A 56,873-nucleotide genomic window follows, 5' to 3' on the forward strand; every position below is an offset into this window, starting at 1 on the left:
CGACTACTACTCTCATGCCGATACGGCATCCGATGTGCTCGGGTTCTTTCCCGGCGCCACGGTGGACGATCTGCCCGACGGTGAGGGATGGGCGATCGAACGCGTGCGGATCAGCACGCACAATGGCACCCATCTCGACGCGCCCTACCACTATTCGGCGACCATGGACGGCGGGGCGCGGGCCATCACCATCGATGAGGTCCCGTTGGACTGGTGCCTGCAGCCGGCGGTGAAGCTGGACTTCCGCCATATCGAGGACGGGTATGTGGTCCGTGCCGCGGACGTCGAGGCGGAGTTGAAGCGCATCGGTCATCAGCTGCGGCCGCTCGAGATCGTCGTGGTCAACACCTCGGCCGGAATCCGGTACGGCGCCGACGATTACGTGTCCTCCGGCTGCGGTATGGGCCGCGAGGCCACACTGTATCTGCTGGAGCGGGGCGTCCGGCTGACCGGCACCGACGCCTGGAGCTGGGACGCACCGTTCGTGCACACCGCCGCCCGCTACGCCCGCGACCACGACGCCTCGGTGATCTGGGAGGGCCACCGGGCCGGCCGCACGATCGGCTACTGCCACCTGGAGAAGCTGCACAACCTGGAATCGCTGCCCGCCAACGGTTTCCAGATCGCCTGCTTCCCCGTCAAGATCCACGCCGCCTCCGCGGGCTGGACCCGAGCCGTGGCCATCTTCGACGACTGAGCGCGATGCTCAGTGTGTACGTCCCACACCCGCCCAGATCCAGGCGGTTTCGGTATCGAACGTGCCGCCGAATATGGATGTGTCGGCGAATTCGGGGTGCCACTCCCGCACCGGAACCACACCCGGATCCACGAGATCGGTGCCGGCGAACAGGCTTTCGGTCTCGGCGCGGCCGCGCGGGACGAAGGTGATACCGGCCTGCTCCATGGCTTGTGTGGCCCGCGCGAGAGCTTGTGGATCGAAATCCGCAGTGGGATGGCTGATGACGAGACAGCTGCCGGGGGGCATCGCATCGAGCAGTCGCTTGATGATGGTGCGTGGATCGTCCTCATCGTCGGGGAAGTACATCAGGACCATGACCAGCACGATGGCGACGGGGCGGTCGAGGTCGAGCGTGGCCGTGAGGATCGGATCGGTCACGATCGACACCGGATCGCGGAGATCGGCGTGGATGAAGGCGGTCTTTCCTTCCGGCGTGCTCCCCATCAGGGCGCGCGCATGTGCCAGCACGAGCGGGTCGTTGTCCACATAGACGATGCGCGCCGCGGGGTCCACTTCTTGGGCGACCTCGTGGGTGTTGCGTGCGGTCGGAATGCCGGTGCCGATGTCCAGGAACTGGTCGATGCCCAGCTCGGCGATCGCGTAGCGCACGGCACGACCGAGGAAAGCCCGGTTGGCGCGTGCCATGGTACGAATACTCGGGATGTGAGTGGCGATCTCGTCACCCAGCAGTCGATCGGCACGGTAGTTGTCCACACCCCCGAGCCAGTAATCGTAGAGGCGTGCCACATGCGGTGTGGTGGTGTCGATTTCGGTCGGTAATCGCGAGCCCGCCGGTCCGCGGCTGTCCGACATGGCGAACCCCTCTCTGCGGTGCTCGCCGCCCAGGATATTCCGGCAAGACCACCCGCAGGCAGCAATCCACGCGAACCGTCAGGATAACTTTCCGTGGCGGTGCGGCTCGCTTGCCGAACGGCTTTCCAGCATTGCCGCTTCGGGGTCGATCATCGAGTAGCCGCCATTGTCGGCGGTGCCGAAGAGCTCGCCCACCAGGTCTCGGATGTTGCGGGCGTACATGAGCAACAGATTGCGGTCCACGCGTTCGGCTTTCGCCAGCTCCACCATTTGCGAGCTGCGCTGCTGCAGCTCGGCGATGCGGTGCCGGTCCGACTGTTCGGAGTGCGGCGATATCGCGCTGACGTGCGCCGTCAGCAGCTTGTCGGCGGTCACCTCGCGCGGAACCGGGGGATGGCCGCCCTGGAGCACGACGCGGCAGGAGCCCGGCAGCCATCCCAGCACCTGCTCGATCTTCGCGAAGGTCATCTCATGCGGATGATCGCTGAATTCCCCGCGCACGAAGGTCAGCCACGTCGCGCGAGCAAGGTACACCTCGATCACGGAGAGGCTGAGTCCGAGGAGTTCCTTGCGTTCGGCCATCAGCTCGCCGAGCCGAACCTTGCGTTGGTCGACTGTGCGTTGCTCCTTGACAGTGCGCTTGCGGGTCATCATGTGCCTGCCTGAGAGTAGGTCTTCCGTCCAGAAGAACCGCTGGGGTCCAATTTACACTCTTTTTATATCGACGGGTCAGGCATCGAGCGCTTCATGACTCGGCGTTTCGGTTGACGAAACAATTGCTGACCTTGGGATTAACCATATTTCCACTACCATGTGACAAATAGGCAAAATTACCCACGGTTTTTGAACCGCTTTCTATGGTTTAACACTCCGATGCGTGTAACCTAGATCACATGGCCGATGTCTCACAGATGAGACGAGACGGCAGACGTAGACCCCGCAAGCCCGTTGAGATCCCCGTCGCACTCCGCCTCGTACGCAAGGCGCTACAGCTGTCGATCAAGGATTTGGTCGCACTGATGCCACCCCGCGAAAGCGGCGCTACCTGGAGCGAAGCGACGGTTTCCCGAGTGGAATCCGGCAGCCGGGGAGCCAGTCCCGAGTTGATTCAGGCCCTGTCGGTAGCCCTACGGCGCGCATGGGAGGACGACGGGACGTGATTTCGTTCATGTAGCGTTCTCCACTTCTTTCCGCACCGTTTATCTACCGGGCGAGGTTTACCACATCACCGCATTGGACGGCGATCGACGCGCCGCGCATATCGTGACCCAGCCCGGACCAGCACATCTGATCCGACGTTTCATATGGTTGCCGATGATTCGCCCGAACTCCGATCGGTAACTGATAAAGAAGGCCCACCGGCTGATGGAAGCCTTTGCCAGGGAACGGATTCCGGGCGCCACATCAAGGGGACGCTATGCCGCAATTCCGCGAACTTCGTGAACGTAGACCGCGATCGTGGGCCGCAGAACCGTTTTCAGTGCCGGGGCGCATCTCGGCGCTTCCCGAGAGGAGAGCCGATATGACAAACAACCTCACCCGCAACCGCCCCCCTCCGCATGCACGCAGGGCCGACCATGCCGGACCCGATAACCAAGCCGCACTGATAGACACGCCCACGGCCCAGCTCGCCGACGCGCTCGACCGAAGCCTCGTTCGGGCATTCCATCGACAACGCTGGACCGGTGGCATGCTGGCCGTGAACGTATTCACCGGCTCGGTGGTCCCGTCCCACCTGATAGAGGTGAGCGCACACTGGGGCACGTACCCCTTGGGCCTATGCCTGATCCTCGACCTCGGCATCGGTTCGGCGAAGTACGTGCGGGAGTGGTGGCGCGATCTGGACGTGATCATCATCAGATACCGGCGATCGCCGCGTCCGGCCAGCTGGTGACAACCCCGACCGCTATCGACCGGTGCACCAGCGGCCTCGCGTCAGGCACTCACCGCCGCACTCGACTCCGACGAATCCAGCACCCCCACACTGGGAATCGATTCCAGCAGGCTATCCAGCCAACCGCGATCAATCAGCGCGAAGTTGCTATCGCCCGTACGGGTTGTCGAGGATAGCCGGGGTGCCGGCGACTTCCAAAACCTCTGCGGGATAGCCCGGTCCAGCAACGTAGAAGCGGGCACGGGTCCGGCCGACCGGCCGCAACACACCAGCCGTGACGAGATCACGCAGATCGCGTTGCGCCTGTTGAAGACTCAGCCCTTCGGCCTGCTCATAGCGGGTTCGACGGACCCTGCCGGACACAGCGACGTCATGTAACGCGCTGACCACCCTCTCGTCCAAATGGATACCCGCCACATACTTCTCGAGCATCGCCCACACCGCGGCGGACCGAACCCAACGGGCATGTACGGTTTGTGCCTGCTGGTGATACGCGGTCAGGTTGAACCGAATCCATTCGGACACATCTTGATCCGGCCGATAAGTGCTGCCACGCCGACCGAGTACCTGGTAGTACTCCCAGGTGTTACCGGGCCGACCGAGCCATGCCTCGATGGACGAAAACTCCGGCGCGAGAACGCCCCGCGCGATCATCAGTGTCTGCAGTGATCGCGACATGCGACCATTACCATCGCTCCACGGGTGGATGGACACGAGATGCAGATGCGCCATCGCCGCGCGCACGAGCGGGTGCGTGCCATCGTCGGTGTTGAGCCAATCGACGAGCTCTTCCATCAAGACCGGCACACTGCTTGCCTCGGGCGCCGTGTATGCGGCGATACTCGCGTCCCGGGCATCGGTCACGTACACGGGGCCACGTCGCCATTGCCCAGCCGGACGCCGCTCGGCATGCCGGTGTCCCTGCAGCATCCAGTGGAGGGCGTTGAGGAATCCCTTGCTGTAGGCGAAATCATCTACGTCGTGCAGGGTCTGTATGTAGGTCATCATCCGCTCGTACGCAAGCGTCTCAGCCCTGTTTTCATCGGAGACCTCGACGTCTCGTTCGCCCGCGATCAAATCCTCCACGTCGATAGTCGAGACTTTGAATCCCTCGATCGAGTTCGACGCGGCGACGGCATCCGCGGTAAGGAACTTACGCAGCCTACCCGCCCATTTGCCAGGTTTGGCCTGCAGTTCATGGCGTAGTTCGTTGCGCATCCGATCGACGTCGGCGAGAACATCGGTATCGACGGCACTCAATGCAGGCGTCGGGAACAACATGCTACTACCATATGATGACGTAATCATTACGTCAATCTTGGATGCTTGCCAACAGCGTTAGAGAGATGACTGGGTATGCCCTGGCTCGGGCTGCGGCAGATATACCAGGGCCGGACCACGGCTCCGCTATGCGGTCACCGCCGCCGAATCCCACACCGCCGCACCGGGAATCGCGTCCAGCAGGCGCTGCGTATACGGATCGCTGGGTGCCTTCAGGACCTTCTCGACCGGACCCTGTTCGACCACCTTGCCCTCGCGCATGACGACCACGTCGTGGGCCAGGGCCTGGACGACGGCGAGGTCGTGGGAGATGAACAGGTAGCTGATGCCGAGGCGGTCCTGGAGGTCGGACAGGAGGGTGAGGATCTGCTTTTGGACCAGGACGTCGAGGGCGGAGACGGCCTCGTCGCAGACCACCAGGCGGGGTTCGATGGCCAGGGCGCGGGCGATGGCTACGCGCTGGCGCTGGCCGCCGGAGAGTTCGTTGGGGTAGCGGTGGGCCACGGCGGCGGGGAGGGCTACCTGGTCGAGGAGTTCGGCGACGCGGGTGCGGCGGGTGGTGCGGTCGCCGATGCCGAAGGCGCGCAAGGGTTCCGCGATCAGGCGTTCGACGGTCCACATCGGGTCCAGGGAGGAATACGGGTCCTGGAAGACCGGCTGCATCGCCAGGCGCGCGGCCCGCAGCTGGGCGCCGCGCAGGCCGACGGCCTCGGCGCCGTCCAGTTCGACCGTGCCGGAGGTCGCGGGCACCAAGCCCAGGATCATCCGTGCCGTCGTGGTCTTACCCGAACCCGATTCACCGACGATCGCGGTGGTGCGCCCGCGCGCGATCGTGAACGACACATCGTCCACCGCGCGCAGCACCCCGCCGCGCCCGCGAATGCTGTACTCCTTGCTGAGGTGCGAAACCTCCAGCACCACAGTCTCTTCGGCGAGCTCGGCCTTCTTGTCCTCGGCCACGGTCTCCGCGACCGTCTGCCCCGCGATCAACGGCACGACCCGCGCCGGAGCCGCCGCGACCAGCCGCTGGGTGTACTCCTGCTGAGGATCGGTCAAAACCGCACGCGCGGGCCCGGATTCGACGATCTTGCCATCGGACATCACCACCACCCGATCGGCCCGCTCGGCCGCCAGCCCCAGATCATGGGTCACCAAGAGCAGCGCGGTACCCAACTCCCGGGTGAGCTTGTCCAGATGATCCAGGATCTGCCGCTGCACGGTCACATCCAGCGCGGAGGTCGGCTCGTCGGCGATCAGCAGCTCGGGTCGGCACGCCAACCCGATCGCGATCAGCGCGCGCTGGCGCATACCGCCGGAGAACTCGTGCGGATACTGCCGCGCCCGCCGCGCGGGCTCGGGCAGACCGGCCTCACCCAGCAGTTCGATCGCGCGCTGCCGCGCCTCGCCACGGGTGCACAACCCGTGTGCCAGTAGGGTTTCCGATACCTGCCGACCGATCCGCGACACCGGATTGAGATTGGACATCGGATCCTGCGGCACCAGCCCGACCTCGCGCCCGCGCAACCGCCGCAGCCGCTTCTGGTCCGCATGCGTGATGTCCTCACCGCGCCAGCGGATGGTGCCGCCGGTCACCCGGCCGGCGCCGGGCAGCAGGCCGATGATCGCATGGGCGAGTGTGGATTTGCCGGATCCGGAGGCGCCCACGACCGCGACCCGCTCACCCGGCGCGATCACCAGATCCGCGCCGTCGACCGCGGTCGCGGCGCCATAAGACACCCGCAGATCGCTGATCGCCACCAGTGGTTCGGTCATTGCCAGCTCCTTCACCGGCTCGTCTTCGGGTCGAGCGCATCGCGCAGCGCATCACCGAAGAGGTTGAATCCCAAGCAGATCAGCAGCAGCGCCACACCGGGGAAGATGCCCGGCCACGGGGTGCGCAGCAGATACTGCTGCGCATCGGAGAGCATGATGCCCAGACTGGGCGCGGGCGGCTTGATGCCCAGCCCCAGGAACGACAGGATCGCCTCGCCCAGGACGGCCGTCGGCATGATCACGGTGGCCTGCACGATGATCGGCGCCAGCGAGTTGGGCAGGATGTGCTCGCCCAGGATGCGCCACCACGAGACGTTCATCGTGCGCGCGGCGAGGACGAAGTCGGTCTCCTTGAGCCGCAACGTCTCCGCGCGCACCACGCGCATCATCACCGGCACCTGCGCGATGCCCAGCGCGATCGCGGCCTCGCCGAGACCCGCGCCGTAGATCGCGGTCAGCCCGACCGCGATGATCACGAACGGAAAGGCGAGCAGCACATCGCCGATCCGTGACAGCAGCATATCGAGCGCGCGCCAGTATCCGGCCAGCAGACCCAGCGGCACCCCGATGAGCACCGCGCACAGCACCGCCAGCACGCCGACCTCGAGCGAGGCACGCGTGCCGTACAGCACCCGGGAGAGGATATCGCGGCCCAAATCGTCGGTGCCCAAGGCGAATCCGACCGTGCCCGGCTTCTGGAACGGCGTCGCGAAATGCACCTCGGCGGGCGCGTACGGCGCCAGCAGCGGTGCGAGCACGCCGATCACGATGACGATCAGCAGCAGCGCGGCGCCCAGCATGCCCAGCGGATTGGCGCGCAGATGTCGCAGCACCCGTCCGCGGGCCCGGGCCGGCGGCGGGGTCGCGGCGGCCGAACCGGTGTCGGCGACGGGGGTGTCGGTGATGGTCATTTCGCCCTCCCGGACACTCGCACGCGCGGGTCGATCACGGTGTACAGCACGTCGACCAGCAGATTGATCACGATGTAGGCCGTGGTGATCACCAGCACGACCGCCTGGATCACCGGATAGTCGCGGGTGAACACCGAATCCAGGGTCAGCTTCCCGATACCCGGCAGACTGAAGATGCGTTCGGTGACGAACGCGCTCCCGATGAGCAGACCCAGCTGCAAACCGATGACCGTGGTCACCACGATCAGACTGTTGCGCAAGGCATATCGCACGATCACCGTACCGGGCCCGAGACCCTTCGCCCGAGCGGTGCGCACGAAGTCGGCGGTCAGCGTCTCCACCATCGACGATCGCGTCTGCCGCTGCACCACGGCCGCGTGGGTCACACCGAGGATCAGCGCGGGCAGGGTGAGGAAGTAGATGCCGCGCAGCGGATCATCGAGCGGGGAGACATATCCCGAGGCCGGGAACAGGCCCAGCCCCACCGACAGATACAGCACGCCGATGATGCCCAGCCAGAACGTCGGCACCGACATTCCGACCAGCGAGACCCCGTTGGCCAGCCATTCGGGCCACCGGCCGCGGTACACCGCGGCGATCACGCCGCCGATCACACCGGCCAGCACCGCGAGAATCATGGCGTAGAGGGCCAATTGCAGCGTGACCGGCAGCGTCGTGCCGATCAGACTCCGCACGGGGATGCCGGTGCGGATCGAGCGACCGAAATCGCCGGTGATCGCATGCCGGAGGAAGTCGAAGTACTGCACCGGCAGCGACCGATCCAGGCCGAGCTGGGCGCGCATCGCGGCGAGGGCGGCCGGATCGGCCTGCTCACCGGCCATCGCCGTGGCCGGATCACCGGGTAGCGCCCGGACCCCGATGAAGACGACGAGCGAGACGAGCACGAGTGTGACAGCGGACTGCCACAAGCGATGGAACACATACTGCAGCATGGTTGTTCAGCTATTCCGATCCGTGACGAACGCGGCCTTGCCGAGCCGGACAGCGCCGTCGGCGTACACCTCGATCCCCGTCACCGAGGTCGAGTGCACGGTCAGATTGCGCAGCCGGTAGGTGTAGATATAGGGGTTCTCCCGCTCGATGAACCGAACGGCCTGCTCGTACAGCGCCCCGCGCCGCGCCCCGCTGGTGCTGTGCGCGGCCCAGCCGAGCACATCGTCCATCGCGGGCGAGCTGTAACCGCTGTAGTTACCGCTGGATCCGGTGGTGAGGAACCGGGAGATGTTGCCGTCCGGATCGAGCCGGCCCGACCAGCCGAGCAGCAGCGCCTCGTAGGTGCCCTTCTTCTGCGCGGTCAGCATGTCGGAGTATTCGGTGGGCACGATCCGCAGATCGAATCCGCCCTGGGCGACCTCGGCCTGCAGCGCCTGCGCGTACTGCAGCTGATCGTCGACATTCATGACCTGCATGGTGATCGGGTACGGCATCTGCACACCCGCCTGGGTGAGCAGCTGCTTGGAACGTTCCGGATCGAACTGCGGACAGGCCGTACTCGCCTGGGTCGCATACGAGGTGCGCGGCGCGATCGGCGTACACGCCGCCTCGTACCACCCCTTGAAGACCTTGTTCACCAGGTTCTGTCGATCGATGGTCAGCGACAGTGCCAACCGGATGCGCGGATCCCGGGCCAGCGGGGTGTCGATCGGCTTGATCGGTTTCCCCGCGCCGTCGACATTGCCGACATTGAGATAGAAGCCCTGAAAGCCGAACGAACCCGACACCAGCAGATGTAACCGCGGATCCGCGTTCAGCCCGTCGACGTCCTGCGGGGACATCGTGTCGGCCACCTGGATCTCCCCGGAGCGCAGGCTCGACGCGCGGGCCTTGGCATCGGGCATGATCCGATAGGTGATCGTGTCGAAGTGCACGTTCTGGGCGTCGTAGTACTGCGGATCGCGCTCCACCACGATCGAGGCGTTGGGCACCCGCTTGACGAACTTGAACGGGCCCACGCACACCGGATGGTCGCCGAAGTTCTTGCCCTCCTCCTTGATCGCCGTCGGGGACATGATCATCCCGGCCCGGTCGGCGAGCGCGGCGGTGATCGGCGCGAAGGGGGTGCTGTAGTGGATCACCACCTGATTCGATCCATCGGAATCGATATCGGTGATCGGGCCCATCTCGCCGCTGCGCTGCGAGCCCTCCATCGTGAGGTGGCGCTCGAGACTGGTCTCGACCGCCGCGGCGTTGAACGCGGTGCCGTCGGCGAACTTGATTCCGGAGCGGACCGGGATGGTGACGGTCAGTCCGTCGTCGGAGAACCGCGGCGGCCCCGACGCCAGCTGCGGGACCAGATTGCCGGAGGAGTCGTTGTCGTAGAGCTTCTCGCAGATCGTGCTCATGACATAGCGCATGTACAGCGAGCTGGAGGTCGTCGGATCGAGCTTATCGGGATCATTGGACAGACCCATCACCAGATCACCGCCCTGGCGGACCTGCTGCGTGCTGATCGGCGTGCCGTAATCGTCCATATGCGAGGCGAATTCGGTGGGCCGGGGCGTCTGCGAACAGGAGGCGAGCGCGAGGGCGGCGACGCCGAGCGCGAGGGTTCGGAGTAAGCGAATGCGCATCGGCCTCAGCCCTTATCTGTCAGATAGGCGGCCCGGCCCAGCCGCACCACGCCGTCCGGATAGGCCTCGATGCCGGTGATCTTGGTGGAGTGCACCGTCAGCACGCGAATGCGATAGGTGTAGAGGTACGGGTTGTCCTTCTGGATCGCCTGCGCCGCTTGCGCGTACAGATCGGCGCGCTGCGCGGTGTCGTTCGTGCGCGCGGCCCGGCCGAGCAGATCGTCGACCACAGGCGAGCTGTAACCCTCGTAGTTACCGCTCGAACCGCTCAGGACGAACCGGGAAATGTTGCCGTCCGGATCGAGCCGGCCCGACCAGCCGTTCAGCATCGCCTCATAGTTGCCGCGCTTCTGCACGTCCAGCAGCGTCGCGTATTCGGTCGGCACGACATTCAGCTCGAAACCGCCCGCGGCGACGCTGGCCTGCAGCGCCTGTGCGTAGCGCAGCTGATCGGGGACGTTCTGCACCGCCACCGACACCCGGTACGGAATATGCACACCGGCCTCGGTCAGCAACTGCCGCGAGCGCTTGGGATCGAATGTGGGACAGGCGGTTCCGGCGGGTGTGGCGAAGGTGCTGTTCGGCACGATCCCGGTGCACGCGGATTCGTACCAATTGTTGAATACGGTATCGACCAGAGATTGCCGATCGATGCTCAGCGACAGCGCCTCCCGCACCCGGGAATCCTTCGCGAGCGGGGTATCGATCTGCTTGGCGGGCTTACCGACGCCGTCGACATTGCCGATGTTCAGAAACAGGCCCTGGAAACCCAGCGAACCCGATTGCAGCAGACGCAATCCCGGCTCCTTCGCCAGGGCGTCGACATCCTGCGGCGAAATCGTGTCCGCCACTTGAATATCACCCGAACGCAGGTTGGCCGCACGGATATTCGCATCGGTCATGATGCGATACGTGACGGTGTCGAGATGCACCTTCTCGGCGTCGTAGTACAGCGGATCGCGCTGCACCACGATCGAGGTCTGCGGCACCCGCTTCACGAATTTGAACGGGCCGACACATACCGGATGAGTACCGAAGTTGTCGCCGGCCTTGGCGATTTCGGTGGGCGACATGATCATTCCGGCCCGGTCGGCGAGCGCGGCGGTGATCGGCGCGAACGGCTTCTTGTATTTGATCACCACCTGATCGGAACCGTCGGTCTCGATCGAGGCGATCGGGCCCATTTCGCTGGTCCGCTGCGAGCCCTTCATGGTGAGGTGGCGCTGCAGGCTGGCCTGCACCGCGGCTGAGTCGAACGGCGTGCCGTCGGCGAACTTGATTCCCGTGCGGACCGGAATGGTCACCGTCAGCCCGTCCGGGGCGACGGTCGGCAATGCGGTCGCCAACTGCGGCACCAGTTTTCCCGCCGCATCGTTGTCGTAGAGCTTCTCGCAAATCGAGCTCATGACATAGCGGGTATACAAGGAACTGGAGGTCGTCGGATCGAGCTTGTCGGGTTCATTCGACAGACCCATCACGAGATCGCCGCCCTCGCGGATCGATTGCGTACCCACGGGCGTACCGAAATCATCTGTATGCGTTGCGGTCCGGTCCGGATACTGCAACTGCGCACAGGAAGCGAGCACGACGGCGACAGCGCCGAGCCCCAGCAGCCTGGAGAGGCGAACGAGCATGGGCTACAACCTACTTCACGGTCTCTGTTTTTTCTCGTTGGAGAATAGAAGATCTTGAATTGCCGAAAAGCGGTGCGACACAGAGCGATCTCGTAATTACGGACCGCTGTGCCGAACGCTCTGTGAAGTTCTGTGAAGTTATCGCCCGGCGGCGTACCCCTGCATTCCGCGCGGATTCGCACCCGCCGACAGCACACCGGTCTCGGGATCGCGGGCCACCGCGCACAGGCGGCCCTCCGACCACGGCGTACCCACCGTGACACGGTGGCCCCGGCGCTCGAGTTCGGCGACGACCTCGGCGCCGATCCGCGATTCCACCACTACCGCACCCGGTTTCATCACGCGCGGATAGAACGAACCCGGGAAGCTTTCCTGATGCCAGTTCGGCGCGTCGATGGCGCCCTGCAGATCCCATCCGCCGCGCACCGGCTCCCGCAGCGCGACCGCGAGGAAGAAATGCAGACTCCATTGATCTTGCTGATCGCCGCCCGGAGTGCCGAATGCCAGCACCGGCGTATCGCCGCGCAATGCCAGCGACGGACTCAGGGTGGTGCGCGGGCGTCGGCCCGGCACAAGGGAATTCGGCAGATCCGGATCCAGCCACGACATCTGCAATCGGGTGCCGAGCGGGAATCCGAGTTCGGGCACCAGCGGATTGGATTGCAACCAGCCACCACTCGGCGTCGCCGCGATCATATTGCCCCAGCGATCGACCACATCGAGATGGCAGGTATCCCCGCGCGTGCCACCGGTGGGCGCCACGGTCGGCTCCCCCGCACCGATCGGAATATCCACGCCCGCGGCGGAACCGGTCCGCACGTACTCACTGAACCGCGGCTGCGCCCCGTCCGGGCTGCCCGCCCGCAGCTCCTCCGAGGACCGCGGCCCGATCAGCGCCCGCCGCGCCGCGTTGTACTCCGGCGACAACAGCGTCTCGAGCGAGACTGCGGTGCTGTCGCCGTACCAGGCCTCACGATCGGCCATGGCCAGCTTCGAACCCTCGATGAGGCGGTGGTAGTACTCGGCCGTCGCATAATCCAGGGATTCGTCCAGCAGCGCCAACTGCTGCAACAGCACCGGCCCCTGACTCCACAACCCGGGCTTGGCCACGGTCCAGCCGTTCCAGGTATAGGTCGCCGGATCCTCGTATGTCGCCGCGTAATTCGCCAGATCGTCGCCGGTCAGCGTGCCCGCGTGCCGCTCGCCGGAGGTGTCCATGGCCGGGCGCGCGGCCGCGGCCACCAGCGCCTCGGCGATGAAGCCCTCCCGCCAGACCCGCCGCGCCGCCTCGATCTGCGCCTCGCGGCCGGAACCGGCCGCCTCGGCCTCGGCGATCACGCGCCGCCAGGTCGCCGCCAATGCCGGATTGCGCAGCAGCTCCCCCGGTGCGGGCGGGCGGCCGTCGCGCAGATATACCGCCGCCGAACTCTGCCATTCGGTTTCGAACAGCTCCGCGACCTGCGCCACCGTATCGCCGATCCGCTCGACCGCCGGCACGCCGTGCTCGGCATAGCCGATCGCGTAGGACAGCACCCGGGCAAGGCTTTTCGTGCCGTGATCGCGCAGCAGTACCAGCCACGCGTCGAAGGCGCCGGGTACCGCGGCGGCCAGCGGCCCGGTGCCGGGCACCAGGTCCAGGCCGAGCGAGCGGTAATGCTCGATCGTGGCGCCGGCCGGCGCCGGACCCTGACCGCACAGCACCCGCGGCGGCTGACCGGCGGGCGCGAGGATCATCGGCACCTCACCGGCGGGACCGTTGAGATGGGGTTCGGCGATATGCAGGACGAACGCAGCGGCGACGGCCGCGTCGAAGGCGTTGCCGTCGTCCTCGAGCACCGCCATGGCGGTGGCCGAGGCGAGCCAATGGGTCGACGACACCATCCCGAAGGTGCCCTGCAGGGTCGGACGCGTGGTGAACACCGGCTGAGTATTACCTCTCGTAGTTGTTTCGTCCAGAACCGTTTCACACCGCAATGCGATGGAACAGCACCTGCTCGAGCAGCGCCACGAGTACATCGCGCACCGAATCCCGGCTTCGCGCATCGCATTCCACGAGCGGAATCCACTCCTCGAGTTCGAGCGCCTCCCGCACCTCGGCGGGCGCGAACATCCGCTCGTTCTCGAAACGGTTGATCACGACCACGAAGGGCGTGTTCTTCCTCTCGAAGTAGTCCAGCACCGGGAAGCAATCGTCGATCCGGCTGGTATCCACCACGATCACCGCACCCAGCGCGCCGTCGACCAGGTCGTCCCATAAGAAGACGAACCGGTCCTGGCCGGGGGTGCCGAACAGGTAGAGCACCAACGACTGATCCAGCGTGATCCGGCCGAAGTCGAGCGCGACGGTGGTCTCCGTCTTGTCCCCGCGCCGGCCCGGATCGTCCACATCCATCGAGGCCTCCGTCATCGCGGCCTCGGTGGCGAGTGGTTCGATCTCGGAGATCGCGCCGATGAACGTCGTCTTGCCGACGCCGAATCCACCGCTGATGACGATCTTCACCGAGGAGGGCGTGGTCGGTGCGAAGGGCTCAGAGCGCCCGGACAAGATCCCTGATCCTCTCGATCGCCGCAATGGACAGTTCGGGCGCCTCGCGCACGTTCACATAGCCCGCCGCGGCCAGATCACTCACGATCACCTTGGCCACGCCGACCGGAACATGCAGTGCCGCACCGATTTCGGCGATCGAATGCGGCTGCTGACACAGCTGCACGACGGCGCGTTGTTCGAGTTGCAGCGGCGCGGGAAGTGCCGAAGGCGGTGCCTGCACCATCGTTTCGATGCGCAGGCCGTCGATCACGGGAGTGGTGCGTCCGCCGGTGACGACGAAGGGGCGCACGAACTCGTCGTCCTCGGCCTGGTCATGATGCCCCGCTCGATGGCCGAACCAGCCGTACACGTCTTGTGTCGGGCTCGTCCCCGGGTCCGGCAACCACGGGTTGTCACTATCTCTCATCTACGCAAAGTCTCTCGCAGCTCGGAAATCAGAGCCGGATCCAGGAGCGATCCGGCACGTTCGGCCAGCACCGACATTTCGTAGCCGAGCAGGCCCACATCACAACTGCTGTCGGCGATCACGCCGAGGCAGCTGCCGTCACCCATGGCCGAGACGATGAGGAAGCCCCGCTTCATCTCGATCATGATCAGTTTCAGTCCGTCGAAGGAATAGCTGCGCGAGGCGCTTTTGGCAAGGCTGGACAGTCCGGAGACCATGGCGGCCAACCGATCCGCGGCCGCGCGGTCCAGACCGTCGGACATCGCGATGAGCAGTCCGTCGGAGGAGACCGCCACGGTGTCGCGCACGCCGGCGGTATTCCGGACGAAGTTGGCCAGCATCCAGTTGAAGGTCTGCGGGTCTGCGCTCGGCACGTGAGTGGTCACCAATTCTCCTCTGCGGTCAGCACGGTCGGGGTGGTCGTGGTGCCGCGCTCGTGTCCGGCCCGGAACGACGACAGCATGCTGCGGGTCTCCTCCGGGGATCGTTGCGGGGCGGCCCCACGTTCCGGCCGCGGGATGAGGCCGGTGTCATTGCGCGGCGGCGAACTCGTCGCCGGTTCGGCGCGAGAACGCTTGTTACGCCTGACCAAACCGTTGCGCGTGGTGGGCGTGCCGCGATCGGCCGCAGGGCGAGGCGCGGCGGCGGGCGGCGGGGCGGCCCAGGTGGCGGTCGTCGGTTCGGGCGCGGCGGTCCAGGTCGCGGTCGTCGGTTCGGGCGCCGCGGTGCGCGCGATCGCGGGTGCCGGCGGGGGCCGATCGATCGCGCGGTGGGTCACGTTATCGGCGCCCCACGACGGCTGGACCACGGTGCTGGGCGCCTTCGCCTCCACCGTGGAGGTCGGCTGATCCTGTTCCGTCGCAAGCAGTTCCGCGGGCAGCGACATCCGCGCGACGATACCGCTGACGGGCGAGGTGTTCAGTTCCACGTCGATACCCAGACGCTTCGCCAGCCGACCGACCACGTAGTGGCCCAGGTAGCGACTGGGCGCGACGATGAAGTCTTGTTCGCCGCGCAGTTTGGCATTGGACTGGGCGAGCTGCGCCGGAAGCATGCCCACGCCGTGGTCGACCACGGCGAGCATATATCCGCGCGGCCCCCGGCGGCCGTAGATCTCGACTTCCAGATCCGGCGGCGAGAACGCGAGCCCGTTCTCGATGAGTTCGGCCAGCATATGCGAGAGCTCACTGGCCGCCGCGCCGACGACGAGCACATCGTCGACACGGCGCAGCACCACGCGGCGATAGTCGTCGACCTCGGCCATACCCGCGCGAATCACGTTGGTCAGGGCGACCGGTCGCGCCAATCGACGCGGACTATTCTCGCCCACCAGCACCAGCAGGCTCTCGGCGTTGCGGCGCATGCGGGTGGCCAGATGATCGAGTTCGAACAGGTTGGCCAGACCCTGCGGATCGAGTTCCTTGCGCTCGAACTCGCTGATCAGCGAGAGCTGGCGGCGCACCAGGTTCTGATTACGCCGTGCCAGGTTGGCCATCGACTCGGTGGTGTTGCGGCGCACCAGCGCCTGCTGCGAGGCGAGTTCGAAGGCCGTGGCCTGCACGCGATCCAGGGCGCCGGCGACGGCCGCGATCTCGGTACTCGAGCCCGGCGGCATCCGCACCGGCGCGGGCGCGTCCGGCTGGCTCTCCGTGGAATGCGACCACGCCTCGATGACCTGCGGCAGGCGCCGCGAGGCCACATCGTCGGCCTCATCGGCCAATTCGGCCAGCGGCCGCACCAGCGCGCGCACCGAGGCGAGCACCAGCGCGATCATGGCGATGACGGCGATCGCCGCGCCGACGAGGAAGATGATCAGTTTCGTGGTGGCCGCGCCGCGCAGATCGTCCGCGCGGGCCTGCACCTCATTACCCACCGACTTCTGCACGGTGCGCTGCGCGTCGATGACGCCGGTCATCCGGTTCCACCAGGCCATCGGATCCACCGCGCGGGCCAGCGGGCCGTCGCCGGAGGCGAGCGCCGCGCTCTCGTCCTGCTCCGATTCCGCGGAGTTGTCGCCGAGCATCGCCTCGTCCAGATCGGCCTGCTGCCCCCGGGTCGCGAAGCGCGAGAAGCTCTGCAGCGCGGCCTGTTTATTGGCGCGGATCTCCATGAACTGCCCGTACTCGCCGCCGGAGAAATGCCCGACGACGAAGACACCGTTGAGGAAGCCGCGCTCGCGGTCGAACTGTTCCTTGGTCGCGCCGAGGGCGTAGAACGCCTGCAGTCCGCGCTGGATCTGCGGGTCGTTAGCCTGATCGAGGCCGAGGGTCAGATGATTCAGGGCGCTGACGGCGTCGGAATAGAACTGGAGCACGACCGGACGGCTGATGCGGCGGGTATCGATCTGGGTCCGGGTGTTGCCCAGCAGGTTCAGCAAGTTCTGCTGGTTGAGCGCGGAGCGCACCTCCTCGGCGCCGGGTGCGTTCGAATTCGCCGCGGACTTCACCGCGTCGAGCGTCGCATCGACGCTGTGCCGCTGATCCAGCATCGGCTGTTGCAGCCGGTTGTCACCGCTGAGCAAACCATTGGTAAGTCCGAGCTCGCGCTGGAGCTGGTCGGTCAGATCCTGCACACGCAGCGCGAGCGAGACCGCCCGCCTGGTGTCATCGGATTCGCGATAGTCCGAATACGCGCCGTAGGCGGTGACCGCCAGCAATGCGAAAACCAAGATCAGCGCGAAGGCGAGGATGCGCGACAGCTGACCGCCGATGGTGCGCGGTCGCAGAATGCCCGCCATCGCCGCGCCGAGCACCCGCCGATCAGCGGTGGACGGTACGGCCATCGAATCCGGTCTGTCTCCAGGCTTTTCCTGCCGTAGACGTAGACGCACTAACCTGCCACTCCTCGAGCCGGGGTCCGTGTCAGCGCGGCGGCTCACCGACGAGCGCACGGAAGTCTGTGTGCAAAATCCCATATGCCCACCCCGACGTCAACTCGGGAAGACTTCCCAGCCAAGGGTTTTCCATAACCTTTGGATAAGTCGTTCAATAGCGATGCGCTACAGCCGGACTCGCGCCGGACGAACGCGTTTCAATTGTGCATTGGCCACATTCGCGGAAATCCGCCGTCGACGGGCGGGAATGCGTTCAGTACGGGTTCGCGCGGCCCGCCAGCGCCGGGGACAGCTCCGCCGCCCGCTGCGCCGGGAACGAGATCTTGTTCGGATCGCCGCCGGAGGTGTAGCGGTCGGCGGGGTTGGCCGCGAGCCGATCCAGCCAGTAGGTCGAGTCGAACGGGACGTCGCTCTTACCGGAGCGGATGCGCGGGATGCCCATCCGGTCGAGCGAGCCATAGGGCGAGGGCGCCGGTTCGGCCCCGACCAGCAGCACCGCGTCGAATCGGTAGGGGACGCCCGCCCAGTTCCCCTCGGCGGCGAGGCCGTGCTCGGCCGGATAGATCCCCAGCGGCAGGGCCATGGTGTGCACCTTGCTGGCCGTGGCCGATTCGATGTCACGGACGTTGTCGGCGAATTCCCGCTGCACCCCGGCACTGTCGAGCTGGGCGAGATTGGGATGGGTCGCGGTATGCGAGCCGACCTCGTAGCCGTGGTCGACGAGCCATTTCAGCGCGCCCGGGGCGTTGCCGAACGGTTCGCTGTTGACATAGAAGGTGGCCCGCGCCCGGAAGTCCGGATGCTGTCCCGCGAATTCCTCGAGGATCGCGACCGCGGTATCGGGCACCAGCCCGCCGTCGGGTGTGAACGCCAGCTGGCTGGTGGTCGAATCATCGAAGGTGAGTACGACCGCGTGCGTTCCGGCCGGAATGCCGATCGTGCCCGCGACGTAGTCGGCGACGGTCACCGGACGATAGCCCTCGCGATAGAGCCGGTCGAGCTCGGCGCGGAACTTCGCGGGCGTCTGGTCGTATTCACCGGCCGGGTCGGCAATGATCTGGTGGTACATCAGGATCGGAACGGTGCCCAATTCGTTGGCCCCGACGGCCGCGGGCATCACCGACGCGGACGGGGCGGCCCGCCCGCGCGCCACCGGCGCGGGCCCCGGCGACGTCGCCTGCAACGTACACCCCGCCACCGCCGTCATCACCACGACCGACAGCATGGTTCTCCCGCGCAAACCCCTGTTCGTCGCCACGCGCCAACGGTACGGCGCACCAGACATTTCCGACCGCAGCAACACGGCAGCAATCGCACGGCGGCCAGGGCCACCGCCGTGCGATCGATCCGATTCAGCGACTACCCGCCGCGGCGGCCTGCTCGGTCGCCTGGGTCGGGCTGTTCACGCCGATGCTGTCGATATGGCAGCGAGCGCCGTCGACGGCCGGCGGGGAGATGCGCCCACCGGTGCCGGTATAGGTCAGCTCCGGATGCAGGCAGCTGTCATCGGCGCGGTCCCGGAAGGTGATCGTGGTGTCGGAGAAGTCCAGTCGCCCGGCCAGGCTCGCGTTGTTCCACGGTTCGATCGCGAACAGCGCCATATTCTGCGCCTGCTCCCCCATATCGATCGAGAAGTCCACCGAGCCGGACCGTCCGGTGACGGTCTGCTTCCACACGCCGGTCGCCGGGTCGAGGACCATATCGACGTCGAGGACCTCACCCACCCGCACCGACATCGCCTGGCCCGAGCGACAGCCCGAGTAGTCCGGATCGTTGCCGACATTGACATACATCGCGGCGATCCACCACGTCGAATAGGCGGACGGCTGCGAATCCGGGGCGCAGCTCTGTCCCCAGGTCAGCACCGGCTGCAGCACTCCGAGTCCGATCGGATCGTAGTTCCGACCGCCGGGGCGCGGCTCGAGTCCCGGCCACAGGAACATCGTTCCCACCTGGGGAGGCTGCGCCGGAACCGTGAAATGCGTTTGCAGCCGGACGATCTCGTTCGCGGCCGGAATCTTGAAGTACACCCGCGACTGTTGATCGGGCGCGCGCACCTCACCCGGGGCGATCGTGGCATCCGGCTGCGGCGCGGGCGCGCCCCCCGGCGGCTGCCCCCACGACCCCGGCAGCCCCAGGAAAGTAGTTGCGAGTAGCGAGATTACGAGGGCAGACGCGAACCGTCCCAGCCCTCTCGGTATGCGGTTCATACTTCCGCATGGAATCACGCCACCCGCACACCCGCCGCCGAATCACCCACCGAGCACCCACAATTGGAATCGCCGTAACCAAACCCCCTACGCACTAACGTCTTTCACGCATTCTCTCGCTCAGCGCGGCGGCAGCGGAATCGGGCTGGGCTCATGAACATTCACGACCACGACCACATCGCCGTAGCGCGCCGCCCCGCGGGCCATCCGATGGCCGATGCGCGCCACGGACAGCCGCCAGCCGTATTTGGTGGTCATGGCGAGGTGAACATGGTCGAGGAGGCTGCCCACGGTGACGAGCTGGGCCCAGCCCTGCCGTTGATGCGAACCCATGGCGGGACTGCCGTGCCAGTCGCCGGGTTGGACGAGAACGCGTCCGTCGGCGGTGAGTTGGCGCGCCTCCGGGGAATAGGAGGAGACACGGAAGGCGAGCTGACGCTCGCCCAGCGGGATCACCAGACGGGCCGCGGAGATGAGCTTTCCGGGGCCCGCGACCCGGGTGACCAAAACTGTTTTGGCGCTTGCCCATTGGCTGCGGGCGGCACGCTCGGGCCGCACGGGCCGTAGCCGTGGGTGGGTGCCTTGAGCATCGAGGGTGTTTGTCATGGCTTCGACCTTTCCGGGCGACGATCACACGATGGGGCTCGGTGTCGGACACGGCGGCCGAGACGGAACATCGGCGCGGCCAGCCACTTTCGATACTCCAGAAGTTGGCGAGGCCTGACAACAACGCTGGTCAGGCGCCCACCCGCGGCTCCGCCCCTAGGTTTGGCAGAGCACCGGCCCCGGATCGCCGCCGCGCAGCACCCAGCTGAGCCAGGCGTCGGCGGGCTGGTAGGCGATCAGCTCCGCGGAGACGTGCTCGCTCATCGGAATGGTGAACCAGCGCAGGTTGACACCCGATCGGCAGTACGCCTGCTCGACCGGCATGATCGCGTTCAGCGGGATGAGCTGATCGGTCATCGAATGCCACATGAAGATCGGGATATCCGGCCTGTTCTCCGGATTGCCGAAGCTGATGTCGTGGAGCAGCTGCTGAATCTCCGGACGCCGCAGGAGATCCGGATCCTTCAGGAACTTCGCCATCGGCGGGGTCAGCAGGCCGGTGGCCACCTCGGTCCAGAGGCAGCGGCCGCTCATGTTCCGCATATAGGCCACCCCCTCGGGGGTGAGCAGATCGTCCATTCTCAGCACATCCGGATAGTCCTTGGCGAGTCCGGACACGATCGACCACAGCGCCCACTGCGCCGAGACGGTGTAGAACGTGGTGGGCCCGATCATCCGATCGAACAGCGCGGCCTTATCGCCCGCGACGCCGCCCTGCGCGGAACCGAGGATCCGCAATTCGGGGGCGTAGGCGGCATGCTGCTCGGCCGCCGAGGCCGACGCATTGCCACCGCCGGAGTAGCCGTACAGGCCCACTCCCGAATCCCGCAGTCCCAGTGTGGCATCGCGCTGCACCGCGCGAATCCCGTCGAGCACCATGCGGCCCTCCGACGCGCTGAGCCAGGAGTTCTTCTTGCCGTTGAAGTCCGGAATCGCCACCGCCATACCCTGCTCCAGGAAGTATTGGATCAGCGTGATCTCCTTGAACAATCCCGCGCGCAGCGTGTACGAGGGATTGCAGATCGAGGCCGTGCTGTCGAGCGCCTCCTGATACGACACCAGCGGCCGCGGGCTGCCGGTCCACGGAATGCCGGGCACCAACACGGTCGTCGCGGTGACGAGCGGATTGTCGTGGGGATCGGTGGTGCGATACAGAATCTGCTTGGTGGCCACGGGAATCGGTATGCCGAGCGCATAGGACTGCACGTCCCGGGTGCGCACGATATCGCCGTTGTGCAACTCCGCCAGATCGTCGGGGTCGTCGTACCAGGGGTCCTGATCCGGTGTCGGAAGCGGAACCACCGCGGGATAGATCTGCTCTTCGCTCGGTACCGGGGGCGGTGGCGGCTGATCCGAATCGGCCCAAGCGGTTGTCGCCGTGGCGACCATCAAACAGGCTCCCAACGCCAGGACCGCGGGCCGCCCGAGACGTGCAAACATCGACTTCTCCTACCAGTGCGGAAGGTAGGCGGCCATTGTGAGCCCGCACACCTCCCTGTGTGATATCCACAACACACCAGTTGGAATCAACGCGGTAGCTGCAGTTTCACATACCCGGTACGACAAGTATCAGACAAAGTGCACAATAATCCCCGGATTCCAGCCGAATTCCTCCACGCGGGAACGAATTGACGCGGCCATCGTTCCACAGCGCCCGGTCGCCACCGGCCGCCTTCGCCTAAGACGTTGCGGCACAAGCGATATCGCCGACCGCCGTCGATTCCGGATTATCCGAGAGTGCGTCCGTCCCCGGCGTCCGGCGCATCCTCGGGAATAGGCCGGAAAAGGACACCGGCGACCACCCGTGACGCGACAAAAAGAGCATCCGAGGGCATTACCACACCCGCTCCGGATCGACCGGAGCGGCCGCCGCCCGAGCCGGGCCATTTCAATCGGCTGCGCTATCGGCGACCCTATCGGCGACGAAACGGACAAGCGCGCGTTGATTCGATCGACCCTCACCAGCGCATCCCATACACCCCGGTCCGACCTGGGCGCCTGCCGCTCCCGCGGCACCGGCGAATTGCGCGAACAAAGGCGTGCCACCGACCCGGAAAAGCGCCGCCGACGAGATGATAGTCTTGCCGAATGGCGCAGAAGACAATTGTCGAAACCTATGACGACCTGACCGGCGAGCGGATCGACACCGACATCGTCCCCACCCCGACGATCTCCTTTGCGGTCGACGGTATCGAATACGAAATCGAGCTGGGCGCGAAGAACCGCGACAAGTTCTATGCCGCGATGGGCCCCTACACGGACGCCGCCCGCCGCATCGGCGGACGCCGCGGACGTAAGGCCGCCACCGCGACGGGCACGGGCTCCGCATCGGGCCTGAGCAAGGCGGAATCCAACAAGATTCGCGAGTGGGCCCAGTCCACCGGACGTAAGGTCTCGGCCCGCGGCCGTCTGCCCAAGGACCTGGTCGAGGCCTACCGCGACGCCAACAACTGATCGCCGCGGCGAGCGCCTCAGGCTCTACCGGGCTCGTCGGCGTGCATCGCGGCGAGAATCGTCTCGGCGTGGTCCACGATCAGCAGATGCCCGGCATCCGGAACGACAATCGCTCGGCCGCAAGGAAGTTCGGCGGCAAGTCGGCGCGCATCGGCGACGGGGACGTTACGGTCCCCGTCGCCGTGCCAGATCTGCACCGGGTTGGTGATCTCGGCGAGCCGGAAGCCCCAGTCGCGGGTGAACAACAGCCGCATATCCGTCGCGACTCCGCGGCTTCCCTGCCGAAAGGCCTCGGCCACATTGGCCGACAGTGCCATCAGCACCTCGGGATGTTCGGCCACCCGATCCCGATCCACCGCCGGCATCCCGGCGACCATCTCGGCCACCCCGCCCGGCCGTCGCACCCGGGCCGCCAGTAGCGCCGCGACGGGGCGTGCCAGAGCCGGGAACCGCCGCAGCACCATCAGATTTCGCCGCTCGGCATCATGCTCGGCCACGGGGGCCACCGAACTCACCAGCACCACCGAGCTCACCCGGTCCGCCAGCCCGTGCGCACACGCCAGCGCATACGGCCCGCCGCCCGAGACGCCGACGACGGCGAACCGCTCCAGACCGAGCCGATCGGCAAGCGCCGCCACGATATCCGCCCACTCCGCGACCCGTCGCCGCCGGATGAACGAGGACAATCCGATACCCGGCCGATCGACGGCGATGACCCGCAGCCCCGATGCCGCGGCCGCCGCGTCGAGGGCGAGCGCCTCCAGGCGCGACCCGGGGATGCCGTGGCTGTACAGCACCGGGCTCCCGCCCCGATCGCCGTATTCGACGTATCCGGCGATATGGCCCCCGGGCAGCGTAATCGTCTGCGGCGCGGTTGAAATCACGCGCTCAGCGTAGCGGCCGATCGGACGAATCCGGCCTATGCCCGAACCGGGGTGTCGCGCCCGGATACAGCCGCGCGGCATTGCCCGCGCCGACGGCGGCGACCAGCTGCTCGGCATCGGCGACGGTGATGGCATCGTCGGCGATCCACTCGTCGAGCACCTGCCCCAGACCGCGCCGCCACAACCGCGCCCCCAGATAGTGCAGCTCCGCGAGCCCGCACCCGTCCGACGAGTAGCCCAGTCGGGCGAACGGCGCCAGCTCCAGTGCCTCGGCCAGCACCGCCGAAGCACGGTGTCCCACATGGGGAATCGTCAGCCCGAGGTCCAGGTGCACGTGGCCGAACACATTCGCCAGATAGGCGGCATTGCGATGGAACGGCCAGCAGTGCAGCAGCACCACGGTCGCGCCGGTGTCCTCGGTGGCGCGCAGAAAGTCGGTGAGCAGCAACGGATCCGCGCGCCGCAGCCGCAGATCGGTATCCCCGAATCCGGTGTGGAACTGCAGCGGCAGGCCCGTCTCGGCCGAGATCCGGGCCGCGAGTCCGACCAGCCAGCTCAGCACCCGGGGATCGGTCAGGCGCGAGCCGGAGACCGCGCTCGCGGCCGGTGGAACACCGTGCGCCGGGAAGTCCAATCCGCAGCGATAGGCCGCGATCGTCTTCAAACCCGCCGCACCCCGGGCACTGTCCCGCAGCGCCCGCTCGATCTCGTCGAAAACCGCCGCGGTGAGCCCATATTCGGCGATGACCCGCTCGGCTACCGATTCGATGCGCACGATCTCGGCGACCTCGCCGCCGCACAGCTCGGCGAATGCCGGATCGAATCCGAATCCGGTGTCCACCAGCCATCGCGATACCTCCGCCGCGCGCAGCAGCCGCGCGGAGACCTCCCGCCACCCCAATTCGCCTCGGCGCGCCAGATACTCCTCCGCCGGCGCATGCGCGGGTAGCCCGAGAACCGGTGCGCACCAACGCCTTACGGCCAGCCCGAGCGCCGACTCGAAACTCCCGCGCCGCCCCTCGCCGAGCAGCGCTTCGAACTCCGGCCGATTCAGATCGGCGGCCACGATGCCGTGGCAGTGCTGATCGATGAGCTCGATCTCGTCGGTGAGCACGTCAGAACCGCCAACGGGTCAACTCGACCAGCTCCGCCGCGCCCGCCCCGCCGTACCGATCGGCCTCGGCGCGGCGCACGGTCACCAGGGCGTCATGCAGTTCGGGCCCCATCGCCTCGGCCAGCACCTTGGATTCGGTCAGCCGCTCGGCCGCCTCCGCCACCGTCGCGGGCAGCCGAGCCACACCCGCCGACTCATCGAAACCTGCTGGATCACCATGGATTTCGGCGGGCAACCGCAATTCCTCGGCCACCCCCGCCAGCCCCGCGGCGATGACCGAGCCGACCACCAGATACGGGTTCCCGGTGGCATCAAGACATTTCACCTCGGCATTGGCCGCCCACTCCTCGGTGCCGCGCATCCCGGTGATCAGCCGCAGCCCCGCCTCCCGGGTCTCGCGCCCCCAGCACTGCCACGCCCCGGCCCAGCGCGAGGGCAGCAACCGCAGGAAGCTGGCCGGATTGCCCGCCCCGACCGCGACCAGTGCGGGCAACTCCCGCAGCACACCCGCCAGGAATGCCTCGCCGACCGGACGCAGACCGTATCGCCCGTCGCCCCCGGCGAACAGCGGACCGCGCTCATCGTGCAGCGACAGATGCAGATGCGCCCCCGAGCCGGTGCCGTCGGGCTCGATGCAGGGCGCCAGCGAGGCGCGCCAGCCGTGCCGCAGGCTCACCTGACGAATCGTATGGCGCACCAGCACCGCATCGTCGGCCGCCGCGACCGGAGCGGCGGGCGCTACCGACAACTCCAGTTGCGACAGTGCGTATTCGGGATGGAACTGCTCCACGCTCACGCCCTGGCGGTCCAGCGCGCCGACGAGTTCGCGCGCGTAGTCGGCCACCCGCCCGAGCCGGATGATCCCGTATCCGGGCCCGGTCACGACCGGGGTGAACGCATCCTCGTCCGCGCCCACGGCCCATTCGGTCTCGAACGCCATCGACAGCCGCAGCCCCTCGCGCCCGGCCGCCTCGGCCTGGCGGGTGGCGAAATGCCGCTGACAGCCCGGATAGCGCTCGCCGTCCTGAGTGAACTTGTCGGCGGGCGCCCAAGCCCAACCCGGTTGGAACACAAGTTCGGTCAGCCGCGACAGATCGGGAACCAGCCGCAGATCGCCGTCGGGTCCGGTGAGATACCGCCCCGCGTTCATCACATCGTCGAAACTGAAGGCGTCGAATGTGGGTGAGGCTCCCACGCCGTACCGCGCCGCATGCGAAAGCCGCTGCATCGGAACCGCTTTCACCCTCGTAATCCCCGCATTGTCCACGAATGAGAAGGCGACGAGCTGGGCAGCGATCCGGTCCGGCATCGAGGACATGATCTCCACGATAGTGCGCCGAGGACGCCTATTGTCGGAGAAAAGTGTATGTGACAGGATGTAGCGGTAACATGGAGTTGGATGTACGCAACGTGGCGGAAGGTCGGCCGGATGAGCGAGAACCACTTCGACGTGCTGATTATCGGAGCGGGAGTCTCCGGTGTCGGTGCGGCCTGCCATCTCACGCGCGAACTGCCGGAACTCAGCTATGCGATCCTCGAACGCCGTGATCGCATCGGCGGCACCTGGGATCTGTTCAAGTATCCGGGTATCCGCTCCGATTCCGATATGTACACCTTCGGCTATCACTTCCGCCCCTGGCGCGGAACCCAGGTGCTCGCCGACGGCGCGAGCATCCGCGGTTACGTGCAGGAGACCGCCGACGAATACGGCGTCACCGGGCGCATCCGCTTCGGCCGCCGGGCCGCCCGCGCCGCCTTCGACACCACCGCCGGGTTGTGGACCGTACAGACGGTCGACGAAACCACCGGCGAGACAATGGAATACACCAGCCGCTTCCTGGTGGGCTGCACCGGCTACTACGACTACGACGGCGGCTATCGCCCGAGCTTCCCCGGCGAGGAATCCTTCACCGGCCGGATCGTCCACCCGCAGCAGTGGCCCGACGATCTGGACTACGAGGGCAAGCGCGTGGTGGTCATCGGCAGCGGCGCGACGGCGGTCACGCTGGTGCCCGCCCTGACCGATAAGGCCGCGCACGTCACGATGTTGCAGCGCTCGCCGACCTATATCCTGCCGGTTCCCGCCGAGGATCCGGTGGCCGTGGCCCTGCAGCAGCTGCGCGTCCCCGCACCGGTGATCTACCGGATCGGCCGGGCGCGCAATATCGCGTTGCAGCGCGGGGTGTTCCAGCTCTCGCGCTCGCGGCCTCGGCTGGCGCGGCGGCTGATGCTCGGCGCGGTCCGGGCTCAATTGCGCGGCAAGGTCGATATCAGCCACTTCTCGCCCAAGTACAACCCCTGGGACGAGCGGCTGTGCGTGGTCCCGAGCGGCGACCTGTTCCGGGTGTTGCGCCGCGGCCAGGCATCGGTGGTCACCGACACCATAGAAACCTTCACCCCCAACGGCATTCGGCTCGCCTCGGGCGAGGAGCTCCCGGCCGATATCATCGTCAGCGCGACGGGCCTGGTCATCCAGTTCGCGGGCGGCATGGAACTCGAGGTCGACGGCAGGCCGGTGACCACGCACGACCGGGTGATCTACAAGGGCGTCATGCTCGACAGCGTCCCCAATGCCATGGTCATCCTCGGATACACCAACGCGTCGTGGACGCTGAAGGCCGATCTCGCGGCGGAGTACTTCTGCCGCCTGCTGGCCCATATGTCCCGCCGCGGCTATACCCAGGTCGTCGCCCGCGCCGAGGACGGCGATCGCGGTACCGAATCCATGATGGGCGACGCGCTGAAATCGGGTTACATCAAGCGCGGCGACGCCATCAGCCCGCGCCAGGGCACCCGCGACCCGTGGAAGATCCTCAACAACTTCTATATCGACTCGGTGCGGCTGCGCTACGGCCGGGTCGAGGAGGCGCACCTCGAATTCCGCCGCGGCACGGCGCTATCCGAGGTCGTCGACGCCGATTCGACCGCGGTCGCATAGGTCGGCGGCCTCGGTCGCACAGCCCCAGGACATGGCGATGCCGACGCTGCCGTGCCCGTAGTTGTGCACCACCAGCCGATCTCCGCGCCGCTGCGATTCCACCCGGATACTGGGCCGTCCCGGCCGCAGCCCGACCTCGACGCCGAGCAGCCGCGCCCCGGCGAGCCGGGGCTCGATGTCGATGCAGCGCTTCAGGATCTGCTCGGTCTGCTCCGGATCGGGTTCGGTATGCCAGTCATCGACCCCGGCGACGCCGCCCAGCACGACGCGTTCGGCATGCGGGAAGAAGCTGGTCCATTCGGTGCCTCCGCCGCCCTCCACGAAGAAGTCGGTCAGGCCCGGATTCTCCAGCATCACATGCTGTCCGCGCACCGGCCGCAGCTGCGTATCGCCGGCCAGTTCGCGTGCGCCCAGTCCCGCGCAGTCGACGACGATCGGCGCGTCCGGCTCCTCGAGATCGCGTACCGTACCCAACTCCACTCGCCCACCGGCCGATTCGAAGCGATCGCGCAGGTAGCGCAGATAGCGCGGCATATCGATCAGCGGTGTCGACATCCAGAACGCGACCGGGAATCCGGCATGCTCCGCCTCAGTACACGGTCGATAGCCCGGAAGTGCTGCCGCCCAGGCTGGTTCCTCCGCATCGAGCCGAGATACCATGCGCCCCTGCGCCATCCGCACCCCGGTCCCAAGCATGACCGCGATCACGCGGGGCGGCTCCGACTTTCGCCGAACTTCCCCGATGCCGTCACACTCGGGTGAGGATCCAGCGAGCCCCGGTGGTGTCCGCGGCGGCGCCGACGACCACGGCGGCGACATTGCCCCCGGCCTTGTTGGCATACATCTTGAACGTTCGGTTGGCGAAGTAGGTGATGCTGTAGCTGCCGCTGCTCGGCGAGGGCTCGACCAGCCAGACGTCGCCGGGGGCGCTGTCGGCGGCGACGGTATTGCACGGCCCCTGTTCGATCTCGGTGGCCGTGGTCTTGTTCTCGACCGGGCGCAGGCACATCCCGCTGGCCGTGTTCTGAATGCGCAGGGTGGGTTCGTAACTCATCGAGGGCGTCCAGAGCAGTCGCCACTGATCGGCGCCATCGGCGGCCAGGGCCAGCACCGGACTGCGCGCCAGCGTGCTCGCGGGAACCACACGGTAGCCGGGATAGGGCTCCCAGAAGATCCGATAGACCGAATCGGGCCGGATCGGGTCCGCCGTGGCCGGGACGGCGAGCATCCCCCACCCGATCAGGCCCGCGCCGAGCACTCCGAACAACCGCCGAGCAACCATCGACATCCCTTCGCGCCGAGTATCGCTGCCGCGGCCGGGCAGCATCTACTATTCGACGCCGGGATGTCGATGGTTCGCTTTTGCGCCTATTATGGATTCATCCCCTGGTCAGCGCTATAAGGGACAGATCATGGCCAAGATGACCACCACCGAACTCCTCGACGTCTTCAAAGGCATGACGCTGCTCGAGCTTTCGGAGTTCCTCACGGCATTCGAGGAGGAGTTCGGCGTCACCGCCGCCGCACCCGTCCTCGCACCCGCCGCCCCGACCGCGGTCGCCGAGGCGGCCCCCGAGGAGCAGGACGAATTCGATGTCGTCCTGGAATCGTTCGGGGATAAGAAGATCCAGGTCATCAAGGCCGTGCGGGAGATCGTGCCGGGGCTGGGGCTGAAGGAGGCCAAGGATCTGGTCGAATCCGCGCCGAAGGCCGTGCTGGAGGGGGTCGGCCGGGATGCGGCCGGGATCGCGAAGGCCAAGCTCGAGGGCGCGGGGGCGCGGGTCGTGGTGAAGTGACGCGGGAGCGCTGCGATGGGCCGGGCCCACCGCAGCGTGCTCATCAGTTCGACGGCGGGTCGTAGTAGTACTTCAGGTCGGGAGAGATCAGACTGCCGTCATTCGGATACGGATAGCAGGGGCTGTAATTTCCCGAATCCTGCGATGCGGCTTCGCATGCGGCCTTACCGGTTGGTTCGCCATTGGCGACGAACGGCCCGACCGAGTTCGGCCCGGGAGTGATGCTGTCCGCCGCCGCGACCCCGACCGACCCGATCACAATTCCGAACGTAATGGCTCCCGCCGCAATAAATCTTGTCAACACTGCATTCCTCCAACCAGGATCTCCAAGCCGATCCTTGCCGAGTAGACCAGAGTCGCGGTCGCTCGTCAACGCATCATCGACATCACGAGATGTGTTGTGCCGCAGTGCCTTTCGGTTACAGGTGGTGAATTTCGTGAATTGCCGGAATCAGTACCCGCTGGACCGGAACATGTTTTCACCAATCTGTCAGTTGGCTGTGACTTGACTGCGAAACAATTGTGGATCAATCCATTCGGAGCGCCGGAGGCAACGGCTGCGAGGCGACGATGTGCAGCCGTTGGGTCGCACGGGTCAGTGCGACATACAAATCGGCCGCGCCGAACTCGGAACCAGCCGCAATCGCGCTCGGCTCGACCAGGACGACCACGTCGAACTCCAACCCCTTGGACGCGGCCGGAGTCAGTACCGCGCAGTCGAGATCCAGGCCGTGACCCTCCGGCGCGATGACCGCCAGCGAGCCGGTCTCGCTATACCAATTCCGCGATGTTGTCGGCGAAGGTTTCCCACAGCTCGCGCGGCAGCGAATGTCCCATGCCCTCGAAGGTCAGCAGTTTCGCGCCCGCGATCGCCGCGGCCGTCGCCCGGCCGCCGCTGATATCCAGGACGGGATCATCGGTCCCGTGCATCACCAATGCCGGCACGCGCAGCTCGCGCAGCCGCGCCGTGCGATCGCCCGAGGCCACGACCGCCACCGCCTGACGCAGCATCGCGGTCTGGTCGTGATCGCGATCCCAGCAGCGCCCGGCCACCTCGGCCACGGCCTCGGCGTCGAAGGCATATCCCGGCGAACCGAGCGCGCGCAGCACCCGCACCCGCCAATCGACGAACCCCGCACGGTCGCGCGGCGGCTCGCCCTGCGACCGGAACGCAGCCATATTGGTGCGCCCGACCTCGGGATTCCCGGTGGTGGACATGATCGAGGTCAACGACCGCACCCACCGCGGATGTTCGATCGCCATCGTCTGCCCGATCATCCCGCCCTGCGAGGCGCCCACGATATGAGCGCTGTCATATCCGAGCGCATCGAGCAGCCCGACCGCGTCCGCGGCCATATCCGACAGCGTGTACGGCACGGTCGAGAAGTCCCCGGCCATCGCCGCCTGGAAGTCCGGCGCGGGCGCATCGGAGAAATGCGTCGACAGGCCCGCGTCCCGATTGTCGAACCGAATGACATGCAGCCCACGCTCGACCAGCGCCGCGCAGAATCCGTCCGGCCAATTGATCAACTGTGCCCCGCCACCCATGATCAACAATACCGGCGGATCATCCGGATCACCCAACCGCTCATAAACCACATCGATCGTCGACGGCCCGACGCCACATGCCTTTTCCTCGGTCATTGCACTCCCCTGATCCCGGCTCGCTTTTCCGGAACGAGCTCCGGCCGACGAGTATGAACCCTCGAGAGGGCCTTGCGGCAAGGGGGCATGGGCGCTATACATTTAAGTGGGGAGGAAATCCATTCGACGATTCCGCGCTATCGCTGTCATACAGCCGCGCGCACCGCGACACCGACGACCGAGACGACGGCAAAGGCGGCCCCGATCAAGAGCATCGGTGCGAGCAGTGAGCCGGTGGCCATGGCGCCCAAGGCCGCGATGGCCAGCGCCATACCGCACTGACGGCTGGTATTGAGCAGTCCGGAGGCCGAGCCCGAAACATCCGCCGGGGCCACATGCATGGTCGCCGCGCTCAGCGATGAGGCCAGCATGCCCGCGGCCACGCCGATCAGGGCCGTGGGAATCAGTGTGGCCGTGAGGCTTCCGGTCGTCGACAGCGCCGCAGAGGCGACCGCGCCGACCGCGCCCGTCGCGGCCATGCCCACGATCACCGCCCGGCGATTGGCGGGAGTCACCCGCAGCGCCAGCAGATTACCGACGAACCAGGCGATACAGCACACCAGCAGGGCAATTCCGGCGCGCTGCACCGACATGCCGTGCACCCGTTGCAGATACAGCGACAGCACCAGTAGCGATCCGTAGGAGGCGAATTGATAACAGCCCCCGGCGAATACGATCAGCAGGAACGACCGATTCCCCGACAGCACCCGCGGAATCATCGGATGCGCCGACCGCAGCTGCAGCCGGCCCAGCGCCACCAGCCCGCCGATCGCCACGGCGATCAGCACCAGAATCCGCGGATCGCCGTATCCGACCTCATGCCCCTCGATCAGCACCGAGGCGATCGAGACCAGGACAACGCACAGCAGCACCTGCGGTCCCACCGCGAACCGCGCCTGCCGGTCGGCGGGCCGATCCCGGAACCCCCGCATCAGCACCAGCGCGATCAGGCATACCGGCACATTGATCAGGAACAGCCACCGCCAGCCCAGATAGCCGGTGATCAGCCCGCTCAGTATCGGCGCCGACGCGATGCCGACCCCGCCGACGACACCCCAGGCTCCGATGGTCCGCGACCGGCGCACCGGATCGCGAACACCCTTGGTCAGAATCGCCAGGGTCATCGGCAGCGCGAAACTGGCGCTCATGCCCTGCACCGCCCGCGCGGCGATCAGTTCGGCCGGAGTCATCGAGACGGCACACGCGACCGACGCCAGCAGGAATGCCAGCAACGACCAGCGATAGACGCGAGCCGCGCCGACCCGGTCGCCCAGCGCGCCGGATACGAGCAGGAAGACCGACAGGGCGATGGTGTAGGCATCCAGAAACCATTGCCCCGCAGCGGTTCCGGCCCGCAGATCGGCGGTGACGCTCGGCAGCGCCACATAGACCGCGGTCGCATCGAAGGCGACCAGGAAGTTGCCGATGCTCACGGCAACCACCTCGGCGGCGCCGATCGACGTCGCCCGGGCCGCCCCGGTTCCGGTGTCGGCCACCAGTTCTCGTACCATCACGTCTCCTTGCGGGCGGCCAACTCTCCCGGCAGCTGACTGGCGTACACGCACCAGTGAATCGGCGTCGCCACACCCGCCTCGCGACCGAACCGCACGACCGCCCCGTTCTGAAACTCGAGCTCCGAGGGCTGCCCGGCCAGCAGATCGCGCTGCATGGACGAGGTGGTATCCGGGCTGAAACCCTCGAATACCTTCATCATTCGGTCCACATCGGCCTCGCCGAGGCGGACCCCGCGTGCCCGCGCCACGGCCAGCACCTCCGCCATCGCGGCCCGGACCAGCCCATGAGTCTGCGGTGTGGTCGAGGTGAGCCCGACCGGCTGCCGCGACAGCGCTCCGATGCCGCCGTAGGAGGAGATCAGCATGAACTTGCGCCACAGCGTCGCCTGGATATCCTCCGATACGGTGACCGCGACGCCCGACTCGGTCAGCGCCGCTAAGGCGCCGTCCAGCGCGAGGCCGAAATCCTCGGTGGCCGGGCCGATTTCGAGCGCGGCGTCCGGACCGAGGCAGGTGACCGCCCACGGCGCGGTGCGCTTGGCGATGACCACGCAGCTGCAGCCGAGCACCCCGCGCGGCCCGAGCGCCGTCACCAGTTCCCCGGCCGCCTCCACCCCGTTCTGCAGCGGCAGGATCACCGTGGTCGGCCCGACGGCCGGGCGCAGCGCCCGCGCGGCCTCGGTGACCTGCCAGGCCTTCACCGCGACGATGACCAGATCCGCGGGCTCCTCCGGAACCTCGGAAACCACTGTGATACCGGGTATTTCGACCACCGAATCACCCTGGGTCAGAACCAGCGGGCCGACCGTGGCGGCCGCCACGGTCGACTCGCGGCCCACCAGGGTGACCCGATGCCCGGCCCGGGCCGATACGGCGGCGAAGTAGAGCCCTACTCCGCCTGCTCCGAATACGATGATGTTCACGACACCAACTCCACATTCTTCCGTTCCCGCAACGCTTCCAGCGCGCAGGTGTAGACCTCGTCCAGCCGAACGATATCGTCATAGAACGACTTGATCTGCGTTGAGAGCCGGGTGAATTCGGCCTGTTTACGGTCGAACAGCCGGTCCATATGACCGGCCAGCCGCCGATACACGTCCTCCACGAACGCCTCGTCGGCGAGGATCTGCGCGTCCATACCGCCCTCGGCCAGGATCTGGCGGATGTAGGCGGGGAACAACCCGATCCGGTTGAGGAAGTAGTCCACACCGCGCGAAACACCAAGATAGTCGGGCACATTGACGATGCCCGCATTCTCGTTGCGCACCAGGAATCCGCTGACGGCCCGGTACGGATCGGGCGCGGTGAGGAACACCTCCTCCGAAAGTCGCGCGGCCGCACCGAGTTTGTCCACATCCAACGGCGCGGCGGCCACGGCGATGTTGTTGTCGGCGAAGGTGGCGGCGATGGCCTCCAGCTCCGCGAGGCCCGCCCGGTTGCCCGCGCCCGCCACCCCGCCCTCGATCATCTGGAAGCCGTGGAATACCGAGGTCAGCGAGTTGGCGGTGCCCAGGCCGCGATCGTTGTGGCCGTGCAGATAGAAGGTGAACTCCGGATTGTCGCGCACCAGATTGGCCGCGAGCACGGCCGTCGAGTCCGGGACCAGCGTGCCCACCGAATCGTTGATGCGCACCAGGGTGATGCCCTGCTCGCGGCACCGCTCCAGCTGCCGGGCCAGATGGTCGTACTTGTCCTCGTCGACGGTGATGCCGAAGGCGTTGAGCAGGCTCGACCGCAGCTTGGTCACCCCGAGCGAGCGCAGCCGCTCCACGACCCGCTCGAAAAGATTGTTCGCGGAGTCGATTTCGATCATCCCGATGCTGACGTAGATCTCGGCGAGATACTCCTTGGGCATCCGCCGCTCGAGCTCGGCGACCAACGGCTCCCAGGTCTTGAGGGTCAGGTTGAAGGAGAACTGGGCCGCCTCGGGGATCCGGCCGAGCAGGAACTTGTCGTCGAGCACCGAGCGCACGAAGGCAGGTTCGGTGATGCCCGAGCCCACGTCGATATCGGTCACCCCCGCGGCGGTGATGGCCTCGATCAGCCGCAGCTTCTGCCGATCGTCGGCGCCGTAGGGTGCGCGCTCGCAGCCCTCGCGAATGGTTTCGTCGGAGACGGCGCGGATGTCGAAATCGCCATAGCGCGGCCGATGTCCGGTGGGAAAGCTCAGCATGACTACTCCTCGCAGGGTGAATTCCTGCGGCGACCGCACCGTCACCGCGCGGTGGAACGCCTTATCAGCGTTCACTGCTGTGAACGATAGACTCGTGAAATGCATTGCGCAAGATCGGCAGTTCCCCGGGAACACCAGGGAAACGCCAGCTCAACACGGACGTAACCGGCATCGGCCGACCGTTCGCGCCGGTGAACACTTATATTGAAGCTCGAATTAGGGGAACCTATGCGAAGGTGTTCATGCGCGTGAACGAATTACGTTAGGCTCGGGACAGGCGTCGATCAGCAGAATCGGAGTGAGGGCAGCGATGAGCAGCGCGGGCAGTGCCGCCGAACCGACCGAGGGCGATTCGTTCGCCGCCCGGTTGAACCGGCTGATCGCCGAGCACGAGGCCCGCACCGGTGTCACGATGTCGCTGAGCCACTTCATCCGCGACTTCGAGCGGACCACCGGCGTTCCGCTGAGCAAGGGGTATCTGTCCCAGCTGCGCAACGACCTGGCGCCCGAACCGCGGCTGGACCTGGTCCGCGCCTTCGCCCGTTACTTCGAGGTGGCGCCGGCCTACTTCCTCGGCGGTGAATCGGCCGGCGACGCCCAGCGCGAACTCGCCGAGGCACTGCGGCGGGCCGGGGCGAGCGCGCTCGGGATGCGCGCGGCGGGCCTGAGCGAGACCTCGCTGCGGCATATCGCTCAGATCATCGACAACATCAGGGCTCTGGAAGGGCTACCGCCCGTGGAAGATCCGGCGCCAGGCACCGCCGCAGCATCTCGAGCCGAGGACCCGCACGACGCGTCCGGCCGTAGGCCCGCGCGGCCGTGAGCATGCGGCGCAACTCCGCACGATAGGCCGCATGCGCATCCTCGTCGAAATCGGTTGCCGCGCCGATCGATCCGGCCTCGTCACCGGGACCGCGGCCCAGTAGCAGCGCCGCATCCGACAGCAGCACGACCTGGCGCACCACCTGAGTACCGATGCCGCGCGCCGAGAGCAGATCCCGCGGCGCCGGACTCGGCGGCGCGCCCAGCTGCGGGAACTGTTCCACCACCGCCACGCACAGCGGCCGCAGTCGGAGCAGATTCCTCGCCTCGGACACCAGAAGCACCGCACCCGAGGCGATTTCGACGAATACGATGCCCGCTACATAGATGATCGCGCCGAATACGTGCAGGATCAGCGCCGCCGCCTCCCACCGCTGCGCATCGACGCCCAGCAGCGGCTCGATCCCCGATAGCAGCCGCGCGAATCCGAACCCGCCGATCAGGATCGAGCCGAGAATCACCGCGGCGATGCCGAGGCGGGTGGTGCGCGCGGCCACATGGCGCAGCTGCGGCAGGCAGATGGCCACCACCATGGCCTTGGTCGCGAGCATCGAGACCGCGTAGGTCAGCAGATACACCGTGCCCACCGGCCGTCCCGCGACATTGACGATGTAGTTCGCGCCCGCCGGTCCCGGATACATCCAGACGAACGTCACCACCAACACCAGCTCGCCGACCCCGAACAGCGCGCCCAGCTGCCGGGCCCGCCGCGCGGGCACCGTCCCGTAGCGCCAGCCCAGCACGAGCAGGACGGTCGAGACATTCCAGGCGAGCCCGGTCATCTGCGTCACCAGCCCGAACGCGTGCCGGACGCCGAACGGTTCGGCCAGGGCCGGAACGAAGATCAGCGCCGCCGATTCGTAGAACGCGAATCCCAGCACCAGCGACCAGAACAGCAGCCACTGCGCCCGGCCACCGCGGCGCAGCCGCACCACACCCACCCAGATCGTGCCGAGAGCGAACAGGGCCGCGGGGATCTCGTATCCGACCAGATGCGCGGCGTCGGACGACAGCGAAATCAGCCACCCCCGGTGAGCGTGTCGGTGATCCGGCGGGCCACGCCCGAGGAGGCGGCGGTGGCCGAATACCGGGCCAGCCGCCAGGTGAGCCGGCGGGCGAACAGTTCGGCCTCCTCCTCGATCGGATCCTGAAAGTCGCTGCGGCACATGCTGTTCGCCCACCCATCGGCCGTCTCCGCCGGTGGCTGCGGCGCCAGGGGCCGATGTTCCAGCACGATATGGCCCAGCTCGTGTTGCACGATGTGGTTGCGGTGGGCCGCGGTGGCGGTGCGGTCGTAGAGGATCAGGTCGTGATCGGCCAGCGCCACCCACAGCCCGAAAACCTCTGTGCCGCCGAGGGATACGGGACGAAGTTCGATGGTCCTACCGGTGCGTGCGGCCACCACCCGCACCACCGCGCTCACGGCCGCGGGCGCGCCGTCGGCGGCGAGCGCGGCCACCAGATCGGCGCAGACGGCGTCGATATCGCGGGGCGGCTGCGCGGCGGCCGTCACCGCTGCGGACTTCCGAACCAGCGCAGCAGTGCCCGCGCGACCGCGTCGGGAGCCTCGCGATGCGGGAAGTGACCGACGTCGTCGAGCAGGCATGTCTCGAGGCCCGCCGGAAATCGCTCGGCCATGCCCTCGACCGCGGGCGGCGCCACACAGCCGTCGGCCGTGCCGTGAATCATCAAGGTGGGCACCGGAATCCGGGTCGCGGACGCCTCGACATCCGCCTCGTCGCCCGCGCCCCAGTCCCAGCGGTTGCGGTAGTAGTCGAGGGTCACCGCGATCCAGTCCGGATTATCGCTCGCACGCAGGGCCGATTCGATCTCCCCGGGCCCCGGCCGCCAGGTCGGCGACCATTCCCGCCAGATGTGCGCCACGAATTCGTGCCGGTCCGCGGCCAGCAGCCGCGGGCCCATCGGTGTGTTGAAAAGCCATTGGTACCAATACATCCGGGCCTGCCGCACGGAGACGATCGGCTCCGCGACCGTCGGCGCCCAGGGCGCGGAGAGGGTAGCCATGCGGCTCACCCGCCGCGGGGCGAGGAGGGCGACACGATAGGCCGTCCGCGCACCCCAATCGTGCCCGGCGAGCAGGAATCGGGGCCATTCGAGCGCATCGGCCAGCGCCAGCAGATCGTCGGCCAATTCGACCAGCCGCCCGCGCCGCGGCGTCGACGATTCGAGAAATCGGGTGGCCTCGAATCCGCGCAGCGCCGGAACCGCGACCCGGAAACCGGCTCCGGCGAGCTTCCCGGCGATGACGTCCCAGCCCGCGGGCCCGTCGGGCCAGCCGTGCAGCAGCAGCACGGGCATACCACCGGCACCCCCGTACGTCCGCACCTCCACCTCGAGCTGCGGGGTCCGAACCGTCAGATGCTCTGCCATCGCGGCCCCCGAAATCGTCGCCGGCCCCCTTGCTCCCGAACTGAAGGCAACGTTACCGCGAACGCCACACCCCCGCCTGTCGAGCACAACGGGCCAGGGTGTCGAATTCTCGATGCGGGCTATCCGTGGCATACGGCGCAACGAGAGAGGTGGTGCTCGGATGTTCAGGTCCGGCGTGGAGAAGATGGTGCGGTCGCTGCTCGACAACGCGTCGCGGCTGCAGGCGCCCGCCGTGGGGCGGTATGTGGCGAAGCTGCGGCGCACGTATCCACAGGACAACCCCGCGCAGATCATCGCCCGGCTCGAGCGCCGATTCCTGCTCATGGTGACCGCGAGCGGCACCACGGTCGGCGCCATCGCGGCCGTACCCGGCATAGGCACGATCCTGTCGCTGTTCGCGATGACCGCGGAGACCGCGTTCTTCCTGGAGGCCTCGGCGGTATTCACCCTGGCCGTCGCCGCGGTGCACGGCATCGTGCTCGAGGATAAGGAGCGTCGCCGCACCCTGGTGCTGGGCGTCGCGCTGGGCGAGTCCGGCATGGAGGCCGTGCAGCAGGGCGTCGGACACTCGGCGAAGAACTGGCCCGATCTGCTGGCCAACCGGATTCCCGGCATTCGCGGCATGAACGACGGTCTGCTGAAGCGATTCGTGGTCCAGCTGATCACCAAGCGCGCGGTGCTCATGTTCGGCAAGGTGCTGCCCGCCGGGATCGGCGCGGTCATCGGCGGATTCGGCAACCGGGTCATGGGCCGATCCGTGGTCCGCAACGCCCGCAAGGCGTTCGGCCCCGCCCCGGCCACCTTCACCGCACCGCGCGCTGGGCAGGGTAATGTCCGGGGCGCCCTGACCAGCTGAATGCCGTTCCGGCCGGTGGGCGACAATGACACGATGGATGCCGCGACCTGTGTGCTGGCCAAGTTCGGCGAGATCGCGCTCAAGGGCCGCAATCACCGCTGGTTCGAGAACACGCTGATTCGCAATATGCGCCATGCGATCGGCGTGCGCCGGGTCGATATCCGCCGCCGGGGCGGCTTTCTCATCGTCTCCACACCGCACCTGGAATCCGCGGAACTCACCCATCGGCTGCGGCAGGTGATGGGCCTGACCGTGGTGCAACCCGCCGTGCGCGTGCCGTTCACCGCCGACGCCGCGGCCGAGGCGGCCGTCGGCCTGCTGCGCGATCACCCGGGGCCCTCGCCCACCTTCGCGGTGCGAGTCCGGCGGCGCGGCAAGAGTTTTCCGCTCACCTCCGATCAACTGGCCGCCCATATCGGCGCGCGCATCTGCCGCGAATTCGGCTGGACGGTCGATCTGCGCGCGCCGGAACTGGCGGTGGTCGTGGAGGTCGATCCCACCGAGATCTTCGTCTCGGTGGACCGACTGCCCGGACAGGGCGGCCTGCCGGTGGGTTGTACCGGCCGCGCGCTGGTGCTGCTGTCGGGCGGCTACGACTCCCCGGTCGCGGCGTACCGATCGATGCGGCGCGGATTGCAGTGCGATTACGTGCATTTCACCGGCGCGCCCTATACCGACCCCGCCTCCACCTACAAGGCCTATGCGCTCGCCTACCGGCTGTCCCGCTATCAGCCACGGGCCCGGTTGCATATCGTCCCGGTCGGCCGGGGGCAGAAGGCGCTGGCCACCTCGGGCTCCGGTCCGATGCAGACCATCGCGCAGCGCCGCCTGTATCTGCGGGTCGCGCAGCGCCTGGCCCGGCGGCACGACAATCAGGTGCTGGTGACCGGCGACAGTCTCGGACAGGTCGCGAGCCAGACCCTTGCCAATCTCGCCGCCACCGACGGCGCCTGCGATCTGCTGGTGCTGCGCCCGCTGATCGGTTGGGACAAACAGGAAATCATCGCCGAGGCGCGCCGCATCGACACCTTCGATATCTCCGCACTGCCCGATGAGGACTGCTGCCGACTGTTCACCCCGCCCGAGGTGACGACCCGGGCCGTTCCCACCGAACTGGCCGAGGTGGAGGCCCGGGCCGATATCGATGCCCTCGTCGAGGACGCGCTGGCACAGGCCTACAGCATCGTGGTGAATCCGGGATCAGCGGCTGCCGATGGGCTGCTGCAGGATGCCGCCCAGCAGCGTGTTCACCCCTTGTAACCAGACCGGCCAGGTCGCGGGGTCCAGCGCCATCGAACCCTCCTGATGGATATCGCAGCCGCCGGGCACCGGCACGCCGTCGAAACGATCCTTCATCCACAGCAGAACCCTTGGCAGGGAGTCGATTTCGAGGGTTATATGCTCGCTGAAGTTGTCCCGCACGTATTGCACGCGGGCCTTGGGATCGGCACAGTACTTGTCCACCAACCGATTCACCGGACCCACCGGGGCGAATTCGTCGGGATTCGACTGGTACAGGAACTCCGGCATATCGGGGGTCGAATGCCCGAGCGAGATCTCGTCGAAGACCTTGGTCAGCACCCGATCATGCATCGGATCGGGCGTGTCGAACAGCCCCGTGATGTTCACGAACGGCACGATTGCCGCCGACCACAGGCACAGCGCGTTCTTCGGCCCGATCATGGCCTTGCCGAAGGCGTTCATATGCTGCTGGATGTAGGCGTCGAGCTCGGGGTATTCCCGTGCGACGCCGAACATCCCGGACAGGATCAGGCCGGAGCCGAGATTGTTGCTGGCCAGCGCGATCGTATCCCGCAGATCCGGCTGATTACCGCCCGCCATCGCGCCGACGATATTCAGATCCGGCGCGTAGGAGGCATGCAATTCGGCGGCATGATCGGTGGCCATCGCACCGCCGGAGTAGCCCGCCATGCCGACCTTGGTATCGCGCCCCGGCAGGCCCATGGGCTGGAAATCCTCCGCCGCACGAATGCCGTCGAGGGTGATCCGCCCCTCCAGCGGGCCCGCGGCGAAGGCCGAATTCGGGCCCTCGTGATCGGGCATCGCGACCGCCCAGCCCGTGCCCAATGCGGTCAGCGGCAGCACGAATTCGAAGGGTATGTCGAACTGCCCGGTGATCTGCCCCGGAATCGAGGCCTGTTGCAGCGCATAGGACGGGGCGCAGTACTGGGCGTTGGAGTCCTCGGGGAATTGATACGACAGCAGATTCCGCGGTTGCCCGCCGTTATCGCCGCGCGGCTTCATCACCGTGGTCACGGCCGCGATCGGCTCACCCCGGGTGTTGGTCGAGCGGAACGACAGCTGCCAGGCATCGATATTCAGCGGGACGATCGAATAGAAGCCCAGATGCACCTCCCGGGCGGCGATGATCTCACCGGGCTGCTTCGAGGCGACCACATCGGCGGGCGGGTTGTAGAAGGCCGGATCGAATTCCGGCGGGGACGGCGGTACCGGGAACGGTAGCGCCGGTTGGACGGGAACCGGAGGCGCATCGGCCAGGGCCGCACCCGAGTGAACGACGGCCGCTACACACGCCGCAACGAGACATATGATCATCGACCCTGGACGACGCCGGGCCGCGCGAAAACTGGTAACGCTCATTCGACCTTCCTCGACCGGCCGCGCCCGGACAGGCCCTTCGAATGAGCACGCATCGACGCGGAGTGGTGCTAAAAGCACACAGCACAAGCCAGGCATAGCGATACCAGCAGACACATGAAAACGATCACCGGAAGTTGGGCATAGTGCACAAACTTAGCCGGAAGTCTTCCGGGCCAGCGCCGCCGCGCGCAGACCCGTGAGCACCGCGTCGAATCGGGACAGTTTCTTATCGATCCGGCCCGGCCGGGCGGGATAGGGCCGCAGTTCGGGATCCACATCGGCGCCACCGAGCAGGTGCCGGGCCCGCTCATAGGCGGAAGTACAGGAGTTTATCGAGGTCGCTGACATGGCCTTACCTCCTGGAGCCGGGTCCGCAGCCGGACCGCCCTGCCTACAGGATTACCCGGAATCCTCGAATTTCAATCGGACACGCCCAGCGGAGGCCTAACGACCGACGAGCCACACCACCAGCCCGACGATCAGAGCGATCACCAGCAGGGTCATCGCCCGGCCCAGCCCACCGCCGGGCACCCACTCCAGCAGGCCCGACAGTTGCGATCCGTGTCGATCGAACAGCCGTCGAATGCCCGCCTGCACATCGACCGTCATAGCTTCGATTCTCGGAAAATCACCGGCCCGGCCGCATCGCCCCACGGTCTCGACCTGTGTCATCCCGCGGTCGCCGCCGTATCCCCCTCGATGCCGAGGGGGTCCCCCGACAGGGGTACGTTTCGAACCGGCGTGCCCGGTTATCCGGCTGTTATCGACCAGTCGCATACGAAGGGAACTCGGATGATGACGGACACCTACGACAACATCGAGCCCTGGTTCGACAAGCTCGGCTCCCTCGACGCCGACGATCCACACCGTGCGCAGCTGCGCGAGGAGATCATCGGCCGCTGCCTGGAACCCTGCTACGAGCTGGTCGAACAGGCCATGGCGGTGCGTCCGCTGCTGGCCGAACTACCCGAGCGCGAACGCACGGCGCTGATTCTGCGGTTCTTCGAATCCAAGACCCAGGCTCAGATCGCCGAGGAGCTCGGCGTCTCGCAGATGCACGTCTCGCGCATTCTGACCAAGACGCTGCGATCCCTGCAGGCACAGGCTGCGTAACTCGAGCACTCCGATTCAGGAGGACGTCATGGGCAACCTCGCACCGGCACGCTGGTCGCTGTCCGCGGCCGTGGCGCTCACCGCCGCACTGACCGCGGGCGCAGGCCGCGCCGACGCGGCCGATCTGCCGATCATCGGCGGCGGATCGGGCATCGTCATCGCCAATACGACCGAATGCACGCTGACCACCATCGGCCACGACGACGCGGGCCGGCTGGTCGGGCTGACCGCCGGACATTGTGGTGAGCCGGGACAGAGCGTGCTGTCGGAGACCGATCCGAACGCGGGTGTGCTCGGCCGGGTCGCGGCGAGCAATCACGATCTCGACTATGCCGTCATCGAATTCGATCCCGATCGGGTCGCACCCTCGGACCGGGTCGGCTCGGTCAGCATCACCGCGGTCGGCGGGCCCGCGCGATTCCCGGCGACGGTCTGCAAGAAGGGCCGCACCACCGGCACCAACTGCGGCGTCGTCTGGGGCGACGTCTTCGCCAGTGGCACCGAGACCTGGACCCAGATGTGTGTGCTGCCCGGTGATTCCGGTGCACCCGTCGTGGCCGGGTCGACACTGGTCGGCATGGTCAACGCGTATCTGGGCGTCGGCTGCGTCGGACCGGAGGTGGGCACGACCATGGCGGCCATTGCGGCGGATCTGGACGCGACTCACGGTGTGGGCGCCGGATTCCAGCCCGCCCGCGGCGCGGACCAGGGTGTGCCCGCGGCGGGCGGCAGCTGAGCCGTCAGTCGTTGTCGGCCAGGGAATTCCAGAACGCCGTCTCGTAGACGTGCAGTGCCCGCGCCTCGTGCAGGGCCTCGTCCGGATCCTCGCCCGCGCGCAGGCCCTGCGCCACGACATCGGTCGCCTGCTCGGCGAATCCGGGCGGAGTGGCCGCGAAGAATCGGAAGAATCCGACCTCCTCCTCGCTGAAATCGTAGTGGGCGACAAGGGCATTCGCGGCCCGCGCGCAGTAGCCGCCCCATTCGCCGAGATTGGCCAGCATCGCCAGCGTCATCCCGCTGAGACTGCCGATCAGCGCCCGCTGCGCGATATAGGCGGGATATGCCTGCGCCATCGGTTGCGGGCGATAGGATCGAAAGTCCTTATCCTCCAGCCCCAGTGCCGCACCGAAGTCCGACAGCAGCCGCAGCGCAGCCGATTCCCCGCCTGCCAGCGTCAGGAAGAAGTCGCGGGCGGGCGCATCGGGGAATCGCGTGACGAACTGCGCGAAGCTGCGCAGATCGCTGCTGACGATGTGATACTGCTCTCCCGCAAGCGAATTCAGCCGCTCTCGCGGCAGCTCGGCGGATTCCAACAGATCGAGGAAGCGATTGGGCGAGGCGGTGATCTCCGCCCGGGCCCGCTGAACCAAATCCTTCGCACGTGCTACCGAATCGTCCATACCCGGCATTGTGCGCGATGAACCGACGGGGGGACAGCCCCGTGCGCGGCGGTAGCCTGGCTGCTATGTCGCAGAGCTTCGTGGAACGGGCCGGTCGGATCGTCGAGGCACTGCTGGAGGTGGATCCGCATGCGGCCGCCTTCGCGGGCGATCACCGGGTCGACGATCGGTTGCCCGACTGGTCGGCCGAGGCGGTGCGGGCGCAGGCGGCGATGCTGTGTGAGGCGTCGCATGTGCTGACGGAGGTGGACGACGACGAGCTGGATGCCGAGGATTCCGTGGACCTCGCACTGCTGCAGCGCGAGATCGACGCACGGCTGTTCCTGCTCGACGAGGTCCGCGAGCATGAATGGAATCCGTTGCCGCACAACCCCGGACCGCTGCTGTATGGACTGCTGGCGCGGCCCTTCGCACCGCCGGAGCAGCGGTTGGCGGCGCTGTCGGCCAGGCTCGAGGCCATCCCCGACGCGCTCGCGGCCGCCCGCGCGACGCTGACCGACTGCCCGCGCATCCATGTCGAGACGGCCATCGGGCAGTTCGGCGGCGTGACCGCGCTCATTCGCGATCAGGTGCCCGGGCTGGCCGCGCAGGTGCCGGGCGCGGAGGTGACTCGAGTTGTCGACGCCGCGACGGCCGCGTTGACCGAATTCACCGACTGGCTGAGCGAACGGCTCGACCGATCCGATCGCGATCCGCGACTGGGCCACAAGCTCTGGGCGGCCAAACTCTGGCACACCCTCGACAGCGATCTGAGCGCCGAGGAGGTGCTCGACCGCGCGCACCGGCACCTCGATCGCGTCCACGACGAGATCCGTGCCGCCGCGGGCGAATTGCTCGGCGTCGCCGCCCCCGATGAGGGGACCGTCCGCGCCGCGCTCGACCGGCTGGCGGCCGAACGCCCCGATGACGACACGATCGTCGCCCTGGCCCGCACGGCCCTGGCCGAGGCCGAAACCTTCGTCACCGCACACGATCTGGCCACGCCGCTACCCGACGCCCTGGTCGTACAGGAGATGCCGGAATTCGCGCGCGGCGTCGCGGTCGCCTACTGCGATCCGGTCGGACCGCTCGAAACCGCCGATATCCCAACATTCTTCGCCATCGCGCCCACGCCGGGCGACTGGCCGGCCGAGCGAATGGCGTCGTTCTATCGCGAATACAACAATCACATGCTGCGCAATCTGACCGTGCACGAGGCGATGCCGGGCCACTACCTGCAGCTGGCCCACGCCCGCCGGTTCCGCGGCTCGACCCCGGTCCGGGCGGTCTGCGCGAGCGGCACCTTCATCGAGGGCTGGGCCGCCTACACCGAGGAGCTCATGGCCGGGCACGGCTTCGGTGGCCTGCCGGTGCGCATCCAGCAATTGAAATCCCAGCTGCGCATGACCATCAACGCGATCCTCGATCACGGCGTGCACTGCGCCGATATGAGCGAGGCCGAGGCGATGGATCTCATGCTGCGCCGCGGATTCCAGGAGGAGGGTGAGGCGGCCGGGAAATGGCGCCGCACCCAGCTCGGATCCACCCAGCTGTCCACGTATTTCGTCGGTTACTCAGAAATGGCCGAGATCGCCGCGAATCGCCCGAACGGTATCCCGTTGCGGCAGTGGCACGATGCGATGCTCGCGCACGGATCGCCCTCCCCACGCCAACTCCGCAGGCTGCTAATTCCCGAGTCGGATTAAACGGTCAATCGACACGCCGTGGACATTACCGACAAACAGAATAACTAATGGTTTGCTCGAGTAATGCGATCGATCGCGAAATGGGCCATTGCGGTCATGGCGGTATGCGCGCTTTCGGTTTGTGCCGGTCCCGCTGCGGCGGATTGTGAGGCGGACTGTTCCGCCCAGATCGCCGAGGACGATATCGCCGAGGACATCTCCTCGGCCCTGGCACTGGCGGTGCCGAACATGATCGGCATGGGCGTGGGGGTGATGCTGCCGCTGGTCCGGGTCGCGCCGCAGACCATCGCGCGCTTCATCGTCCCGCCCGATCAGTTCGACGCCTTCGACAACATCATCACCCGCGAGAGCGGGTGGAACACCTTCGCCGTGAACCCCTCCTCCGGCGCGTACGGCCTGCCGCAGGCACTGCCGCCGCAGAAGATGGCCAGCCACGGCTGGGACTGGCCCTACAACCCGATCACCCAGATCCGTTGGGCCTACGACTATATGAACCAGCGCTACGGCAGCCCCAACGCGGCCTGGGCATTCTGGCAAACACACGGATGGTACTGACGGATCGATTGTGAACCCCCACGAACAGCTGTCAGAATCGAAGGCAGGGTTGCGAGCACTCTGGATGCTGCTACCCGTGGAGTCGTAACCCCCGCGGGTGTCGGGCTAACGAAAGGCATCGACCATGTTCGTGCGCGTGTTCGCCCTGTCCTTCATCGTCGCCGCGGTGGCATTGGTCGCCGCGGCCGTCTACGGCGGCCCCGAGGCCGTGGTCCTGGCCGCGATCCTCGGCGTGCTCGAGGTTTCGCTGTCGTTCGACAACGCCGTCGTCAATGCGTCTGTGCTGCAACGGATGAGCCAGTTCTGGCAACGCATGTTCCTGACCGTCGGCATCGTCATCGCCGTATTCGGCATGCGGTTGGTCTTCCCCCTCGCCGTCGTGGCCATCGGGGCCCATCTGGACCCGATCAAGGCGCTGGACCTGGCCCTGAACCCACCGGCGGGCGGTATGCCCTTCTTCCCGGACGGGCGGCCGAGCTACGAGACGCTGCTCAACGAGGCCAACCCCAAGATCGCCACCTTCGGCGGCATGTTCCTGCTACTGCTGTTCCTGAACTTCGTCTGCAGCCAGCGCGAGATCACCTGGCTGTCCTGGCTGGAGCGTCCGCTGGCCCGGCTCGGGCGATTCAACATGTTCACCACGGTCGTCTCGCTGATGGTGCTGGTGGTGGTCGCCGGATTCATCGCACCGGACGACAAGGCCGATGTGGTGATGGTCTCGGGCGTACTGGGCATGGTCACCTACATCCTGGTCGACGGGCTCGGCGCCCACTTCGACAACGAGATCAGCGACGAAGAACCCTCCGGTCCTTCCCGAGCCGCCCAGGTGGTCGGCCGCGCCGCCTTCTTCCTGTTCCTCTACCTCGAGGTGCTGGACGCGTCGTTCTCCTTCGACGGGGTGATCGGCGCGTTCGCCATCACCTCCGATCCGATCATCATCGCGCTCGGCCTGGGCCTGATCGGTGCGATGTTCGTCCGGTCGATCACCGTATATCTGGTCCGCAAGGGCACGCTGTCGGAGTACGTGTACCTAGAGCACGGGGCGCACTGGGCGATCGGCGCATTGGCCTGCGTGCTGCTCTACTCGACCGGCCAGCACATCGACGAGATCACCACGGGCCTCATCGGTGTGGCCATCATCGTCGCGGCCTATCTGAGCAGCGTCGTCTACAACCGGCGGCGGCGTTCGTCCAGCAGCGGCGCGGGCCCGGATATCGAACTACCCACGCCGCCACGCGAATACGTCGGCCCCGCCTAACGCCGGTCGAAGACCCCGCGCAGATACTCCGCCTGTCCGGCGTGCTGTAGATCGTCGGAGATCACGCTCACCAGCCGCACGCCGAGGGTGACCGGCGGATCCCAGCGCCGGTCGACGATGCGGGGCAGATCGTCGTCGGTGAGGCCCTTCAGAAAGTCCAGCGTCTGCTGGTGCACGGCGTCGTAGTAGGCCGTGAGCAGTTCGGCCGATGCGGTGATCCGCGCGACATCGCCCGAGCCGTGGCCGTATCCGGTATCGCTCGGATCGATCGACAGCCCGAACCGGTCGTACCAACCCCGCGCGGTCCACACCTGCTCGACCCCCGCGGCGTCGGCGAGGTGATCGTCCTGCACGCGGGTCAGATGCCAGACGAGCCAGGCGATGGAATTGGCGTCCGGGTCGACCCGATAGGTCAGCGCGTCCTCCCCCAGTCCGTCGACCGCATGGTGCACCACCTCACGGATCCGCTCGAACGCATCGGTCAGCACCTCGGCGCTGGTCATGAATCACTCCTTCCCCTGAAGGCATCATCGTCTTCACATACGCTACCCACGCCCACCGGCGAGTCGCAGGATCATCGCGACCGTCGCCGCGCTGTAGGCATGGCTGGCCGCGGCCGGGCGGCGCGACGGATAGTTCGAGCGGTGCGTGACGACGACCCCGCCCGCGCGGATCACGGTCGCATCCGCCACGGTCGCAACGCAATTGCCGCCCGCCTTCGCGACCAGATCCACCACGACCGCCCCCGGGCCGAGCGCCGCCAGCGCGGCATCGTCGAGCAGAAGCGGCGCACGCGCACCGCGATGAGTGGCGGCGCAAACGATGAGATCGGGCTTGCCATCGCGGATCCAGTCCAGGATCGGCGCCGGATCGCCGCCGGGATTCACCCGGAAATCGCAGGGCCCCAGGGCGATCACCGCATCCCGCTGCTCGGCGCGATTGCCGACCACCACCGGCGGTTCGTCCCCGCAGGCATGCGCCGCCGCCAGCGCCGACCGCCCGGCCTGACCGCTGCCGAGCACCAGCGACCGGATCGGCCGGATGCGCGCGTGGGCCGGGATCAGTCGACGCCCCGCCCGATACGCGACACCTCCGGCGATCCGGCTCATCGCCGTCAGGGCGTCCGCCTCCGGCGGGCCCTCGCGCGAGACCGATTCGAAGGCAACCGATTCCACGCCCAGCGCCCGCAGCATCGCGATCTGCGCCGCGCGGTGGATCGGATCCTGGAATCCGACCAGTGTCAGGCCCGGGCGGCGCGGCATCGTCTCCAGCGCGAAGACGGGCGGTTTCACCCAGGCGACCAGATCGGCGGGCGCGAATACCTCCGCACCGGACGCGACCAGCCGGGCGCCCGCCGCCCGATAGCAGTCGTCGTCGAATCCGGCGTATCGGCCCGCACCACACTGCACCACGACAGCCATACCCGCCGCGATCAGGCGGCGCACATCCTCGGGAACGAGCGCGACCCGCCGCTCCCGGGCCGCGGTCTCCCGCAGCACCCCCACGATCACGGTGTCACCGAATCCGGTTCCGGCAGACCGTATTCGGCCAGCACGGCACGATAGGTGAGCCCGCCGGCGAGATCGGCGACCAACCGCTCGAGACGATCGAACAGCTCATCGGCCAGCTCCCTGGACTCCTGCCGCGGCGCCTTGCGCGGCCCGAGCACATTGAGGCGGACGCCGCGCCGCGGCGACCCGGTGCGATCCAGCGCGACGCTATCGATCCCGGCCGCGAGCAGCAGCAGATCCTCGAGCCGCGCGGCGGAGTCGATGCCCGCGGCATCGAGCAGGGCCTCGTCGAATACCACCGACAGGAACATGCCCTCCGCGAATCCCAACGGCCGCAGCGCCTTACGGCCCAGCCGCCGATTGAGGTCATCGATCAAATCGAGGGACCGCCCGAGCTGTTCGGCCATGATCTTGCGGTTGTGTTCGAAGTAGCTCTCGGGCGTGTGCTCGAGCACCGCGCGGGCCAGATGGGTCGTCTCCCGTTGGAACGCGATGGTGAGCCGAGCCTGGATCCGCGCCAGCCAGGCGGCGTCGCCCGTACACGCCGCGCCGATCTTGCACGGCCCGAAGGCGTTGTAGCCCTTGGAGTTTCCGGTGATCGTGAGCACCCGGTCGTAGAGCCGCACCGGTCCCGCGGCGGTCGTGACCGCCAGCGCCGCGATGGGCAGATGGGCGGCCGCTATCTGATCGAAGGCCATATCGCAGATCACGGGCGTATCCGCCTCGGCGAGGACCCGGCCGATCGCCAGCAGTTCGGCCCGCGAATACCGCGCGACAACGGGATTGCCGGGCAGCGTGAGCACCACGCCGCACAACTCCCCCGATCGCCGATACCGGTCCAGGCATGCCGCCAGCGCCCGCGGATCGATCGCGAACCGATCGTCCGGTGTCGCCGGACAGGTGACGATCCGAAGTCCGGACTTCTGGATATGGATACCAGCGCTCTTGTAGAAGCCTTCGGGGCAGACGATCACGCCTCCGGGCCGCGCCAGCGTCGCGATCGCCTCTTCCAGGATCACCGTGCTCGAATACGGGCAGACGATGACCTCATCGGGCCGCACCCGCACGCCCGGCACGTCGTCCGCGCGGATGGCCAACCGCCCGAACAGCTTATGCGCGGCCAGTTCCCGCAGCACCAGTGGCTGCCGCTTATCGTAGAGTCGTCCGTCGGCGTAGTCCGCCGGCGGCTGGGTGTGCAGCAGTTCGTCCCAGGCCCGGTCCAGCGCCGCGACGGCCGCGGAATCCATTGTCAGGCCGGTCTCGCCGTGATAGGCGTCGATGACACCGGAATACATCCGGCCGCGCGTACCCACGAACCGGGTCGAGGCGGTAAGGACCCGGCGCACCAGACGTTTGCGCGCCTCCGATCGGGTCGACAACTCCGCGATATCGGGGACGGCCCGGTCGGCGCTCACGACTGTCCGCCTTCCGGCGCCGTCTCGCCGGGCAGGGGAATCCGGTCCCAGGCCCGGCCGAGGGCCTCGCGGAACAACTCACGGCAATTGCCCTCGGTGAGCCGCTCGAATTCGGCCAGCGGCGGCGTCGCCGCGATATCGCCGACCACGATCGCCGAACCGATCTGCCGCAGTTCGTACAGCTTCTCGAAGCGCCGGATCGCGAAGGCCACATCGTGTTTGAGCACCGAGAACCGGGTGGCGACCCGCGCCTGGCGCGAGTAGTCGTACTCGCCGACGCAGACATAGCGATCGTCGACGATCAGCTGACTCTGCGCGTTGCGCGCGTGTTCCCGTTTGACCAGAACGCTTTCCACACCGGAGCGGACCTGCCGCCACAGCTTGTCGTCATAGGGCCAGACATCGTCGATCCGGTCCAGCACGTACATCCGGCGCACCTGCACCCGGGGCTCGTGCACGTTATCGGCGAGCCGGACGATCGCCGCGTGATAGTCGTCGCCGACGTCACCGCCGATGGTGCCGAGATCGGCGGTGTGGATGGCCCGGATCGAGCGTTCGGCCTGCTCGAGGATGGTCAGCCAGTCGTTGATCGTGTTCCATTCCCACACCGTCGCGCTGCGCGAGGGGATCTGGGCGAGGATCTCCTCGGCGCGATCGAGCTGGCGAGCGGCGATCAGCCGCAGCGGTTCGATGTCCTCGGTCGAGGTGCGGGCGTCGATCACGCTCTGCGCGATCGACAGCACCCGCTCGACGATCCCCGGATCCTTGCCCAGCAGAATGTTGAAACGCATGCGCAGGTCGTAGTGTCCGCCGTCGGCCTCGGTCGCGGCGTCCGGTACGGCGGTCATCGGAAGTTCCTCGCCCAGTGCCGAGCTCAGTCGTTCGCGCAGCGATAGCGGCGGGACGCGGGTTCCGTTCTCGATCTGCTGGATCAGACTGCGTGAGCAATCCGCCTTCTTCGCGAGGGCCGCCTGGGTATAGCCCCGCTCCGTCCGGAGGCGGCGAACCAGTTGACCGATCGGCTCCCCTCCTGCATGCCCAGAGAGTGTCACGCTGCCCGATTCTAGCCACAGATATGCCGGTGCGTGTCAATCATTCTGCGGGACGCTTTCATCGATGACGAAAGGCCCGTAATGCAACATTTGTAGTGGTACACAAGGCGGCTTTAGAGCAGCTTCGCGGCGGTCGAGATCGCCCAAATGCCTACGCGCCGGCAGCAATTCACGCATCGATCGCCAGGATCCAGGCTCACACGTGAACAAATGCGCACACCATGACTTTTCACAAGCATCTCGGATACAAAGATATCCAAAAGTGGCGCGGCGCTTAGATTGACACTCCCGATTCATGGTTCGTAGCATTTAGATACGGCCATCGCTTACCACGGCTGGATGGCCTCGACGATCGAGGGCAAGACCATGACACTCCGGATCACCGCATGGTTGATCACCAGCAATGTCACCCCCGAATTCGCACAGTTCCTACCCACCGCCACCGGCGGTTACTGGACCCTGAGCTGGTTGCCCGAGGCCGCGCTGACCCGCGACCAGGCCATCAGCGGCATGGTGCTCGACGAAACCCTCAGCGATCCCAGGCTCGTCCACAACGGCCTGGCCTATGAACTGGCGGCCTTCCGCGCGGCCGAGGTGGGAATCACCTTGGAGCGCGCGCTGATTCGCCTCTACGGCCGCATCATCGCCCATGCCGGGGAGGCCGCCCGCGAAACCGAGTCGTCCCGGGGGGACGGGCCCGGCCGGCCGCTCATCGCGGCCGGCCGGGTGTAACCCGGCCCCGTCACATCGAGGGCAGCTGCGCGCCCTGCACAACCTCGATATCGAGATCGATCCGGACGGTCGTCCCGACCGCCGCCACCCCCGCCCGCACGATCGCGTTGTAGTCGATCGCGAAATCGTTGCGGTGCAACAGGGTTTCGGCATGGAAGGCGGCGCGCACGCCGCCCCACGGATCCGGTCCGAAGCCACCGTAGGTGACGTCCAGCTCGATGGGACGCGCCTGCCCGTGCAGGATCAGCTCGCCCGCCATGGTGAAGGTGTCCGCGCCGGTGCGGTGAAATCCCGTGCCCGCGAAGGAGATCAGTGGATAGCGTTCCGCATCCAGGAAATCCGCCGACCGCAGATGATCGTCGCGCATGCCGATACCGGTATCGATGCTCGCGGCCTTGATCTCCGCCGAACCGGTGGACTGCTCGAAGTTCTGCGCGATCTCGAGCCGCCCGCTCACCTCGGCGAATCGGGCCTTGATGCTGGCGATGCCCAGATGTCGCGCGGTCACCTGGACCGTCGAATGCACCGGATCGATGGTCCAGGGCCCGGGCGGCGGAACGGCGATCGTGCCCGCCTCCGGCTCCAGGACCACATCGCCGAGCCGACCCGAACCGTCCGAGGACACCCGGGCGACCCGGGCGAGGGGCCGGAAGCCGGGCGCGGTCACCACCGCCGTATGCGCGCCCGCGGGCAACGGCCGGGTGGCCGCCGCCCCGGTGGCATCGGCGACCGCCCGCGCCAGCTGCCGCCCACTCGAATCCGTCACGGTCAGAACGGCATCCGGCACCGGCCAACCCTCGGCGGTATGGATGCGCGCGGTCAAACCACTCATGAAACTACCCGTCGCTCACGCCGTTGTTTCCTCGTAACCCAGCCGCACATCGTGGGTTATCTCGCCGCCTGCCACCGTGACCCGGCTCGTCACCGGCGGATAGCCGCGGGCCACCACGGTGTACTCACCCTCGGGCAGATCGGTCACCACGTAATGGCCGCTCTCGTCCGTGCGGGCGGAGGCGACCAGTTCCCCGCGCTGGTCGAGCACCGCGACCTGTGCGTCGGCCACCATCCGGCCCTCGGCCCACGCCGATCCGGTCAGCACCGTCATCGGGGCGAGTTCGATGTCGTAGCGCAGCAGCCCGCTCTCGGGCACCGTCAATGTCATTGCGCTGGGCCGCATCTGGTCGGCGACCGCCACCAGCGTATAGGTGCCCGACACCACGCCCTGACAGACGTATCCGCCGTCCTCGCGGGTGACCGCCGCGCCCACGACCTCGCCGCGCAGATCGGTGAGGGTGACCGTCGCACCGCTCACCGGCTCCCCGCGTCCGGCCGCGCGCACCACACCGGACAGCTCACCCGAGCCGAGCAGCGTGATGTCCAGCGCCTGCGCGCGCTCTCGCACACTCACATTCACGGCCGCGGGCTGATGCCCACCGGCGGACACGATGAGCACGTAATGCCCCGAATCCGGCGCCGCGATGCGATAGCCGCCGTCGGGTCCGGCACTGGCCCGCGAAACCTGATGCCCGCGTTGGTCGATCAGGGTCAGCGCCGCGGCGGCGACCGGATGGCCGTCCTCGCGGCGGATGCGACCGCTCACGGCGCGCGATTCGCCGTCGGCTCCGGGGTATCCCGGGTATTCCTCCGCCGTCAACTGCGCCACCGCTCCCGAGTACGCCGCCATGTTCCCGTTGGTCGCCACCTGCGCCCCGACCGCGACCGGCACCGCGCCGTTACCGGTCGGAAACGCCGTCACATCGGCGAATTCGTCCTCGAGCGAATACTGCCGCGCGATCATGAGATCGTCTTCGCCGACCCGAGCAGTCACCGATTCGCCGACGGGCACGCCCTCGGGCGCGACGGCCGGTGTACCCACGTCCTGCAGCGGAATCTCCTTCATGAACAAGAGCACCAGGGTGGCCACCAGCGCCACCACGGCGGCCGAGTAGAACACCCCGTGCAGGGAATTGGTGAAGCCGATCAGGATCGGATCCTTCACCGCCGCGGGCAGATCGGCGAGTACGCCGGTGTTGCTCTGCAACTGGGTGAGTCTGCTGGCGTCGAAACCGGGCGGCAGGTGACCGCCGAAGGCGGCGAGGATGCGATGCGGCAGCAGGTTGAACATGATCGTCAGGAACACCGCCACGCCCAGGGTGCCACCCATCTGCCGGAAGAAGGTGGCCGACGCGGTCGATACGCCCATATCCGAACGGGGACCGGCGTTCTGGGCCGCGATGATCAGCGTCTGCATACAGCCACCCAGGCCGAAGCCGATGATGCCGCTGTAGAGCAGCGGCTGCCACAGCGCGCTGTCGAAATGCACCTGGGCGTACAGCGCCGTCCCACACGCGACGATGAACGTCCCCAGCACCGGCAGGAACTTGTAGCGTCCGGTGAATCGTGTGATCTGCCCGGCGATCTGGGAGCCGAGCATGATGCCGATCACCATCGGCAACATCATCAGACCCGCCTTGGTCGGCGAGAAGCCGCGCACCACTTGCAGATACAGCGGAACCATCGAGAGGCCGCCGAACATGGCCACACCGACGATGAACCCGCCGAGGATGGTCACGCTGAACGTCGAGCTCTTGAACAACCGCAACGGAATCAGCGCGGCATCGCGCATCACGTGCTCGATGTAGACGAACAGCGCCAGCCCGATCACGCCGATCGCGTAGCAGATCAGCGCCTTCGGCGAGGCCCAGCCCCAGTCACGGCCCTGTTCGGCCACGATCAGCACCGGCACCACGCAGACCGCCAGCGCGATCGCCCCGAACCAGTCCACGCGATAGTTCTGCCGCTGATGCGGGGTGTTGAGCACGCGCGCGACCACCGCCAGCGCCAGCACGCCGATCGGCACGTTCACCAGGAACACCCAGCGCCAGCCGTCCAGGCCCCACAGATGATCGAAGCCGGAGAACCAGCCACCGAGCACCGGGCCCAATACGGTCGCGCTGCCGAACACGATCATGAAGTAGCCCTGATAGCGCACCCGCTCGCGGGCCGGGACGATATCGCCGATGATCGTGAACGCCAACGACATCAGGCCGCCCGCACCCAGTCCCTGGAAGGCGCGGAAACCGGCCAGTTCGTACATCGAGGTGGCGAACGTACACGCGGCCGAACCGACGACGAAGATGCCGATCGCGGTGAGATAGAACGGCTTACGGCCGTAGATGTCGGCCAGCTTGCCGTACAGCGGGGTGCTGATCGTCGCGGTGATCAGATAGGCCGTTGTCGCCCAGGCCTGTTCGTCGAAGCCGTGCAGGCTGTTGGCGATGCGCACGATGGCGACGCTCACGATGTTCTGGTCGAGCGCGGCGAGGAACATGCCGAGCAGCAGGCCCGACATGATGGTCATGATCTGCCGGTGCGACAGTGACGTGCTCGCGCCCGCCGCCAGGTCCGGCGGCGGCGCCACCGGTGCCTGGGTGGTCGAATTCGTCATGGTGAGGCCTTATTTCGGTTCGGCTGTCGGTGATGGGTTTGCTTCGATGCTGCTGTTGAGTCGGTCGAGCAGGGCGATGAGCGTGCTGCGGTCGTGCGCGGGCCAATCGGCCAGGAGGTCGGCCATCCAGGCATTGCGCAGCCGGCGGTTCTCCGCGAATACCCGCCGGCCCTCGGCGGTGGCCGCGAGCACGCAGGCGCGGCCGTCGATCGGATCGGCCCGGCGCTCGACCAGCCCGTGCGCCACCAACGTTCGGGTCTGCCTGCTGATGGTCGAGATCTCGGCGTGCAGCTGCTCGGCGAGTTTTCCGGTGCGCTGCGGACCGTCGTGTACCAGGCAGAACAGCACGGCATAGGCGAGCTTCTCCAACCCGTCCGGACCATGTTTGCCCAGTTGGGTCTTCGCTCGATTGATCGCGCGCACGAACCGGATCAGCTGTGCGCCGAGACGATCCGCGTCGTCGAACGCGGTTGCGCTGCGGTCCAGACCGGCGGCGGTCATCGGGAGTCCCCTTTTCCCATGAACTGTGCGGAGTTTGGTTAGCACCTACAACTAGTTGCCTACGCCAACTATACGCACGCCCAGGGGCCCCGCGGCAAATCGTTTTCTCAGAACAGCGTCATCGGTTCGCGCGGCGCGGGTTCGGCCAGCGGCTCGAGCTCCGGCAACCGCGCCCGCACCTCCTCGTGGAAACGGCGTGCCAGCACGAGTGATTCGGTGTTGTCGGGTGTATGGATGAACACGGTCGGCGAGCGCCCCTCCCCGAGCCAGTCGACACAGGCCTCGACCCAGCGCCGCCAGCCCCCGATCGTGACCCCGGCATCGTCGCGGCCGATGTAGCGCACGATCGGCCGATCGGTCAGCGCCCGGGTGCGCAGTGCGACGCGCGGCTTACGGGTCCACGCATCGCGTTCGGCCGCACTGGCCGGCCGTGCCGCGAACAGCGTTGTGGTGTCGAACGGAATCCATTCGGCATCGACGCGGCCCAGCACATGCTCCAACTGCCGGGCCGACCGTTCGTCGTCGAAGAACGCGGGATGGCGAACCTCCACCGCGGCGCGGTGTTCGGGTGGCAGCTGTCGCAGAAACCGTGCCAGCGCACCGAGTTCGGCCGGGGCGAAGGAGGCGGGCAGCTGGATCCACAGCGCATGCGCCCGCGGCCCGAGCGGTTCCATGGCGTCCAGAAACGCCCGCAACTCGGCCTCGGTATCGTGCATC

Annotated in this window: 56 protein-coding genes and 1 pseudogene (2 of these 57 running past the window's edge); 14 read left to right on the top strand and 43 right to left on the bottom strand. The window is 67.1% G+C overall.

Annotated elements, in window-relative coordinates; translation table 11 throughout:
* Nucleotides 1–697, top strand: partial view of a cyclase family protein gene (locus ACIA76_RS17965; RefSeq protein ID WP_397152920.1) — the 3' portion only. Its footprint begins 77 nt before the window's first position; 697 of the gene's 774 nt are visible here — the last part of the coding sequence; its start codon lies beyond the left edge, outside the window; it ends in the stop codon at nt 695–697.
* Nucleotides 698–706: 9 nt separating this feature from the next.
* Here the strand turns inward: ACIA76_RS17965 and ACIA76_RS17970 are convergent, their stop codons facing one another.
* On the bottom strand, nt 707–1,552 hold the full coding sequence (locus tag ACIA76_RS17970) for an SAM-dependent methyltransferase (protein WP_397152921.1): 846 nt from the start codon (nt 1,550–1,552) through the stop codon (nt 707–709).
* Nucleotides 1,553–1,630: 78 nt separating this feature from the next.
* On the bottom strand, nt 1,631–2,206 hold the full coding sequence (locus ACIA76_RS17975; RefSeq protein WP_397152922.1) for a hypothetical protein: 576 nt from the start codon (nt 2,204–2,206) through the stop codon (nt 1,631–1,633).
* Nucleotides 2,207–3,074: 868 nt separating this feature from the next.
* On the opposite strand from ACIA76_RS17975, the gene ACIA76_RS17980 reads away from it, so the two are divergent.
* Complete coding sequence (locus ACIA76_RS17980; protein WP_397152923.1) at nt 3,075–3,446, top strand: hypothetical protein; 372 nt, start codon at nt 3,075–3,077, stop codon at nt 3,444–3,446.
* 147 nt (nt 3,447–3,593) lie between these two features.
* On the opposite strand, the gene ACIA76_RS17985 is transcribed toward ACIA76_RS17980, so the two are convergent.
* The 15 genes from ACIA76_RS17985 to ACIA76_RS18055 form a co-directional block, all read right to left on the bottom strand.
* Nucleotides 3,594–4,727 carry a Fic family protein gene (locus ACIA76_RS17985; protein WP_397152924.1) on the bottom strand — a complete coding sequence of 378 codons (1,134 nt, stop codon included), beginning with the start codon at nt 4,725–4,727 and terminating at the stop codon, nt 3,594–3,596.
* Between the two features lie 126 nt (nt 4,728–4,853).
* Nucleotides 4,854–6,500 carry an ABC transporter ATP-binding protein gene (locus ACIA76_RS17990; RefSeq protein WP_397152925.1) on the bottom strand — a complete coding sequence of 549 codons (1,647 nt, stop codon included), beginning with the start codon at nt 6,498–6,500 and terminating at the stop codon, nt 4,854–4,856.
* A gap of 11 nt (nt 6,501–6,511) precedes the next feature.
* The gene (locus ACIA76_RS17995) at nt 6,512–7,411 is read right to left on the bottom strand and encodes an ABC transporter permease (protein ID WP_397152926.1); all 900 of its coding nucleotides are present in this window, start codon (nt 7,409–7,411) and stop codon (nt 6,512–6,514) included.
* Entirely contained in the window at nt 7,408–8,364 is a 957-nt protein-coding gene (locus ACIA76_RS18000) for an ABC transporter permease (protein ID WP_397152927.1), read from the bottom strand. Before ACIA76_RS18000 ends, ACIA76_RS17995 begins: the two co-directional genes overlap by 4 nt.
* Before the next feature lie 6 nt (nt 8,365–8,370).
* A complete protein-coding gene (locus tag ACIA76_RS18005) occupies nt 8,371–10,002 on the bottom strand; it encodes an ABC transporter substrate-binding protein (protein ID WP_397152928.1) in 1,632 nt (543 codons plus the stop codon).
* Nucleotides 10,003–10,007: 5 nt separating this feature from the next.
* A complete protein-coding gene (locus ACIA76_RS18010; RefSeq protein ID WP_397152929.1) occupies nt 10,008–11,636 on the bottom strand; it encodes an ABC transporter substrate-binding protein in 1,629 nt (542 codons plus the stop codon).
* Nucleotides 11,637–11,774: 138 nt separating this feature from the next.
* A complete protein-coding gene (locus ACIA76_RS18015) occupies nt 11,775–13,556 on the bottom strand; it encodes a gamma-glutamyltransferase family protein (protein WP_397152930.1) in 1,782 nt (593 codons plus the stop codon).
* A gap of 43 nt (nt 13,557–13,599) precedes the next feature.
* Nucleotides 13,600–14,184 carry a GTP-binding protein gene (locus ACIA76_RS18020; protein WP_397153073.1) on the bottom strand — a complete coding sequence of 195 codons (585 nt, stop codon included), beginning with the start codon at nt 14,182–14,184 and terminating at the stop codon, nt 13,600–13,602.
* On the bottom strand, nt 14,165–14,590 hold the full coding sequence (locus ACIA76_RS18025; protein ID WP_397152931.1) for a DUF742 domain-containing protein: 426 nt from the start codon (nt 14,588–14,590) through the stop codon (nt 14,165–14,167). Before ACIA76_RS18025 ends, ACIA76_RS18020 begins: the two co-directional genes overlap by 20 nt.
* Entirely contained in the window at nt 14,587–15,015 is a 429-nt protein-coding gene (locus ACIA76_RS18030; protein ID WP_397152932.1) for a roadblock/LC7 domain-containing protein, read from the bottom strand. The genes ACIA76_RS18025 and ACIA76_RS18030 overlap by 4 nt, the downstream gene beginning before the upstream one ends.
* Nucleotides 15,012–17,411, bottom strand: coding sequence for a nitrate- and nitrite sensing domain-containing protein (locus ACIA76_RS18035; protein ID WP_397152933.1), 2,400 nt, complete (start codon nt 17,409–17,411; stop codon nt 15,012–15,014). The genes ACIA76_RS18030 and ACIA76_RS18035 overlap by 4 nt, the downstream gene beginning before the upstream one ends.
* Before the next feature lie 304 nt (nt 17,412–17,715).
* Nucleotides 17,716–18,720: a polysaccharide deacetylase family protein gene (locus tag ACIA76_RS18040; protein ID WP_397152934.1), complete on the bottom strand. Its 1,005-nt coding sequence runs from the start codon at nt 18,718–18,720 to the stop codon at nt 17,716–17,718.
* Between the two features lie 94 nt (nt 18,721–18,814).
* Complete coding sequence (locus ACIA76_RS18045) at nt 18,815–19,519, bottom strand: hypothetical protein (RefSeq protein WP_397152935.1); 705 nt, start codon at nt 19,517–19,519, stop codon at nt 18,815–18,817.
* 273 nt (nt 19,520–19,792) lie between these two features.
* Nucleotides 19,793–20,278 (bottom strand): hypothetical protein, encoded by a 486-nt coding sequence (locus ACIA76_RS18050; protein WP_397152936.1) that lies wholly within the window; start codon nt 20,276–20,278, stop codon nt 19,793–19,795.
* A gap of 156 nt (nt 20,279–20,434) precedes the next feature.
* Nucleotides 20,435–21,718, bottom strand: a complete 1,284-nt coding sequence (locus tag ACIA76_RS18055; RefSeq protein WP_397152937.1) for a lipase family protein — start codon at nt 21,716–21,718, stop codon at nt 20,435–20,437.
* Between the two features lie 648 nt (nt 21,719–22,366).
* Here ACIA76_RS18055 and ACIA76_RS18060 point away from each other — a divergent pair.
* The gene (locus ACIA76_RS18060; protein WP_397152938.1) at nt 22,367–22,732 is read left to right on the top strand and encodes an Lsr2 family protein; all 366 of its coding nucleotides are present in this window, start codon (nt 22,367–22,369) and stop codon (nt 22,730–22,732) included.
* Between the two features lie 17 nt (nt 22,733–22,749).
* Here the strand turns inward: ACIA76_RS18060 and ACIA76_RS18065 are convergent, their stop codons facing one another.
* Genes ACIA76_RS18065 through ACIA76_RS18075 form a run of 3 tightly spaced genes read right to left on the bottom strand, consistent with a single transcriptional unit; the run spans nt 22,750 to nt 26,048 of the window.
* A complete protein-coding gene (locus tag ACIA76_RS18065) occupies nt 22,750–23,616 on the bottom strand; it encodes an alpha/beta fold hydrolase (protein ID WP_397152939.1) in 867 nt (288 codons plus the stop codon).
* 4 nt (nt 23,617–23,620) lie between these two features.
* Nucleotides 23,621–24,730, bottom strand: coding sequence for an amidohydrolase family protein (locus tag ACIA76_RS18070; protein WP_397152940.1), 1,110 nt, complete (start codon nt 24,728–24,730; stop codon nt 23,621–23,623).
* A 1-nt stretch (nt 24,731) separates the two neighbouring features.
* Complete coding sequence (locus tag ACIA76_RS18075; protein WP_397152941.1) at nt 24,732–26,048, bottom strand: glutamine synthetase; 1,317 nt, start codon at nt 26,046–26,048, stop codon at nt 24,732–24,734.
* A gap of 111 nt (nt 26,049–26,159) precedes the next feature.
* Here ACIA76_RS18075 and ACIA76_RS18080 point away from each other — a divergent pair, with 111 nt between their 5' ends.
* On the top strand, nt 26,160–27,668 hold the full coding sequence (locus ACIA76_RS18080; protein ID WP_397152942.1) for a flavin-containing monooxygenase: 1,509 nt from the start codon (nt 26,160–26,162) through the stop codon (nt 27,666–27,668).
* On the opposite strand, the gene ACIA76_RS18085 is transcribed toward ACIA76_RS18080, so the two are convergent.
* Nucleotides 27,627–28,364 carry an FAD-dependent oxidoreductase gene (locus ACIA76_RS18085; protein ID WP_397152943.1) on the bottom strand — a complete coding sequence of 246 codons (738 nt, stop codon included), beginning with the start codon at nt 28,362–28,364 and terminating at the stop codon, nt 27,627–27,629. The genes ACIA76_RS18080 and ACIA76_RS18085 overlap by 42 nt on opposite strands.
* Nucleotides 28,365–28,416: 52 nt before the next feature.
* On the bottom strand, nt 28,417–28,950 hold the full coding sequence (locus ACIA76_RS18090; protein WP_397152944.1) for a hypothetical protein: 534 nt from the start codon (nt 28,948–28,950) through the stop codon (nt 28,417–28,419).
* Between the two features lie 130 nt (nt 28,951–29,080).
* Between ACIA76_RS18090 and rplL the strand changes: the two genes are divergently transcribed.
* Nucleotides 29,081–29,464 carry a 50S ribosomal protein L7/L12 gene (gene rplL / locus ACIA76_RS18095; protein WP_397152945.1) on the top strand — a complete coding sequence of 128 codons (384 nt, stop codon included), beginning with the start codon at nt 29,081–29,083 and terminating at the stop codon, nt 29,462–29,464.
* Nucleotides 29,465–29,507: 43 nt separating this feature from the next.
* On the opposite strand, the gene ACIA76_RS18100 is transcribed toward rplL, so the two are convergent.
* From ACIA76_RS18100 to ACIA76_RS18125, 6 genes are all read right to left on the bottom strand, one after another.
* On the bottom strand, nt 29,508–29,723 hold the full coding sequence (locus tag ACIA76_RS18100; RefSeq protein WP_397152946.1) for a hypothetical protein: 216 nt from the start codon (nt 29,721–29,723) through the stop codon (nt 29,508–29,510).
* 268 nt (nt 29,724–29,991) lie between these two features.
* Nucleotides 29,992–30,294 carry an ATP-binding domain-containing protein gene (locus ACIA76_RS18105; RefSeq protein ID WP_397153074.1) on the bottom strand — a complete coding sequence of 101 codons (303 nt, stop codon included), beginning with the start codon at nt 30,292–30,294 and terminating at the stop codon, nt 29,992–29,994.
* Entirely contained in the window at nt 30,236–31,108 is an 873-nt protein-coding gene (locus ACIA76_RS18110) for an alpha/beta fold hydrolase (protein WP_397152947.1), read from the bottom strand. Before ACIA76_RS18110 ends, ACIA76_RS18105 begins: the two co-directional genes overlap by 59 nt.
* A 146-nt stretch (nt 31,109–31,254) precedes the next feature.
* Nucleotides 31,255–32,619, bottom strand: coding sequence for an MFS transporter (locus ACIA76_RS18115; protein WP_397152948.1), 1,365 nt, complete (start codon nt 32,617–32,619; stop codon nt 31,255–31,257).
* Nucleotides 32,619–33,545, bottom strand: coding sequence for a ketopantoate reductase family protein (locus ACIA76_RS18120; protein ID WP_397152949.1), 927 nt, complete (start codon nt 33,543–33,545; stop codon nt 32,619–32,621). Before ACIA76_RS18120 ends, ACIA76_RS18115 begins: the two co-directional genes overlap by 1 nt.
* Complete coding sequence (locus ACIA76_RS18125) at nt 33,542–34,870, bottom strand: 2-isopropylmalate synthase (protein WP_397152950.1); 1,329 nt, start codon at nt 34,868–34,870, stop codon at nt 33,542–33,544. Before ACIA76_RS18125 ends, ACIA76_RS18120 begins: the two co-directional genes overlap by 4 nt.
* A gap of 235 nt (nt 34,871–35,105) precedes the next feature.
* On the opposite strand from ACIA76_RS18125, the gene ACIA76_RS18130 reads away from it, so the two are divergent.
* Nucleotides 35,106–35,618 (top strand): transcriptional regulator, encoded by a 513-nt coding sequence (locus ACIA76_RS18130; RefSeq protein WP_397152951.1) that lies wholly within the window; start codon nt 35,106–35,108, stop codon nt 35,616–35,618.
* On the opposite strand, the gene ACIA76_RS18135 is transcribed toward ACIA76_RS18130, so the two are convergent.
* The 3 genes from ACIA76_RS18135 to ACIA76_RS18145 all read right to left on the bottom strand — a co-directional run bounded on the left by ACIA76_RS18135 (nt 35,506) and on the right by ACIA76_RS18145 (nt 38,008).
* Nucleotides 35,506–36,558, bottom strand: a complete 1,053-nt coding sequence (locus ACIA76_RS18135) for a hypothetical protein (RefSeq protein WP_397152952.1) — start codon at nt 36,556–36,558, stop codon at nt 35,506–35,508. The genes ACIA76_RS18130 and ACIA76_RS18135 overlap by 113 nt on opposite strands.
* A 77-nt stretch (nt 36,559–36,635) precedes the next feature.
* Entirely contained in the window at nt 36,636–37,130 is a 495-nt protein-coding gene (locus ACIA76_RS18140) for a hypothetical protein (RefSeq protein ID WP_397152953.1), read from the bottom strand.
* Entirely contained in the window at nt 37,127–38,008 is an 882-nt protein-coding gene (locus ACIA76_RS18145) for an alpha/beta fold hydrolase (protein WP_397152954.1), read from the bottom strand. The genes ACIA76_RS18140 and ACIA76_RS18145 overlap by 4 nt, the downstream gene beginning before the upstream one ends.
* 160 nt (nt 38,009–38,168) lie before the next feature.
* Here ACIA76_RS18145 and ACIA76_RS18150 point away from each other — a divergent pair, with 160 nt between their 5' ends.
* Nucleotides 38,169–38,864 carry a hypothetical protein gene (locus ACIA76_RS18150; RefSeq protein ID WP_397152955.1) on the top strand — a complete coding sequence of 232 codons (696 nt, stop codon included), beginning with the start codon at nt 38,169–38,171 and terminating at the stop codon, nt 38,862–38,864.
* Between the two features lie 33 nt (nt 38,865–38,897).
* The gene (thiI, locus tag ACIA76_RS18155) at nt 38,898–40,124 is read left to right on the top strand and encodes a tRNA uracil 4-sulfurtransferase ThiI (RefSeq protein WP_397152956.1); all 1,227 of its coding nucleotides are present in this window, start codon (nt 38,898–38,900) and stop codon (nt 40,122–40,124) included.
* On the opposite strand, the gene ACIA76_RS18160 is transcribed toward thiI, so the two are convergent.
* The 3 genes from ACIA76_RS18160 to ACIA76_RS18170 all read right to left on the bottom strand — a co-directional run bounded on the left by ACIA76_RS18160 (nt 40,065) and on the right by ACIA76_RS18170 (nt 42,095).
* Nucleotides 40,065–41,486, bottom strand: coding sequence for a lipase family protein (locus ACIA76_RS18160; protein WP_397152957.1), 1,422 nt, complete (start codon nt 41,484–41,486; stop codon nt 40,065–40,067). The genes thiI and ACIA76_RS18160 overlap by 60 nt on opposite strands.
* Before the next feature lie 153 nt (nt 41,487–41,639).
* On the bottom strand, nt 41,640–41,834 hold the full coding sequence (locus ACIA76_RS18165) for a hypothetical protein (protein ID WP_397152958.1): 195 nt from the start codon (nt 41,832–41,834) through the stop codon (nt 41,640–41,642).
* 96 nt (nt 41,835–41,930) lie between these two features.
* Nucleotides 41,931–42,095: a hypothetical protein gene (locus ACIA76_RS18170; protein ID WP_397152959.1), complete on the bottom strand. Its 165-nt coding sequence runs from the start codon at nt 42,093–42,095 to the stop codon at nt 41,931–41,933.
* A gap of 297 nt (nt 42,096–42,392) precedes the next feature.
* On the opposite strand from ACIA76_RS18170, the pseudogene ACIA76_RS18175 reads away from it, so the two are divergent.
* Nucleotides 42,393–42,599: pseudogene (locus ACIA76_RS18175) on the top strand (sigma-70 family RNA polymerase sigma factor); the annotation flags it as partial.
* 28 nt (nt 42,600–42,627) lie between these two features.
* Nucleotides 42,628–43,335 (top strand): serine protease, encoded by a 708-nt coding sequence (locus ACIA76_RS18180; protein WP_397152960.1) that lies wholly within the window; start codon nt 42,628–42,630, stop codon nt 43,333–43,335.
* A 4-nt stretch (nt 43,336–43,339) separates the two neighbouring features.
* Here the strand turns inward: ACIA76_RS18180 and ACIA76_RS18185 are convergent, their stop codons facing one another.
* Nucleotides 43,340–43,999 (bottom strand): hypothetical protein, encoded by a 660-nt coding sequence (locus tag ACIA76_RS18185; protein ID WP_397152961.1) that lies wholly within the window; start codon nt 43,997–43,999, stop codon nt 43,340–43,342.
* Nucleotides 44,000–44,064: 65 nt separating this feature from the next.
* On the opposite strand from ACIA76_RS18185, the gene ACIA76_RS18190 reads away from it, so the two are divergent.
* The 3 genes from ACIA76_RS18190 (at nt 44,065) to ACIA76_RS18200 (ending at nt 47,497) form a co-directional block, all read left to right on the top strand.
* A complete protein-coding gene (locus tag ACIA76_RS18190; protein ID WP_397152962.1) occupies nt 44,065–45,684 on the top strand; it encodes a DUF885 domain-containing protein in 1,620 nt (539 codons plus the stop codon).
* A 63-nt stretch (nt 45,685–45,747) separates the two neighbouring features.
* Nucleotides 45,748–46,239 carry a transglycosylase SLT domain-containing protein gene (locus ACIA76_RS18195; protein WP_397152963.1) on the top strand — a complete coding sequence of 164 codons (492 nt, stop codon included), beginning with the start codon at nt 45,748–45,750 and terminating at the stop codon, nt 46,237–46,239.
* 124 nt (nt 46,240–46,363) lie between these two features.
* A complete protein-coding gene (locus ACIA76_RS18200) occupies nt 46,364–47,497 on the top strand; it encodes a DUF475 domain-containing protein (RefSeq protein WP_397152964.1) in 1,134 nt (377 codons plus the stop codon).
* On the opposite strand, the gene ACIA76_RS18205 is transcribed toward ACIA76_RS18200, so the two are convergent.
* The 4 genes from ACIA76_RS18205 to ACIA76_RS18220 are packed head-to-tail and all read right to left on the bottom strand — an operon-like array spanning nt 47,494 to nt 51,475.
* The gene (locus ACIA76_RS18205; protein WP_397152965.1) at nt 47,494–48,000 is read right to left on the bottom strand and encodes a DUF664 domain-containing protein; all 507 of its coding nucleotides are present in this window, start codon (nt 47,998–48,000) and stop codon (nt 47,494–47,496) included. The genes ACIA76_RS18200 and ACIA76_RS18205 overlap by 4 nt on opposite strands.
* A gap of 42 nt (nt 48,001–48,042) precedes the next feature.
* Nucleotides 48,043–49,008 carry a hypothetical protein gene (locus ACIA76_RS18210; protein WP_397152966.1) on the bottom strand — a complete coding sequence of 322 codons (966 nt, stop codon included), beginning with the start codon at nt 49,006–49,008 and terminating at the stop codon, nt 48,043–48,045.
* Nucleotides 49,005–50,423 carry a pyridoxal phosphate-dependent aminotransferase gene (locus tag ACIA76_RS18215; protein ID WP_397152967.1) on the bottom strand — a complete coding sequence of 473 codons (1,419 nt, stop codon included), beginning with the start codon at nt 50,421–50,423 and terminating at the stop codon, nt 49,005–49,007. Before ACIA76_RS18215 ends, ACIA76_RS18210 begins: the two co-directional genes overlap by 4 nt.
* Nucleotides 50,420–51,475 carry a multiprotein-bridging factor 1 family protein gene (locus ACIA76_RS18220; protein ID WP_397152968.1) on the bottom strand — a complete coding sequence of 352 codons (1,056 nt, stop codon included), beginning with the start codon at nt 51,473–51,475 and terminating at the stop codon, nt 50,420–50,422. Before ACIA76_RS18220 ends, ACIA76_RS18215 begins: the two co-directional genes overlap by 4 nt.
* A gap of 339 nt (nt 51,476–51,814) precedes the next feature.
* On the opposite strand from ACIA76_RS18220, the gene ACIA76_RS18225 reads away from it, so the two are divergent.
* A complete protein-coding gene (locus ACIA76_RS18225; RefSeq protein ID WP_397152969.1) occupies nt 51,815–52,207 on the top strand; it encodes a hypothetical protein in 393 nt (130 codons plus the stop codon).
* A gap of 10 nt (nt 52,208–52,217) precedes the next feature.
* Here ACIA76_RS18225 and ACIA76_RS18230 read toward each other — a convergent pair whose 3' ends face one another.
* The 4 genes from ACIA76_RS18230 to ACIA76_RS18245 all read right to left on the bottom strand — a co-directional run.
* The gene (locus ACIA76_RS18230) at nt 52,218–53,039 is read right to left on the bottom strand and encodes a YceI family protein (protein WP_397152970.1); all 822 of its coding nucleotides are present in this window, start codon (nt 53,037–53,039) and stop codon (nt 52,218–52,220) included.
* A 15-nt stretch (nt 53,040–53,054) separates the two neighbouring features.
* Nucleotides 53,055–55,655 (bottom strand): MFS transporter, encoded by a 2,601-nt coding sequence (locus ACIA76_RS18235; RefSeq protein ID WP_397152971.1) that lies wholly within the window; start codon nt 55,653–55,655, stop codon nt 53,055–53,057.
* A 9-nt stretch (nt 55,656–55,664) separates the two neighbouring features.
* Nucleotides 55,665–56,156 carry a MarR family winged helix-turn-helix transcriptional regulator gene (locus ACIA76_RS18240; protein WP_397152972.1) on the bottom strand — a complete coding sequence of 164 codons (492 nt, stop codon included), beginning with the start codon at nt 56,154–56,156 and terminating at the stop codon, nt 55,665–55,667.
* A gap of 107 nt (nt 56,157–56,263) precedes the next feature.
* Nucleotides 56,264–56,873: the 3' portion of a DUF72 domain-containing protein gene (locus ACIA76_RS18245; protein WP_397152973.1), read on the bottom strand. It continues 230 nt past the right edge of the window; the window shows 610 of its 840 coding nt (coding positions 231–840); its start codon lies off the right edge, out of view — the gene reads right to left on this strand; it ends in the stop codon at nt 56,264–56,266.

It is taken from the genome of Nocardia sp. NPDC051570 (genome assembly GCF_044454005.1).
Classification (GTDB): domain Bacteria; phylum Actinomycetota; class Actinomycetes; order Mycobacteriales; family Mycobacteriaceae; genus Nocardia.

Coding starts and splice junctions, on each gene's coding strand:
- ACIA76_RS17970 (WP_397152921.1), bottom strand. CDS start 1,552: ATGTCGGACAGCCGCGGACCGGCGGGCTCGCGATTACCGACCGAAATC.
- ACIA76_RS17975 (WP_397152922.1), bottom strand. CDS start 2,206: ATGATGACCCGCAAGCGCACTGTCAAGGAGCAACGCACAGTCGACCAA.
- ACIA76_RS17980 (WP_397152923.1), top strand. CDS start 3,075: ATGACAAACAACCTCACCCGCAACCGCCCCCCTCCGCATGCACGCAGG.
- ACIA76_RS17985 (WP_397152924.1), bottom strand. CDS start 4,727: ATGTTGTTCCCGACGCCTGCATTGAGTGCCGTCGATACCGATGTTCTC.
- ACIA76_RS17990 (WP_397152925.1), bottom strand. CDS start 6,500: ATGACCGAACCACTGGTGGCGATCAGCGATCTGCGGGTGTCTTATGGC.
- ACIA76_RS17995 (WP_397152926.1), bottom strand. CDS start 7,411: ATGACCATCACCGACACCCCCGTCGCCGACACCGGTTCGGCCGCCGCG.
- ACIA76_RS18000 (WP_397152927.1), bottom strand. CDS start 8,364: ATGCTGCAGTATGTGTTCCATCGCTTGTGGCAGTCCGCTGTCACACTC.
- ACIA76_RS18005 (WP_397152928.1), bottom strand. CDS start 10,002: ATGCGCATTCGCTTACTCCGAACCCTCGCGCTCGGCGTCGCCGCCCTC.
- ACIA76_RS18010 (WP_397152929.1), bottom strand. CDS start 11,636: ATGCTCGTTCGCCTCTCCAGGCTGCTGGGGCTCGGCGCTGTCGCCGTC.
- ACIA76_RS18025 (WP_397152931.1), bottom strand. CDS start 14,590: ATGAGAGATAGTGACAACCCGTGGTTGCCGGACCCGGGGACGAGCCCG.
- ACIA76_RS18035 (WP_397152933.1), bottom strand. CDS start 17,411: ATGGCCGTACCGTCCACCGCTGATCGGCGGGTGCTCGGCGCGGCGATG.
- ACIA76_RS18050 (WP_397152936.1), bottom strand. CDS start 20,278: ATGACAAACACCCTCGATGCTCAAGGCACCCACCCACGGCTACGGCCC.
- ACIA76_RS18055 (WP_397152937.1), bottom strand. CDS start 21,718: ATGTTTGCACGTCTCGGGCGGCCCGCGGTCCTGGCGTTGGGAGCCTGT.
- ACIA76_RS18060 (WP_397152938.1), top strand. CDS start 22,367: ATGGCGCAGAAGACAATTGTCGAAACCTATGACGACCTGACCGGCGAG.
- ACIA76_RS18075 (WP_397152941.1), bottom strand. CDS start 26,048: ATGTCCTCGATGCCGGACCGGATCGCTGCCCAGCTCGTCGCCTTCTCA.
- ACIA76_RS18080 (WP_397152942.1), top strand. CDS start 26,160: ATGAGCGAGAACCACTTCGACGTGCTGATTATCGGAGCGGGAGTCTCC.
- ACIA76_RS18085 (WP_397152943.1), bottom strand. CDS start 28,364: ATGCTTGGGACCGGGGTGCGGATGGCGCAGGGGCGCATGGTATCTCGG.
- ACIA76_RS18090 (WP_397152944.1), bottom strand. CDS start 28,950: ATGGTTGCTCGGCGGTTGTTCGGAGTGCTCGGCGCGGGCCTGATCGGG.
- rplL (WP_397152945.1), top strand. CDS start 29,081: ATGGCCAAGATGACCACCACCGAACTCCTCGACGTCTTCAAAGGCATG.
- ACIA76_RS18110 (WP_397152947.1), bottom strand. CDS start 31,108: ATGACCGAGGAAAAGGCATGTGGCGTCGGGCCGTCGACGATCGATGTG.
- ACIA76_RS18115 (WP_397152948.1), bottom strand. CDS start 32,619: ATGGTACGAGAACTGGTGGCCGACACCGGAACCGGGGCGGCCCGGGCG.
- ACIA76_RS18130 (WP_397152951.1), top strand. CDS start 35,106: ATGAGCAGCGCGGGCAGTGCCGCCGAACCGACCGAGGGCGATTCGTTC.
- ACIA76_RS18145 (WP_397152954.1), bottom strand. CDS start 38,008: ATGGCAGAGCATCTGACGGTTCGGACCCCGCAGCTCGAGGTGGAGGTG.
- ACIA76_RS18150 (WP_397152955.1), top strand. CDS start 38,169: ATGTTCAGGTCCGGCGTGGAGAAGATGGTGCGGTCGCTGCTCGACAAC.
- thiI (WP_397152956.1), top strand. CDS start 38,898: ATGGATGCCGCGACCTGTGTGCTGGCCAAGTTCGGCGAGATCGCGCTC.
- ACIA76_RS18160 (WP_397152957.1), bottom strand. CDS start 41,486: ATGAGCGTTACCAGTTTTCGCGCGGCCCGGCGTCGTCCAGGGTCGATG.
- ACIA76_RS18165 (WP_397152958.1), bottom strand. CDS start 41,834: ATGTCAGCGACCTCGATAAACTCCTGTACTTCCGCCTATGAGCGGGCC.
- ACIA76_RS18170 (WP_397152959.1), bottom strand. CDS start 42,095: ATGACGGTCGATGTGCAGGCGGGCATTCGACGGCTGTTCGATCGACAC.
- ACIA76_RS18180 (WP_397152960.1), top strand. CDS start 42,628: ATGGGCAACCTCGCACCGGCACGCTGGTCGCTGTCCGCGGCCGTGGCG.
- ACIA76_RS18185 (WP_397152961.1), bottom strand. CDS start 43,999: ATGGACGATTCGGTAGCACGTGCGAAGGATTTGGTTCAGCGGGCCCGG.
- ACIA76_RS18190 (WP_397152962.1), top strand. CDS start 44,065: ATGTCGCAGAGCTTCGTGGAACGGGCCGGTCGGATCGTCGAGGCACTG.
- ACIA76_RS18195 (WP_397152963.1), top strand. CDS start 45,748: ATGCGATCGATCGCGAAATGGGCCATTGCGGTCATGGCGGTATGCGCG.
- ACIA76_RS18200 (WP_397152964.1), top strand. CDS start 46,364: ATGTTCGTGCGCGTGTTCGCCCTGTCCTTCATCGTCGCCGCGGTGGCA.
- ACIA76_RS18205 (WP_397152965.1), bottom strand. CDS start 48,000: ATGACCAGCGCCGAGGTGCTGACCGATGCGTTCGAGCGGATCCGTGAG.
- ACIA76_RS18225 (WP_397152969.1), top strand. CDS start 51,815: ATGGCCTCGACGATCGAGGGCAAGACCATGACACTCCGGATCACCGCA.
- ACIA76_RS18230 (WP_397152970.1), bottom strand. CDS start 53,039: ATGAGTGGTTTGACCGCGCGCATCCATACCGCCGAGGGTTGGCCGGTG.
- ACIA76_RS18235 (WP_397152971.1), bottom strand. CDS start 55,655: ATGACGAATTCGACCACCCAGGCACCGGTGGCGCCGCCGCCGGACCTG.
- ACIA76_RS18240 (WP_397152972.1), bottom strand. CDS start 56,156: ATGACCGCCGCCGGTCTGGACCGCAGCGCAACCGCGTTCGACGACGCG.